This window comes from Chryseobacterium sp. NRRL B-14798, assembly GCF_050470705.1.
Classification (GTDB): domain Bacteria; phylum Bacteroidota; class Bacteroidia; order Flavobacteriales; family Weeksellaceae; genus Chryseobacterium; species Chryseobacterium cupriresistens.
In genome coordinates, this window is record NZ_JBFLUL010000005.1 from 5,066,371 (window position 1) to 5,115,993 (window position 49,623).

Sequence of the window (49,623 nt, forward strand, 5' to 3'; positions counted from 1 at the left end):
CATTATTCCCCTCTTACCCGAGGGATTGCTTGGCATTATTACCTCTCCCCTTTTACATGGAAATATTGATCATATTATAGGAAACTCTATTCCGATAGCAGCACTTATGTTTTTGCTGTATCAGTTTTATCCGGTAGTGGCCAACAAAGTCTTTATTATCGGCTGGCTGGCAACAGGACTATTGGTGTGGCTTCTTCCTCCTATTGATATTCTTACCGGTGAATATATGTACACCTGCACCATTGGGGCCAGCGGTGTGGTATATGTGCTTGCCTTTTTCCTTTTCTTCAGCGGCGTTTTTAAATGGAATACGAAACTTCTTACGATTTCAATGCTTGTTGTGCTTTATTATGGCAGTCTGGTTTGGGGAATGCTTCCGGAGGAACTGTTCTACAACATGCAGGAACCGAGTAAAATTTCATGGCAGGCTCACCTTTCCGGAGCTGTGGTAGGCAGTATCATTGCATTTGCTTTTAAAAATGTGGGAGAAAAGAAGAAAAAATTTATCTGGGAGTTTCCGAATTATTACAGCGAAAAGGATGATAAATTATGGCAGGAATACAGGGAAAACCATCCTGAAGATTTTATGGAGCTCCCGTATAAGAAAAAAGATGACATCTGGGATCATTTGGATGAATTAAGAAAAAGATAAAACTTATTTCATTACATTTGAAAAAAAACACACATGAATTCCGAAGAATACTTCTATGCCATCGCCCTCCGCGAGTGCAGCCAGATTGGTGATATCCATTTTCATAAGCTTGTCCATACTTTCGGAAGCGCCCAGGAGGTCTGGAAAAGAGCAAAAAAAGAGTATAAACAACTTGATGGAATAGGACAGAAAACAGTTTCAGATATTGGAAATACATCTCATTTGGAATTTGCAGAAGATGAATTAAATTTTTGCGAAAAAAATAATATTCAAATCAGGCTGAAACACCTTAAAGAAACGCCCTCCCTGCTTAACGAATGTAATGACGCACCGGCTATCCTTTATCAAAAAGGGAATATTGAAAATATACAACCTAAGGTAAGTATTGTAGGAACCCGGAATATGACAGCGTATGGGAAACAATTCCTTGACGATTTTTTCGAAGCGACACAATCTTCAAAATATGTAACGGTGAGCGGCCTCGCTTTGGGAATTGACAAAGAGGTTCACGAACAGTCTATTCGTCATCAAAAACCTACGGTGGCTGTTCTTGCCCATGGTTTTAAATATTTATATCCTGCCAAAAACAGAAAACTATCTGAAAAAATTTTACTGGAAGGTGGTGCATTAATCACAGAGTTTAGTTCATCCAGAAAACCGGATCGGGAAAACTTCATCCAGAGAAACAGAATTGTGGCAGGAATATCTCCGGCAACGATTGTGGTGGAAACCGGTTTTGGAGGAGGCTCTGTAAGCACCGCAGCTTTTGCTAATGATTATAACCGTGATGTTTTTGCCCTGCCCGGAAAAATTACGGACAGCTCCAGCCAGGGTTGTAATCAGCTGATTTTCCATAATAAAGCGACAGCCATTTCTACCGTGAAAGACCTTATCGGACTCCTTGGGTTAAATGAACCCAAAGAAAAAATGGAAGAGTTATTTCCTTATAGCGAGACTATCCTCCAATTATCTGACAATCAAAACTTAATATATCAATCTGTTAAAGACCAGCCTCAGATTTCTTTGGATGACCTGGCACAGAAAATTGATCTTCCTACCCACAAAATCTTACCAATAATTTTGGAATTGGAACTTTTAGGGAAAGTAAAATCATTTTCCGGGAGGCAATTCATCGCAATTTAAGATTTAACGATTTCTTAATACTGCATTATTTCACACATAACATTTCATTTTTAATAAAATTTGAACATAAATTATTAATTTAATAATATTACGAAACATTATTATTTAATTTTTAACAATGTTAAAATATAGTGTTGTGAATCTTGAAAAAAAAATTAAATTTGTTGACAATAATATTCAACCTTAATATATGGAACAATATAATATTGACCAGAAAATCCAAGAGTTTATTGCAAAAATTGAAGCAAAAAATCCTAACGAACCGGAATTTTTACAGGCTGTAAAAGAAGTTGCCGTAACCGTAATTCCATTCATTGCTACTAAAAAAGAATATACCGGAATGAAGCTGCTTGAAAGAATGGCTGAAGCTGAAAGAATTATTATTTTCAGAGTTCCATGGGTTGATGACAAAGGAGAAATTCAGGTTAACAGAGGTTTCAGAATTCAAATGAACTCTGCTATTGGACCATACAAAGGAGGAATCCGTTTCCACCCTACTGTAAACCTATCCGTTCTTAAATTCCTAGCTTTCGAGCAGGTATTCAAAAACTCTTTGACAACACTTCCAATGGGAGGTGGAAAAGGAGGTTCAGATTTTGATCCACAAGGAAAATCTGATATGGAAGTAATGCGTTTCTGCCAGGCTTTCATGACAGAATTATGCAAGCACATCGGTCCTGAAACAGACGTACCTGCAGGAGATATCGGTGTTGGAGCAAGAGAAATCGGATATTTATTCGGACAATACAAGAAAATCAGAAACGAATTTACCGGAGTTCTTACAGGAAAAGGTCTTGCGTATGGAGGTTCATTAATCCGTCCTGAAGCTACAGGATACGGTGTAGTATACTTCGCTGAGCAGATGCTTAAAACGATCGGACAAGATTTCAAAGATAAAATCGTAACGGTATCAGGTTTCGGAAACGTAGCGTGGGGAGTGATCAAAAAAGCAACAGAACTAGGTGCTAAAGTTGTAACAATCTCTGGTCCTGACGGATATATCTACGATAAAGATGGTATCAGCGGAGAAAAGATCGATTATTTATTGGAACTTAGATCTTCAGGAAACAACAGAGCTGAAGACTATGCTAAAAAATATCCATCTGCTGAATTCCACGCTGGAAAACGTCCTTGGGATGTGAAGTGTGATGTTGCCTTCCCTTCTGCAACTCAAAACGAATTAGATTTAGATGATGCAAGAAAATTAGTTGAAAACGGATGTATCTGTGTAACTGAAGCGGCTAACATGCCTTCTACACTTGATGCTATCAACTATTTCTTAGACAATAAAGTATTATTCTCTCCTGGTAAGGCTTCCAATGCTGGAGGTGTTGCGACTTCAGGATTAGAAATGACCCAGAACTCTATCCGTCTGAACTGGACTTCTGAAGAAGTTGATGCAAGATTAAAGGAAATCATGATCGGTATCCACAAAGCTTGCAGAGACTATGGAAAAGACGAAGATGGTTATGTAAACTACGTAAAAGGTGCAAATATTGCCGGCTTCGTAAAAGTAGCAGAAGCAATGTTGGCTCAAGGAGTTGTGTAACAAAAAAACAAAGGTTGGGAAAAAATCCCGACCTTTTTTGATATAGCCTGTTCCCGGGATAATGGGAAAAAAGTAAAAAGTGAAAGGAGAAAGCGCTGCTATATGCAGTGCTTTTTTTTATTTTTATATCATGCAAAACACCTTTACCAATATTGATGAATATATTCTTCTGTTTCCGGTAGAAGTACAGAAGAAGCTTCAAGAACTTAGAAAAGTAATACATCTACAGGTTCCGGATATTGAAGAATATATTGGGTATCAGATGCCCGCCTTCCGGTACAAAGGAAAACCTTTGATTTATTTTGCCGGATATAAAAAGCATATAGGATTCTATCCGGGAGCTGAAGGCATCCGTACTTTTGAGACAGATTTTAAAGAGAGAAAATATAAATTCTCTAAAGGAGCCGTGCAGTTTCCAATTCATGAAAGTTTTCCGCTCGATCTCATCATTAAGATCATCCTGTTCAGAGCACAAGAAATTGAACAAAAAAAATCCTGAAATACAAGATTTCAGGATTCCGACTAGTGTTTGCTAAAGTGCTTACTTTTTCTTCTTTTTGTCTTTCTTTTCCTCTTTAGGAGTATCTGCAGGCTTTGTTGCATCAGTAGGTGTTGTACTTACTGACGGATCAGTTGCCGGTGCAGTTTCCATTGTAGTGGCAGGTGATTTGTCCTGTTGATTCTTTGGATCCGCAGGATTTGTAGTCTGCGTATTCGGTTGTTGGGTTTGAGTTGTCGTAGGGTTATTAGTAGAAGTATCGGCTGGCTTTTGTGGTGTTGACTGTGCTGATACTGCGATTACTCCGACTAATGTAAACGCTGCCGTTAAAAATAACTTTTTCATAATGTAATATTTAAATGATTGTTTAACTTAAACGAAGCATCATTTAGAAAATTATGCGTAAAAAGCTTATTTAACGTACTTTATAATTATTTAAGAGGAATTTGCAAAAATGAGTCCGGTTGAACTGACTGGAAGAGTAGCGCTTGAAACTGCAAGTTTTTTAGAGTAGAAATAACCAACGAGAAGAGTTCTCAGCCCCATCTTCCCTCTTCCTGCAAAGTTACTTCACTATATTCTTCATCATCTTTTCTACGAATTCAAATGCAGCCGGGCAGATTACCGTGTTTTTCAGCATCAGGTTATTGATCTGATAAATCTTCTTACGGTCTGTATGAGGATATTCACGACAGGCTTTCGGTCTTACGTCGTAGATAGAGCATGTATTATCACTGTTCAGAAAAAAGCAGGGAAGATTTTGCAGCACTTTGTCATTATCTTCATCCACTCTTAAAAACTTTGCTTCAAAGTCTGCGGACTTCATTCTGAGATGTTTGGCAATTCGCTCAATATCTTTTTCAGTATAAAGCGGGCCTGTTGTTTTGCAGCAATTGGCACACTGCAGGCAATCAATTTCCTCAAAAACTTCATCGTGGGTTTCCTGCACTACATAGTCGAGATTTTTGGGCGGTTTTTTCTTCAATCCGTCCAGAAATTTCTTGTGCTCTTTCTGCTTTTGTATCGCTTGTTTTTTATAAAAATCTAAATCCATTATTCTTTATTTCTCACTGATTCCGGAAGCTCTTCTTTCTTATATTCATTGATTTTATCCAGATCCAGTACTGTTGAAAGGTTTTCCTTATTTGGATAATACATCGGAACAAATTTGGCCCCATATACAATTTCTCCCGTTGTATATGAAGATCTTTGAACCACAGTGTTTGAAAATACTTCATCAAATGCGCGAACCTGCACAATAAGCTCAATATCCGTATTTTTAAAATCCTCTTCGGAAAAGCCATAAAACGGAGAGTTTTCATCAATTTTATGCACTACAGTCCAGTTGAGCGCCAGTGTATTGATCTTGCTCATCTGTGTTGTAAGCCGGTAAAAATTGCTTTTGGCGATTCCGTTTTCTATTACTTCTATAGCCACTGATACAATTACATCTGCATCCGTCAATGCATTGTTTTTATAGGGAGCAAGCCTGAACATTAATGCTGAAGATTCCTGAAAAGGAGCAATAACTGCTATATCAGAAAATCTAAGATATGCCCGGGGTCTTGAAAATCTTCCGTAGAAAAGCCCTGTTGCAATAGCAAAGGTAAGCAATCCCAGAAAAGCTTCAAATGTGGCTACAAGACTTGCCAAAAAGCCTACAGGAGCTATTCTTCCATATCCAACGGTGGTAAATGTCTGAGAACTGAAGAAAAAGACATCGATAAATTCATTGAGCGGATCACTCTTATCAATTCCGGTAAGATGCTCTACACCAATCAGATAATAAATCATTGCAAACAAAAGATTAATGATAATATAAGCGATAACCAGATAAGATATAAAACGGAATGAGGAGAGATTCAGCATGGTGTGGTACCAGCTTAGCCTGTTAAAAACATTCACTCCCCTTCTCTGAACATTCGGGAGGCCGTCTTTATTGATAAATCTTCCGGATGCATTGGTTCCGAAACCACTGTTTTCCGCATTTTTCTGACGGATTTTTTTTCTGAATCCTCCTGTCATTTTGTAATCATTTTGACTTTATTATATTATGATTGTCCGCTACCCATAAGCCCCTTAATAATCTGCTCATTCTTTCAACATATAAAAAGCAAAGTTAAGAATAGAATCCATTAAGATATCAATGCTTTTTAGTAATCATTTTTAAACTTTACTATTCAGATGGCAGATGGCTTTCTCAGTGGTTTAATTGAACTTTGTCCAGATAACAAAACACAAAAAACAGCAGACATTCAGAATTTCTGCTGTTTTTTTAATGTATATTAAAGTACTTTTAAATCCTTTGCGCAGGTGATTCCATTACCGTAACACTTACATTGCTGACAGATTTTACGATTCCTGACTCTCCATGTATATTGGTAAGAAAATCTGGAAAGCTTTCGATAGGAAAAGCCCAATAATAATGGCCATCTACGGGAGAAGGAAAGTTCGCCTGTAATCTTCCTTTTAATTTCATCGGTACAAAGTATTCAACGGATGATCCCTTCAATTTTGTAAGGACAGAAATTGTTTTTTTAGAATGAGCGGGCACAATGGTCTTGTAGCTACTGGTTTCGGTAATTTCTTCAGAATTTTCCGTACCTTCCGTTGTATCTCCTCCCACCACAACTTTTGTGCTTGCTGAAGCTTTTGCAACCAGTGGAATATCAACGGATACTGAAGCTGCCACTTCAAATGAGCCCGATACAGTACGTTTCCAGGAAGTAGAATATCCTTTTTTATAAGAATACGTTACGGTAATTTCACTTTCTCTGTCGCCATTGTTAATTGCCTCCGTAGTATAGGCATTGTCCGGTAGATCTGCACCGTCTGTTTTTATGGTTACCTCAGGAGTTCCCAAAACAATGGAAACATTAGGGTTTGGAGCTGTATTCCGGGCATCTCCATCTACAGAAAGGTCTGGATTAAATATAATTCCATCCGGAACCTGGCCGGAATAAGCAAAAACGTTTTTCAACCGTGTTCTTTCTCCGGAATAACTGACATCATATCCCATATCTTTCAGGTGATTTGCCTTGAAAGGGATTTCACGCTCTTCATTTGGCGAACTATAGCTGGCACCCAAACTATTATTCCCTGGTAATTTAAACTCATCTACAATTTTCCAGCCCTGCTGAAGCATCTCTGCCTCCGTCATCTGTGATTTTTTTACTTCAGAATAATTTATTTTTTCCGAATCATCATTAATAGCACTCACTTCATCCCTTGAACATGATACCGAAAACATCAGTAAGAGAATACAAATAGAATTGATTTTTTTGATCATTTTAATAATTTTTTAGTGTTTAATAATTAAATTTACAAAAAACGAATTCTTTTAAAGTCTTTTTTTGAGAATTAATCAAATTTTAATCTTTCATAATTTTTCATTGTATTATTTTATGTTGTGCTCTAAAATACTGTTTACATGAAATTTATCAATTTCCCGACTGAAATTTTTAATACGAATTGTACTAACTTTGAACTATGAAAAAGCTTGAATCAAGAGAAGATATTGAACACCTTGTCAATTCATTTTACAACAAAGTTGTTAAAGATGAAACTATTGGTTTCTTTTTTAATGATATCGCTAAGGTAGACTGGGATCAGCATCTTCCTAAAATGTATTCTTTCTGGGAGTCTATCCTTTTCGGACAGATGACTTATAAAGGAAATCCAATGGGTGTACACTTCCCGATTAACGAGATACAGGCTATGGAACAGAAACATTTTGACCGATGGCTGGAACTTTGGCGCAGCACTATTGAGGAAAACTTCGTAGGGGAAAATGCTGACATGGCGATTTACAAGTCAGAGAATATAGCAAAACTGATGGCTTTCAAAATGGAGCTGGCGAGAAGGTTGTAGTGATACGGGATTCGGGGTACGGGATATAGATATCGAGGTTAACTTCCTGGATTTCTTTTACAAATAAACATATATGTAATTTTGTACTTTTTCTTTTTATGGAACAATCACTGTAAAGATATAGGCTGCCAGATTCACCAAAAGAACGGTTCCGTAAAGAACATTTGTCTTACCCCGGCTTAATGAAAGCATTACGATAAATACGGATAAAGAAAGCAGAATAATGTCTTTTTTGTCCAATCCTAATACAAGCGGAATATTGTACATGATGCACACTACTGAAACCGCAGGAATAGTAAGACCGATACTTGCCAGTGCAGAACCCAATGCCAGATTTAAGCTGGACTGGATTTGATTGGCTCTTGCCGCACGGATCGCTGCCACCCCTTCAGGGAGGAGAACCACGGCAGCAATAATGACTCCCACCAGAGATTTCGGAGCTCCAAGGCTTTGTACCATTGCTTCTATGGTATCGGATAACCCTTTCGCCATCAGCACGACAATAACAAGACAAATTACCAGAAAAATAAAGCTGATAAGGGTTTTTGACAATGAAGGTATATAATGTTCTTCAGGATGCTCATCAGGAACAATAAAGTAGCTTCTGTGGCGAACGGTCTGCACCATCAGGAAAACCCCGTAAATGGCAAGACACGCAATGGATATAAAAATAAGCTGTGCTTCGTTATAGAATGGTCCGTTGACACTTGATGTAAAATTGGGAAGAACAAGGGTAAGTACCAGAATAGAAACAATACTCACCAGATAAGTGGTTGCTGAAGTCCTTGCAAAGAACTGCTCGTGATATTTAACGCCGCCTACCAGAATACATATCCCCAGAATTCCATTAAGAATAAGCATTACAGCAGCAAAAACGGTATCTCTGGCCAGCGTGATCGCCTGATCTCCGCCGGCAACCATCAGCGAGATGATAAGTGCCACTTCAATAATGGTGATACAAAGAGCCAGAATGATGGTTCCGAAAGGCTCCCCTACTTTATGAGCTACCACTTCAGCATGATGTACTGCGGACAAAACACTTCCGATTAATAAAATACCGGCAAGAATATCATATAGAACACCACTTCCCATCAAACCGGAAAAGTAGTATCCTACTGCCAGAATAGGAAAAATATAGGTATAATGTAAAAGTTCTTTTAGTCTCATATCGTGACTACAAAATACAAAAAATCTATAATAATTTCAATATTAAAAGAAAATATTAATAATATTTTAATGAGGCCAGAAGTTAAAATCCTGATAATCTGTGAACATATGAAACAGAAGCCCGATTCCTATTATCCTGATATTTCCTTTAAAGAACAGCAGCAAAAAATACACCGCAATGGCATAATAAGAATGTAAGAAATGAAAACCTATGCTTCCTCTTGAAGGATCAAAAATTGGATTGGCAAAAAGATGGTCAAGATCTACCAGCATGGTAGCAAGAAGAATAAAATATGCCTTTTTCCAGTTTTTCCGATAAAAAATCAATGCAATAAAGACCGGAAAAACAAGATGTAAAAAATAATGCGTAAAAGTTTTGAGCAATGCGATATCTGATGGAGCCATTTAAGAAAATTTTATTCGGGTTCTGTGCTTACCACCGTAAAATTAAGGGTAATTCTCCTTTCTTCGCTTTTATTTTTACCCAATAATTCTGAGCCTTGTTCCCATACAATACGTAATCGATGTCAGAAATGATCTTTTTTTCACTGTCACTCAGCATTTTCAAAGATGAATACAGCAATGCATTATTTCTGATTATAATATAGTTTTGCTTTAACCTGCCGGGTAATGATATCGGATTCCGGGTTGATTTTATCGTAACACCTTTATTATTTTGCGTGATTTTATTAGGTTGAAAGGGAATTGCAGTAAATTGATTTTCGTTATTGATCCATTTTTCAGACTGGAAATATTGCCAGGTTTTCTCAGGATCATTACTCAGAATATCGATCATATAGCTGGGCTGGGTGATCTTTTGAACCGTCTTTCTTTCAACTTCATTAAAATTATCATCATATTCATACGTGACGATGGTATCATTGATCTGTCTAAGATCTGCAGCAGCCTTTAAAGATGTTATCTGTGAAGAATCTGCTATACTTTTTTTGAAAAAACGGGTAAAATTCCTGATGTTTTCTCTGTCTAATTCAAGTTCCAGAAAATGATTTCCTTTCTCAAATTTTGAAGCAATCGTATTAAAAATCTCCGGATTTGAATTATTCTTGATTTCAATTTCGTCCTCATTTAGCTCAATGGAAAAGTTTCGGATTTTCTGCCCTGAAATGAATGAAATGCTTCCCACTGTATTTTGAATAAAGCGGTCTGCCTCCCAAACATGATGTACAGAATTCTGAAGAAGTCTTTTTTGAAGGGTTTCAAAAGCAAGGTCAGAAGTTCCTGCAATGCAATGGTTCCCATTGATCATAAAGAAAAACTGATCTTTCTGAAAAAGGTTATTTCCTTTGGCTACAAAGTTTTGTTTCTTTAAATAGGTAATGAATTTTTGCGAATCTTTAAGCTCTAAAACACTGTACCATTCTGTAAATTTAGTGCCTTTAATATGAAATATCTGTAGAAAATCCGGAATTCTGATTCCTGAATCTTTCAGTGAACCGGAGCTTTTACTCTTTGCTTTTCTTCCGGACCATTTTGAAGGATGGGTTACTAAACTGAAGAGGTATTGTCCCGTTAATTTCTTCGTGTCGATTAAGACGACTGCATCTGCGCTATCAGGAATATATTGAAGACTTTTATCTTTGTGAAAAGCTATAAAATATACTGCAACAGCCAGCAATAAAAATAACGGGACAATAATCTTTTTTTTGTTCATCTATAAAATTTGAGGCTTCTTTTCTGTTTCTTTAGCTTTAAAAACCTGATCGAATATATCAAAGAAATACATTAAGCTGTTTTCCGAAGAATCTTTGATGTTATAGTTCATTTCAGTCTGGATACTTTCTCCTTTTACTTCCATTTTATAATACAACTCTCCTACATTTTTTTTGATCGCCTCTAATGTTTTTCTTTCTTTCGGAGTTTTGAATTCTTTGTCTAATCCTGTTAAAAGTTTCTTGATATCCAATCTGCCGGATAAAGGATATTTAGCAGAGTCTTTTGCCCATTTTCTGGAAATATCAGATTGGTTTACCGGTAAATTATTATCTGCAGCACTCATTAAGTACACAACCCCATCTTTCACAGTAAAGAATAACTGATCAACATAACCGCCGTTTTTTTCTTCCTTAAAGGTGTACACATTTCCTTTTTTAGAGAATCTTTCAGAAAACTTTTTATTGGTGGTCAGCATATCAAAAATACGATTCCAATAGCCTTCGTTCTCTGTTGCAAAAGCGAAAGTGAAGTTAGGAACAGCGATTTCTTTGGTTTTCTTTACTTCTTTTTCATTGAAATCAGCATCGTATTCATAATCGGTGTATTCTACGGTTTTGGATTTTAATTCATTCAAAACAAAGATTCCGTTTCCAGGTGCAATTTTGGCAATGGCTTCTTCATCCAGTACTATCTTCATAGTTTCCATGATCAGCTCCATTTCTTTTTTGTATTCATTTTCCCCGGAATTCTGAAGAAGGCTGTACATCATGTCGAAACATTTTGCCCCATTCACATTCATGGCATAGTAACCTACACTTTTTTCATTGATCAGCTCCAGCAGTTTTTTGTTTTTCTTCCCTTTATAAATGGCAGAAATATTCTTTTGAATGTCAGCATTTTTGTGCTGATAATTATTGACAAGTCTTACTTTATCTTTATCAAAATACAGATTGTATACATAATTGGAGTTGTACATGTTTTTGAAAAACTGTCCGTAGCCATAATACTTCGTCATTTTTCCATAGATCCCTTCATTTACAATCCTTCCATAGTCTGTGTACACAAAAACATCGGAATTGGCATCTCTGAATGAAAGCATTTCTTTAGGAACTTCAATCTCTAAATTTGAACTGAAATATTGGTCGAAACGATCTTCAGCGTTCTTTTTAACAACCTTAAAATTTTCTCTCCTGATAGAGTCCTGCTCTTTCTGATAGGCTTTATCTTCTTCCTCATCATATTCCGCATCAGGCATTTCCTCTCCATTTTCAGAATTCTCAGCACTTTCTTTCTCTGCAGGATATTTATGATGTTTTTCCAGGTATTTGATATCTTTCTGGATTCTTGCAATCTCGTTGTTGTTTTCTTTAATACTTTCTTTCAGGTATTTGATATCTTCTTTCAGACTTTTAATCTCTTCTTTATAATCGAATGGTTTTTCCGGTTCTTCGGTATACACTGTATCTCCCGGCTCTGCGTAAGCGGAGTCCACCACCGCAACTGCTGTACTGTCTGTAACTGCTTCCTCTGCCCAAAGATCCTTATAAGGTTTGGTATAGCTGATCATACTGAGAACAGCACGGCTCCCGTTCCAAGCCACAAAAACATCATCATTGATATCTACGTAAGAATAGTTCTTTCTGCTGGAAACTTCCTGTCCTTTTTTCTTCACAGAATTAATGAACTCCTGAAACTTTTCTTTATTATCAATGATAAAATGAGTATTGTAGGTCTTAATAGAATCATTAAAACTTGCGTAATGGTATTGAACAGCATCGTATTTAATTCCTGTTTTGGAATAATCTGTCCACGAAAGCTTTTCTTTACTCTTTTTGCTGAGCTCATGCAGCAAAGGGTTCAGTTTATCCCAGTTGATTTTGTTATTAAGCTGCTTTCCGTTGACTTCCATGTAAAATACAGCGTCGGAAGGGATTTTCATACTGTTTTGGCCCAAAACCAATGTAAAGCCAAAGAGTATGAAAAATATTTTTTGCGTTTTTAATAAGATAGATTTCATGACTATAGTTTAGAAATTTATTGAAAAAGAATGGTATTTTGAATTTGCTTTTTTTGAAGGATGAGGTCCAGAATATCAGCTTCCAGTTTAAGAGCCTTTTTGTTGGGAGAAAGCACATAAGTAGTATTCGATTGTGATTTCACTGGAGTTTCAAACTGCATAATGGAAGTATATTTCGCATCAGTAAAAACCTCTTTGTCTGCCTTACTCATCTTGTCATAGTCAGCTTTGAAAGTATTGACCTTATTCCTTATTAATGTCTTTTTTTCAAGATTCTGGCTGTACACCTGGGTTGGAACCATTTTACCCAATATTTTCTGGGCTTTCATTTTTTCCAGACCGGCATTGATATTTTCGATTTTCTTGAAATTACAGCTCAGCTTGATGATGTAATTATCAAAATCCATGGAGGTTTTCACATTGCTGATTCCGGGAGTTCCTTTAAAAATTCTGGCTGCTTCATTGATTTTATTTTCAATTTCTGACTTTTTAGGAACTTTTTTTCCGTTGATGGTTTCCATTTTTGAGATGGAAGCCAGTCTTGTCTTGCTCTTACTTGCGTTAAGAATAATTGTATATTCTCCTGTACCATCAGCTTTTACGTTCACCTTATCCAGGATATCAAAGCAGCTTGTTAAAAAAAGCAGGGGAAGCAGAAGAAGAAATAGTTTTAATATTTTTTTCATGATCAGGTTAAAAGCACAAAATTACTTAATTCTGGCCTTACATCCTTAGAATCTTTGATTTTTTGGGCATAAATAGCTGTTTCCCGGTACTTTTTCAGGGGAAAATACGGTATTGCTTCCGTATATCATTTTTTAAACACGCCCTTTAAGATAATCCTGGCGAAGATCTTCATCCAGTTTTTCAATAGCATACCGAAGGCAGGTTCTGGGCATTTCTTTATAATATTGGTTCAGATAACCGATTAGCTCGCCTTCATTTTTATTTCCCATTTCTCTTAGCAGCCATCCATTTGCTTTGTGCATCAGGTCATGGGAGTGTTTAAGATTTCTGGTCACAAATTCTTTGGTCAGAGCAAATGATCCTTTTTTTATATAATGCATTGTTCCGACAACAGCAATCCTTTTATGCCACATCTCATCAGATTCCGAAAGTTGCTTAAGAAGGCTTTCTTTCTGATTTTCAAAAGCATATCTGCCTAAAATTTTATAGCAGGTAGAATCTACAAGATCCCAGTTGTTCACATAAGGAAGATGATCCAGATAAAAAGCGACCACTTCTTCTTTTACTGCCTTATCTTTTGTTTTCTCAAATATTAAAATAAGCATAAAAAGAGCTGTCAGCCTATGTTCATGATATGTTGAAGAAAGTAATGTACTGAGTTCCTTTAAATTTATTTTCGAATAATATTCTTTGGCCACAGAGCGTTGATCCGGAACTTTTACGCCCAGAAACAAGTCGCCTTCACCATATTCTCCTTTTCCTGTTTTAAAAAATCTTGGAAAAAATTCCGCCTTTTCAGGAATGGATAAAACAGCAAGTGCTTCCTCTATTTCTTTAACAATGCTCATATGAAAATTTAAGCGTTTTCTTCTACAGTAATATTTTCCTGCTCCTCCTCTTCTTTGGCGATCTTATTAGGATTCGCCACCTTAGCAATGGTAAGACCCTGAACAATGATTGAGAATACGACAACACAATAGGTAATACTTAAAATAATTTCACTGTATTCACTTTTAGGAACAGACATCGCCAATGCAATGGAAACTCCGCCACGAATTCCTCCCCAAACAAGCACTTTCACCGTTTGCGGACTGAAACTTCTTCTCAGGGAAGTAAATTTTGTAGGTCCCCAGATCGAAATAAATCTTGCCAGCAAAACTACCACAATGGCCACTAAGCCCGGAATCATGAAATGTCTGAGATCTTTAATCATCAAAAGTTCAAACCCAATAAACAGGAATAATACAGCATTCAGGATTTCATCAATCAATTCCCAGAATTTGATCAGATAATCCTGGGTAACAGACTTCATTTTGAAACTTCTGTTGAAATTTCCCATAAATAATCCTGCCGCCACCATAGTCAATGGACCTGATATATGCATCTGACGGGCAATAAGATAACCTCCCATTACCACCGAAAGCGTTACTAATACGGAAATAATATAATCGTCCACTTCACGCATCAATCTTGAAGTAACCCATCCTAACAGAACCCCGAGTAAAAGACCTCCACCAGCTTCCTTAAGGAGAAGCAATCCTATCGTTTCAACACTCAGATCCACTTCTTTTCCGATCGCCAGCTGCAAAATCACTGTAAAGACCACAACTGCCATACCGTCATTGAAAAGAGACTCTCCGGCCACTTTTGTTTCCAGTGATTTGGATACATTGGCTTGCTTAAGGACACTCAGAACCGCTACCGGATCGGTAGGAGAAATCAAGGCACCGAAAACAAGACAGTAGATAAAAGGAAGTTTAACCCCCACATAAGGAAGCAGATAAAACATTCCAAATCCTACTACAAAAGTAGAAATCACAACCCCTACTGTGGAAAATATTACTACAGGTCTGAACTGTTCTTTGAGGTCATTAATATTAATATGAATTCCTCCTGCAAAGAGCAGAAAATTAAGCATGGCACCCATCAGAACTTCTGTAAAATCAATTCCGTTCATCAGGTTATGAAGATGTCCGAAAGTTCTGGGAAGAACCGTTTCTCCGAAAAGGACCAGAAAAATGGAAACCACAATGGCAATGACCATAATTCCGATGGTACTCGGAAGTTTTAAAAACCTATAATTAAGATAGGCAAATATGGATGCTAATACGATTAATGCTGAAAATGAATAATATAATTCCACTAAGTGTTTTTATTTTAAGATTAATTGGTGAGTTCCAAATAGAGTATTTTGATATAAATCTGCTTCCCGTCCTTTTCCCATATATCAAACATCGCATCTTTAGAAGCTTTTGAACTCCTGGTATAATCCTGTCCAATATTCAGAATGTTGAGCAGAATATACTCATCTCCTACCGAATTGACGATATAGGCCGTTTTCTCGGATTTTCCGTCTCCGGAACTTCTTATTCCTTCGGTAAGGGTGCGGAACTGGTTCAGATGGTGTACAAAATTATTTCCATCTTTTACCGAATCATAGGCCCTAAGAAGGATCAACAGAATATCCAGGTTGGTAGGATCTTTACCATACAAATCTTTTCCCTGCTTGATACAGTCTGCAAAATTATTTTGCTTAAAGGCTTCTACAAGACTTTTAAAACTATCATCTGATGTACTTATTTTATCGTTTCTAAAATTTCTTCCATAATACAGATATTGAGCTTCTATGCTATCCAGAGACTTTGGGTATCCTTTAAATTTGAAAATAAGCTTCTCGTAATTGTACGGCGAATCGGAAGTCCTGAGACTTTTCTCAATAGCTTTTAAATCAATTTTTGATTTCTGGCTGAACCCAAAAACCGAAAACATGATGAATAAAAGGAAAAAGTGATACTTCATTAATTGTTGCTTTCTTCTTCGTCGTTGTCGAAATATTCGAAAAGAAAATCGTTGTATGGAAATCTGGAAATATGAATCTTCATGACCTCATCATAGATCATTTTCTTCATTTCCGGGAAGTTTTCTTTCGTTAATGCAGAGATGAAAACTGTCGGATACTTTGACTTTGCCATCCACGTCTTTTTCCATTCCTCAAGAGAAATATTTTTACGGGTTGAAGGCGTAAGATCATCTTCATCCTTTTTCTCATAGCTGAAATCGTCAATTTTATTAAAAACCATAATCATTGGCTTCTGATGAGCGTTGATTTCCATCAGGATATGATTTACAGATTCTATATGATCTTCAAAGCTTTCGTGAGAAATATCCACCACATGGATCAAAAGATCGGCTTCACGAACCTCATCCAATGTAGATTTAAAAGATTCTACCAGCTGAGTAGGAAGTTTTCTGATAAACCCTACGGTGTCTGTCAACAGAAACGGTAAATTTCCAATTACCACTTTTCTTACCGTGGTATCCAGCGTAGCGAATAATTTATTTTCAGCAAAAACTTCAGATTTTGAAATGGAATTCATCAGGGTAGATTTCCCTACGTTGGTATATCCTACCAAAGCAGCACGAACCACTTTCCCACGGTTGTTACGCTGGGTAGCCATCTGCTTGTCTATCGTCTTCAGTTTCTCTTTCAGCAATGTAATTCTGTCACGGATTATACGACGGTCAGTCTCAATCTCCGTTTCCCCGGGACCTCTCATCCCGATTCCCCCTTTCTGACGCTCAAGGTGGGTCCACATTCTTGTCAGTCGTGGTAAAAGATACTGGTATTGTGCCAGTTCAACCTGAGTTCTTGCATAAGAAGTCTGTGCTCTCTGGGCAAAAATATCAAGAATAAGATTGGTACGGTCTAGGATTTTAACCTCCATTTCCCTTTCCAGGTTTTTAAGCTGTGAAGGAGAGAGTTCATCATCGAAAATTACGGTTCCGATCTCGTTTTCTTTTACATATTCTTTTATCTCGATGGCTTTTCCGCTACCGATAAAGGTTTTGGAATCAGGCTGAGTTAATTTTTGGGTAAAGCGCTTTTGTACGGTTGCTCCTGCTGTGAAAGCTAAAAACTCAAGTTCATCCAAATACTCCGTCAGTTTTTCTTCATCCTGATTCTGGGTAATAACACCCACCAGGACAGCTTTCTCATAGTTATGTTCTTTCTTTTCTAACATTAAGTTCTGTCTATGTTTATGATTTTTACAAGTTAATATTTTTCAGAAAAAAAACAAAATCAATTTTTACTTAATAACATATTTTAATATAAATTTAAGTTTACTGATGAATGATTTATAAAAAATCAATAACTTTATATAATAAATTTCTGATTTTTAATTATTTAAATCAAAAACTAATCTCCGGAATATCATGGTTACCCATATCAAATGTATGATTATTGATGATGATGAACTGGACAGGCTGGTTCTTCAGCATTATATCAGGCAATATCAAAACATTGAAATTGTTGCCACTTTCGACTCTGCTGAAAAGGCAGTTCCCTATCTTGATATTCCCGTTGATCTCCTGATTACCGAAACCAATTTAAGGGGTATGAACGGTCTTGAGTTCAGAAAGCTGGCCCATAAGATCCCTGCCTGTATTTTCGTAAGCTCTCATCCCGAACTGGCTGCCGGAGCTTTTGAGATTAATACTTTAGATTTTATTACCAAACCGCTTACCGCAGAACGATTTCATTATTCCATGGAAAAGCTTTTTGATTTTTTTGAAGTAAAAGAGAAATGTGAATGCTATGATGCCATGGTGGGAGAAAACTGCATCAAAATAAAAGAGGGTGGTCATGTTTTTCAGATTAAGATGAAAGATATTCTCTACCTGGAAGCTCTGAAAGATTACACCAGAATCATCACACTGGAAAAAAATCATTGTATTTTAAATTCGCTGGGAAATCTTCTGCAAAAAAGTTTTTTTAATTCTTTTGTCAGAATACACAGAAGCTATGCTGTCCCGCGTCATCTTATCCGCGGAAAAAGCTGTCACGAAATAGAACTTCCGCATCGTATAAAACTTCCTATTGGCCGAACTTACAAGGACAATCTTTCTTTTTTTAATCCTTAAAAATACATCATAATAATTCACCAATGCCATTGGTCGATTATTTCTGCCGTTGGTCTATTTTCCTGCCAATCAATGGAGATAGGTGGTAATTTAGTCTTCCCAAATTCCCCAAGAAAACACATCTATTAATCACCAAAACTGTTATCCATGGAAAGAATATCTATTTACTGTATTATTCTGTCTGTCTTTTCCATCCCCATACTGCACGCACAATCTGCAGTTTTGGCAACCGGACTGGATGCATCAGGAGCTAATGGTTTTGTTTCTTACAGTGTAGGCCAGACAACCTACCTCGAAAAAGGAACAGGACAGATTCTCGAAGGTGTTCAACAATCTTATGAGGTTGTTACGCTTACTACTCATGAAAACACATCGGAACTGAACGGCATTTTGCTTTATCCAAATCCTTTCAGAGATTATTTGTATTTGGATTTTACCTCAAATAATTTTAAAGGATCAGAATATCAGTTATTTGATGCTCAGGGCAAACTGGTAAAAAAAGACGAGATTTCACAATCAAAATCTGAGCTTAATTTCTCCTCACTTCCTTCTGCTATGTACATTATCAGAATTATCCAAAATGGGGAAAATATCAAAACTTTTAAAATCATTAAAAAATAAAACGCCATGAAAAAAATATTATCACTGTTTTGGATTCTGATAGGTTTCTTTATGGGACTTTCTCAGGCTCCGGAAAAAATGAGTTACCAGGCTGTCATGAGAAACGGATCCGGACAACTTTTAGTCAATCAGGCCATTGCTGTCAAAGCAAGCATATTACAGGGATCTCCTGCCGGAGCAGCAGTCTACTCTGAAAGACTCACCGGAAATACGAATGCCAACGGACTTATCAGTCTTGAAATAGGAACCGGAACTGTACTTACAGGAACATTCGCTACCATCAACTGGCCTGCAGGAAGCTATTATTTAAAAACAGAAACAGATCCTGCCGGAGGAACCAGCTATACCATAGTAGGAACCAGCCAGCTGTTAAGTGTTCCTTATGCAATGTATGCCAAATCTGCGGGAGGCGGCGGCGGAAGCTTTGCCATTCCTTACAGCACAACTGTTAATAATGCTTCGGCTCTGTTTTCATTGATCAACGATGGAGATGGTACTTCCCTGGAGGGAGTAAATAATACTACCACATCCAATATTTCTGCAGTAAGAGGAATTGTAAACAGTGCTTCTCCCGGTGGATTTTCCAGTGCTGTACGCGGTATTAACAATGGTACAGGAGGACTTGGAGTCGGGGTTTACGGAAGCCAGGCCGGAAGCGGCTGGGGAGTATATGGTGTTACTCCGAATGGACTGGGTGTATATGGTAATGCCAGCGCCAACGGAACCGGGGTTTATGCCAACAGTAATACAGGAACGGGTCTTACCGCTACCAGTAATAACGGGATTCCCGCAAGTATTTCAATCTTTAATAATGCGAATAATAATGTTGCCCTTAGTGCATCCAGTGTAGGAAACGGTACGGTTATCAATGTTACCACTTCAGGAAACGGAGCCGGAGTCAGAAGTTCTACAGGAGCCGGATTTGGGCTGCATGGAATAACTTCCTCACAGACTTCCGCCGGTGTTGTAGGTGATAACAACGGTGGTGGTGAAGCTGTAGTAGGCAGAACCACCAGTGATATTGCCGGAGCAGTCGTAGGCCGTAATGACGGAGGCGGGTATGGAGTTAGAGGATTTGTAGCTACCAATACAGCCGGAACGGGTATCGGTGTTTACGGTCAGGTAGGTTTAAATAACAGTACCGGACGTGCGGGAAGATTTGAAAATTTCAACAATACAAATACCGATGCTAATACTTTTGAAGTGGCATCTAACGGAAATGGAAACATCCCTGATAATACCAAAGGCAATGCTGCTTCTTTTGTACTCAATAATACCAATAGTGTTGGAGCTGCTGTAAGAGGGGAAGTCAATACTATTTTTGGAAATTTTGGTGCTGCTGCTATTTTTGGTGTTTCATCCGGAACCGGAGGACGAGCCGGACTATTCTACGCTTCCAATCCTGCCGGAAACGGAGCATCACTGATCGCTTTGACAGACGGTAACGGTAACGCCATTACTGCCAATGCAGGTAAAGACGGAAATGGGGTTGAAACCAATATTGACGGTGCCGGAAATGCGCTTTATGCATGGGTTCCTACTTTTGCTACAGGACGTGCCGGACGATTTAATATTTTCAATGAATCAAACACCAGCGATGTTATCACTGTTACCACTGTTGGAAACGGTATTGCAGGTAATTTCAAGGTAGATAAAGTGACCGGAACCTCTCCTGCAGTAAGAGGAGAAGTCAATTCACAGTTTGCCAACTTCGGCACAGCAGGAATTTATGGAGTATCTTCCGGAACCGGAGGATACGCAGGCCTTTTCCACGCATCCAATCCTGCAGGAAATGGTCCTGCCTTGATTGCCATTGCAGATGGTAACGGTAATGGTATCACCGCCAATGCATCCAACACGGGAGATGGTGTAGAAACAACTGCAGACGGAACAGGAAACGCTATCTATGCCTGGGTTCCTAATTTTGGACAAGGACGAGCTGCAAGATTTGTAAATTACAATACGGCCAATACCAATCCAGCACTTACTGTTGAAACCCACAGCAACGGATCTATTGCTTTATTTAAGTCCGGAAATCCGGGTACAGTGAATGTAGCAAGAATCAATTCTGCAGGACGTGGATTTTTTAACGGCGGAACTCAAAACAGCGGTGCTGACGTTGCTGAAGCGTTTGATGTAAACGGAAGTATTGCCCAGTATGAACCCGGTGATATTCTGGTCATCTCAACCAGCGCAGACAGAACCGTTGAAAAATCATCAACACCTTATTCTGGTCTTGTGGCAGGTGTATATGCTACCAAACCTGGTGTACTTCTCACAGAAGAACATATTGACACTGATATTTCTGATAAAGTTCCAATGGGTGTCATTGGTGTCATTCCGACCAAAGTATGCCTTGAAAACGGAAAAATAAAAAGAGGGGATCTCCTGGTAACTTCATCTAAAGCAGGTGTTGCCATGAAAGCCAATATTAAAAAAGTAAAAATTGGTCAGGTAATCGGAAAAGCACTTCAGGATTATGACCAAAAAGAGATTGGAAAAATTCAAGTATTAGTCAACATAAAATAAACCGTCATGAAAATAGCATACATTATCCCATTATTATTTTTAAGCACTATTATCTATGCACAGGAAAATAAAAAGGTCGCTACGACAGAGGAAGATCAAACATTGGTTGTAAAACAGGCACAGGAACAGCAGGCTAAACTCATGCAGGAAGCTAAGGAAAATAATGAAAAGAAAACCGTAAACTCAGGTCTTGCTTCTGATCAAAGCCTTGAAGTAAAAAAACAGGAATCCAAAACCAAAGCAGCTGCAGACAATTCAGGCAAGCTTCTTCCCAACACAGCTAGTCTCGAAGACCTCAAAAAAACAATTCCCAACAGACAGGCATATCACAATACTACAAATTCTAGGAACACAAAAATGAATGTTACCGGGCTGCCTAACACAGCAACTCTGGAAGAAATAAAAAAAACGATTCCCAAAAACTAATAACTCTCAAAGGCTAATAACCTCAAAAAGCTGATAACCAAACTAGATTTTTCAATCAAAGAAGTCCGCTGCAAGGCGGACTTTTGTATGGTAAGGGAGCTTCATTAATCCCAATCAGCAGCTACAAATTTCATTGAATTTCCATGATCATCGGATAAACTCAAAAAATGCCCGTCAATAGAATAATGAGTCATCGTTTCTATTTTCTTCTGAAAAGACATTTCAAGATTCATATCCTGACAGGCTTTCATTGTACTCACTCCTTTTGAGATTTTCACATTTCCTCCTGTTTTAAATTCAGTCATAAAAGACATCCGGTTGCATCCCATATAAGAGCTCGCCTGAATTTTACCCTTTACCTTATTGGCTGTCAGATTGAATTCGGCTTTATTAGCCATTAATTGGTCTTTTGAAAAACCATCAAAAGAAACCAGCATCCATTGCCTTTGAAGAAAGGGATCTTTGGCGGGTACTGAAGAACAGTTCAAAACAACTCCTAAAAGTAAAACTGTAAAAAGTGGTAATAGTATCTTTTTCATGTGAATTATCATCCCATTTTCATACCATTCCGGGACAGAATCTCGTAAAAATTAGTAAATTAGCGACACAAAAATTATTTTATAAAATGAAAAGACTATTTCTACTATTCACTTTCTTACTGGGCTTTGCTCAGATGAGGGCGGATGAGGGGATGTGGCTGCTAATGCTCATCAAAAGACTTAACGGTGTTGATATGCAAAAAGAGGGTCTGCATCTTACGCCTGAAGAAATTTATTCAGTGAACAATTCAAGCTTAAAAGATGCTATCGTAAGTTTCGGTGGTTTCTGTACAGGGGAGATTGTTTCTGATAAAGGACTTATATTTACCAACCACCACTGTGGTTACGGTGCTGTTGCTGCGGCTTCTACACCAGAAAAAGATTATTTGAAGAACGGTTTCTGGGCAATGAAACAGAAAGACGAATTCAATGCAAAGGATCTTTATGTAAGATTTTTAGTAAGAATGGATGATGCTACGCAAAGAATCAATTCTAAGCTAAACAACAATATGACCGGAGCAGAGAGAAAAGCTGTTATCGATGCTGAAACTAAGGCTATCCAGACAGAAAACTCTGAAAACGGAAAATATACGGTAGTCGTAAAAGATTTCTTCAACGGAAATGAATTCTACTATTTCGTATACCAGGATTATAAAGATATCAGATTGGTAGGTGCTCCGCCTTCATCATTAGGAAAATTCGGAGGAGATACAGATAACTGGGAATGGCCAAGACACACTGCAGACTTTACCGTTTTCAGAGTGTATGCTGATGCTGCAGGAAATCCTGCGGAATATTCTCCAAGCAATACTCCGCTGAAGCCTAAGCATTTCCTTCCGGTTTCTCTTAAAGGAATTAAGCCTGGTGACTTCTCAATGATCTTAGGATATCCTGGAAGAACAAACCGTTACCTGACTTCTTACGGAATTCAGCAGATGGTAACTAAAGATTACCCGGCATGGGTTGAAGCTTCTAAACTGGCCATGGATGTTATGAAAAAGTATATGGACAAGGATAAGGCAACTCAGCTTAACTATGCTTCTCAATATGCTTCTGTAGCTAACTACTGGAAAAACAGACAAGGTACTATCGATGCCGTAGAGAAAAACGGAACTATTTCTGACAAACAAAAGATTGAGGAAACTTACAATAAGTGGGCTGCAATGCCAGGAAATGATCAGTACAATGGCGTTTTAGAAGATATTGGTATATACTACAAGCAGGTTTCTGATAGAAATGTTGAAAGAAACTATGCAACTCAGTTTACAAGAAATGCAAAATATATTACCCTTGCTGCTCAGGTCGGATCTGCTCTTAAAGCGTATGCTGCTCAGGATATGCAGGGAAGATTAGCGATGAAAGCTAAAACAGAAGCTGCTATCAAAGCTGCTTATGAAAACTTCAATCCAGCTTTGGAAGGAGAAATGCTTGCTGCTATGACCAGCCTTTACCAGGCAAGAGTTAAAAACCCGGACGTTGCTTCTGCTACTATTTTAGGACTGGATGCTAAAACGGTTTCTAATTTGGCGTATTCTTCAATCTTCGCCAATAAAACTTCTGCAACGAATTTTTTATTGAATCCGGATGCATTGAAGCTTGATGCTGACCCACTTTGGAAAGCAGCTAACGGAATTGTTGCTGATCAAAAGATAAGCACAGACAGATTTGTAAAAATAGATGACAACTTTGCAAAAAACAACCGTCTGTTCCTGGCTGGTTTAATGAAAGCTATGCCTGAGAAGAAATTCTACCCGGATGCAAACTCTACCATGAGATTAACATACGGAACGGTAGATAAATTACCAATCAGAAGTGACAGAAACTATTTCGGAGTTACTGATAATTACTATACAGATATGACCGGTCTTGTTGGAAAATACAAGAAAGGGGATGAAGAATTTGATCTTCCTCAAAGAGTGATTGATCTTTACAACCTTAAAGATTTCGGTCAGTATGCTGATGCTGCAGGTTACATGCCTGTAAACTTCCTTTCTAACAACGATATTACTGGAGGTAACTCTGGTTCTCCGGTAATTGACGGAGACGGGAACCTTATCGGTATCGCTTTTGACGGAAACAGCGAAGCTTTAAGCGGTGATATCGTATTCGAGCCTGAATGGCAGAAAACCATCAACGTAGACGTTCGTTTTGTTCTTTGGACAATCGATAAGTTTGCGGGGGCAAGAAGATTAGTTGACGAGCTGAAGCTTGTAAGAGATGCCAATACTCCGGCGGATACAAAAACTAAAAACTCAGGTACTACAACAATGCCTAAGAAAGCTAAAAAATAATCATCTTAACCGATATATTTTTAAAACCGTGAAATTTACTTTCACGGTTTTTTTATTTTTGATTATTAAAAACAAAAAATATTTCATCATGGATGCAAAACCTATCCAATTCACAGCCATTATTCAACAGAACGGAGCAATGAATGCTGCGTTTGTAGAATTTCCATTTTCTACAGAAGATTTGTTTCATAAAAAAGGACAGGTAAAGATAAAAGCCCTGTTTGATGATAAAGTTGAATACCGTGGAAGCCTTGCCAAAATGAAATCCGATTGCCATATTTTAGGCTTGACACAGGAAATCAGGAAGAAACTGGGTAAAAGCTTCGGAGATGAGGTTTCCGTCTCCCTTATTGAAGATAAGGAGGAAAGAGTGATTGAAATTGCAGATGACATCGCCCTTGTTTTTAAGGAAAATCCTGAAGCAAAAGCTTTATTTGATGCAATGAGCTACACCCACAGAAAGGAATACATCCGTTGGATTGAGGAAGCCAGGAAACCGGAAACCAGAGAAAACCGAAAGATAAAAATGATTCAGATGATTCTGGACGGAAAAAAGGGAATATAATTGATTTTATTTTTCATTCTAAAAACTATACCTGAAAAAAAACTGAATTAAGAAAATATTTTTTGTCAGGATCACAAAAAATAGCCGACTATAGTTACAGATATCAATTATAACTATAAAAATTTACTTTTATGAACAGGTTTATTTTCAGAACATCAGTTTTAGCAGCAGCTACTCTAGCTGCATTTACTCTTTCTTCATGCCGTGATTCGGATAATGCCATGATGACGGATACGGCTTTTCAAAGAACTATTACTTTTGAAAACATTGTAACTCCCAAAGATTTTGTGCAAAGCGGAAGTTTTCAGGGAACGGGAACTCCTCCTGTTATTATGCCCGGACAATCGGTTTCTGTTACATTCAGTGCAGGAAAAGCACAGGCTTTAATGTTTGCTACGATGTACGGAGCTTCAAAAGACTGGTTTTTTGCGTCCCAACAGCCGGGTATCAAATTGTTTGATGCTAATGGAAATGCTATTACCGGAGATGTTTCTTCAAGCGTCCGGTTATGGGATAACGGAACCAAAAATGATACCACCGGACAAGCTGAAAACAAGCCTGTCATGCAGGTTCCTAATGTCAATGCTTCCCAGCTTATGAAACTCAATCTCTCTTACAATGATGTAAGTTCGGAATTTACCCTCACGATTACCAATACATCCGGCGGAACGGCCAACGAAACTCCTTTTTCTCCAGGTGTATGGGCGGTCTCCAACTATAATGGCTCTCAGCTGTTGAACAGTGCTCCGTTTTTTACTCCTAACGCTTTATCGAATCCTGAGATTACAGATATTGCTCAAATGGGAAATATCAGTAAAATGATAACGAAACTGAACGCCAACACAGGAATTATGACCGGGCTTTCTCCTGCCCTGGTTGTGGTTTACCGCGGCAACAAAAATCCAATTTATGAATTAGGAAAATCAGACAGCGGAATAGGTTTGAAAGACATTGCACAGTTCGGAAACGTAACCAAGCTTCAAAATAGTCTGAAATTTCTATCTGATGTGAAAGGTGTATATGTTGCGGGAAGTGCTCCTGTAGCACCGGGAAGCAAAGTAACAACAAGTTTTAATGCTGAGCCGGGCGATAAAATTGCCTACGTAACAATGTTTGGATTTTCCAATGACTGGTTCTATGCCAATGAACAAAATATTGATGCGAATACTAAAGGAGACCTTAGTTCAAAAACTTCACTATTTGATTCCGGGACGGGCATTGACCAATATCCGGGAGCCGGAAATCATCAGGCTCTGTTTGGCGGAACTCCACAAAGTGAAAACATGGTTATTTCCAAAGTAGGAACCCAATATCCTGTTCCTGCTGTACAGAATGTGATTAAAGTAACCATCAACTAATCTTCAGATAAGAAAAGGTCAGACAATACTGTTTGACCTTTTTTATTATGCTGTTCGGAAAATAAAAGTATATCCGTTTTATTATTGTTTCAGTGCTCCTTCCAGATATTGTTTCCTTCCTCCATTGGTAACGGTTATAAAGCCTTCATAATGGCTTACCTTCACTCCCAGGTCGTTATTTATTTCTTTAAAATATCCAGCATTTTCTCTGTTATAGATTGTATCTCCCTGCCAGAGAAATTGTGCAGACTGTCCTGTTTTGTTTTGAAAGGTAAGAACTCCCAATGGATTTACAAATCCCCGGGATTTAATATCCACCACTGCACTTTCATTGGCAGCGAAATCTTTTGACAATACAATAACGTTATTCATCTATCCTGTTTGGTTTTCAGTTAATTAAAAAAATGGGATAAGATTTTTTCATTACCCTGATACAAATATCCTGGTCCACTGCGACAAAACCTGACGTATTTGCCGAATAAAAATTAAAAGCCCAAACATATTCTGCCTGGGCTTTTTTAATGATTCAATACTATTCAACCGGAATTCCGAGATATTTTAAGTAGGAATCCAGCATTTTTTTATCAAATACCGGCTCCTGAATGCCTGATCCCTCCAGATACTGAATAACATTGGAACAATCCCATATATAAGTATTCTGGTAAAGTTCTACAGTGGATAAGCCTTCATGAATATTGTCCCTGAAAAGACTTGTTAATGGATACAACCTGTTCTTACTGTCATCTTCCCACTGCTTCCTCCATTCTTTATAAGGAAGATTTTCGAGTGTGAAAGGATAATATTTTTTCAGAAGTTCGAAGAATTCTTCTAAAGTGAGATCGGTTTCCGGACGGGCAATCAGATTGAATTTTTTGCCTATCGCATCTTTATTTTTTGTGATATGAGCCATGGCTTTAGTCATGTAATCTACAGTGATAAGACCTTCTCTAAGCTCTGTAAGTGCAGGGTAAGATTTGAACTCTATACAGTTTTTCACCAATCCGGACCACCACTGGTAAGATGCACTTGCTCCTGTTTCGCTATGGCACATGGCATATCCGAGACGGTAAGTAATCAATGGCAGTCCTTCTTTTGCTGCTAAATCAGCAACCGCTTCCATCACCCATTTACTTCTTACGTATCCGATATCTTTGCTTACAGACATCAGGTTTTGTTCAATATCATCAGATTCAAGCACTACCTTTTTTCCGGTAAAAATGTGTCCCCAGCTGTATACGGAAATAGTTGACAGCAAGGCGAGACATTTTGTTTTTTCTGCTCCCGCCAGTTTTATGACTTCCCGTAATCCTTCTACATTGGGAGCTTTCATATAGGAATACGGTTCGATAAAGTTGACGGAACTTCCGGAATGATAAATCAGATCGGTTTGCCTGGCAAGCTTTGTAAATGTTTCCTGAGACAATCCCAGGGATGGCAGGGTCAGGTCTCCGATAACAGGAATAATCCGTGATTTCTGTTCCGGATTCTGTGGAATATGGTATTGTTTAAAGCATTTGTCAATCTTTTCCATCGCATAGAACTCATCCTGAGCTCTTACAAGACAGTAAATATCAGCATTTGTAGTATCCAGAAGTTCCTGCAACAGGTGAATTCCTACAAATCCTGTAGCTCCCGTTAAAAATATAGCGGCAGGATTTTCCATCTGCTGAGGATCAAATCCGCCGGCAAAAACAGTTCCGGGAGCGAGATACACATCTTTCTGAAGTTCTACATAGGGCTCCACGTCTTCCGCGGGGACGGCTTCTCTGGTTTCTCCGGATCTCTCAATAAGAACTTCCGACAGCTGCTGCAGTACCGGATACTGATAGATATCCCGCAGATACACCTTCACATCCAGCTTTCTTTGTAAAGCTACAGCAACAACTGCGACCAGCAGTGAGTTTCCTCCGATATCAAAAAAATTATCTGTAATATTAATAACAGGCCGCTCCAATGCAGACGACCAGACATCTGTAATAATTCTTTCTGTCTCGTTGGTTGGCGGTTCAGATGAAACCAGTTCTTTTACTTCTTTATCGGCCAGATCTTTTAATACCTGAGTATCTGTTTTACCATTTGCCGTTAACGGGATTTTATCTATAAAAATAATTTGCGCAGGAACCATATACCCTGGAAGTTCATCTTTCAATGCATTCCGGATTGATGAAATATCTGTTGTCACGTGGGGTTTTAATACAACAAAAGCAATCAGGTATTTGGTACTTCCTTCCGTTTCCTTACCAATAACCACAGCTTCTTTAATATTTTCCTGCCGGATCAGTGAACGTTCTATCTCCCCAAGTTCAACCCTGAATCCCCGGATTTTTACCTGATTATCAATTCTTCCTAAGAATTCAATCTCACCATCCGGTTTCCATCTGGCCAGGTCTCCCGTACGGTACAGTTTTTCTTTTTCATTGAATGGGTTGGTAATAAATTTAGCATCCGTAAGTTCTTTATTATTAAGATACCCTTTTGCTAAAAGATTTCCTCCAATACAGAGTTCTCCAACAGCTCCTACGGGCAGCAATTCCTTGTTTTCACCTAAAATATAGGCTTTTGCATTGGCAATGGGTCTGCCAATAGATGAAACATATTTCCCGTTAATATCTTTCACTTTTTTATAAGTAGCGTATACGGTACATTCTGTGGGACCATAATAATCCACCAGCTCATAGCTTAATTCTGAAGTAAGTACCGGCTTTAGCTTCTCACCTGCTGTAAAGAGATATTTGAGCTTCAGGTCATTATAATTGCGGGTAATATCCACTACAGAAGGAGCCAGAACAGTAGGCACAAAGCCATGGGTAATATGATTTTTTCTGTAGTAATCTACCAACGCCTGAGCTTCTGTTCTATCCTCATTGTCTGCAATAAAAACCGTTGCACCTGAAGTAAGGGCCGACCATATTTCCCACACAGAAATGTCAAATGCCAATCCCGCCACAAGAGTCAGTTTTGAACTGTGATCCACATGAAAATGATGGTTGTGCCATGTTACCAGATGTTGTATGGCCTGATGGCTAATCATTACACCTTTGGGTTTACCCGTCGAGCCTGAAGTATAAATGGTATATGCAAGGGCATTCTGATGGATATTAATTCCTGGATATTCTGATGATAACTGATTAAGATTCTCCATATTGCTCAGACCAAATACTTTTACCTTTTCGGTTTCTGATAAAAGTTCTCCAAGAATTTGATTGGTAATGATAAGATCAGCAGTGGTGTCGGAAAGAATATATTCTACTCTTTTGACAGGATAAGCAGGGTCGATCGGAACATAGGCTGCACCTGTTTTGATAACTCCAAGTACAGCAATGATCCATTCTAAAGAGCGGTCCAGCCAGATGGGAACATATTTTCCTTCTTTGATACCATGGCTCAGTAATAAGTTGGCTACCTGATTGCTTCTCTGATCCAACTCTCCATACGTAATCTTCTGATTCTGATAAACCGCAGCAGTCTTATCAGGATGAAGGATTACCTGTTTCCGGAAAAGAGATTCCAGGGTTTCTTCATGATGATAATCCCAACTGGTTTTATTAAATCCGTTGAGCAATTTTTCTCTGTCTTCAGAAGACAGTAATACCGCTGAACCTATCGATAAGGTTCCTGATGAGGGAATTGTGTTTGACATAATAATTTGATTTGGATTGGTTTAAAAATTTGTGAGTGGAGTTTCAACTATAGAAAGCATTTAAAAAGTAAAGACATGAGGAATAACCACCGTTTATTTACTACATGTGTTTTCTTTATTCGTTTCTCAAAACTGGATGATACAGGTTATACACCGACCTCTGTATGAGTGGATCGGCATTCTGCATTCAAACGTTATGTATTTATTCAAAAAGAAGTAAGAATATATTTCTTCTATCCTTATAAATGAGGTACGCTTTCTATGCAGTATTTATGAATTTGACTTCCATAATATGATATTATAAATAATTTGGTAATCAAACTTAACATAATATTTCAACCTATGTGTTACATAATTCCTATGTTAAACTCACAGGTAAGAATTAAACTTATGAAAATAAAACTTAGTATTTAGTTTTAAATCAACGAAATAGAATAAAATCAACCATTCCAGAATTCACGGTCCAGACTTCTGTATTGTATAGCTTCAGAAATATGATGTGACAGGATATTTTCAGATTCTTCAAGGTCGGCTATTGTTCTGGCAACTTTAAGAATTCTGTCATAAGCTCTTGCCGAAAGATTAAGTTTTTCCATAGCTAATTTGATGAGACCGAAAGACGTTTCATCCAGTTCACAATAGGCCTCAATTTCCTTAGGTCCTATTTGAGCATTACTGCTGATATTGAGGTTTTGATATCTTTTATTCTGAATATCTCTTGCTTTCAAAACCCGCTCTCTGATATCTTTGCTCTTCTCTCCTTTTCTTTTCTCGGAAAGCTGTTCAAATTCTACTTTCTGAACTTCAATATGAATGTCTATTCTATCTAAAAGAGGCCCTGAAAGTTTGTTCATATACCGCTGCATTTCATAAACGGATGAGGTATTATTAGGATCATCGGGAAAAAACCCGCTTGGACTGGGGTTCATAGAAGCTACCAGCATAAAACTTGCCGGATAGTTTACAGTAAATCTGGCTCTTGAAATCGTTACTTCACGATCTTCCAAAGGCTGTCTCATGACTTCCAGCACCGTTCTTTTAAATTCGGGCATTTCGTCCAGAAACAAAACTCCGTTATGAGCAAGAGAGATTTCTCCTGGTTGTGGATAACTTCCTCCTCCTACCAGAGCAACATCTGAAATAGTATGATGTGGAGATCTGAAGGGACGAACAGTCATCAATGATGTTTCTGTTCCTATTTTCCCGGCTACAGAGTGAATTTTTGTTGTTTCCAGCGCTTCTTTCAATGTCAGAGGAGGTAAAATACTGGGAACTCTTTTGGCCAGCATTGTTTTCCCACTTCCCGGCGGGCCGATCAGAATAATATTATGTCCACCTGCTGCTGCCACTTCCATAGCTCTTTTGGCTGTTTCCTGGCCTTTAACTTCAGAGAAATCAAAAGGAAAATTATTGATCTTTTCATGAAATTCTTTTCGGGTATCCAATGTCACTTTTTCAAGCGCTTTTCCTTCGTTGAAAAAATCGATAACCTCTCTGATATTTTCTACTCCGTACACATCGAGGTCATTTACAATGGCTGCTTCTCTGGCATTTTGTTTTGGAAGAATGATTCCTTTAAACCCTTCTTCCCTGGCCTGTATCGCAATGGGCAAAACACCTTTAATCGGCTGTAAACTTCCGTCCAGGGAAAGTTCTCCCATAATAATAAAGTCTTTAACGTTCTCTGCCAATATCTGATCTGAGGCGGTTAGGATGCCAATAGCAATACTGAGATCATAAGCAGAGCCTTCTTTTCTAAGATCTGCAGGAGCCATATTAATGGTAATTTTCTTTCCGGGAATTTTAAATCCTACATTTTTCAATGCTGCAGAAATCCTGTAACTGCTTTCTTTAATAGCATTATCAGGAAGCCCCACAAGATGGTATCCTACCCCTCCGGTATCTACATTCACTTCAATAGTAATTGTCTGTGCAGCCACTCCATGAATGGCACTTCCATAAATTTTGATCAGCATGGTGTGTTTTTGAAGTAAAAGTAATGAATATACTATTTTGAAAATCCGGGTTTTATATTAACAGTATTCTAGCCAGACAGATATTTAAAAAAAGATTTTAAGAAAACAGATCCTCAGATATTTTTGTAGAAGCACGATGATGATAATAAAAAAACCGGTACAAATTTCTTTGTACCGACTCAACCATTATTAAAAACTAACGAAAAAGATTATGCCATCTGAATTACTGAACATTAAGTGTAAGTCAGGAAGCGGATGCCGGAAAGAGGAAATTCCTTTTTGGGGTAATTATGATCGTCATTAGATTAACAAGGATGAAAATGTATCTATGAGCGTAAAGTATTAAAATAAATCACTTCAGTTCTTCTTCAATACAAGGAACATCCCTCCTCAGACATCCAATCTTCCTTCCCACAATCAATATTTTAGCATCTTCAGATTTTATAATCCTATTATTTTTTTATAAATCTGTTTTTATATTCTGTTCCGTCTGTGCTCCTGGAAACAATGATATAATTCCCGGGAACCAGACCGCTTACATCGATCGGCTGATTATACCTGTGATCATTTTTCTTCAGAACAAGTTTTCCGGACATATCTATAATGATAACTTCCTTATAGACTTTATCCGATTCTTTCCCAATATAAAGGTGCTGCGCCGTAGGATTAGGGTAGATTTTCAGATTATTATCTTTTATTTTTGTCTCTCCTGTTCCCAGATTGCTACAGAATTCCCAATCTCCGAAAGTCACCTCAACAAATGCAAACGGGTCTAACATCTCACATTGATCCGGACAATATTCTGTACAGGCATAAAATCCGTATTTCCCTGAGTTGGTTGCAACGTAGGTGTCTCCTACTACACCAGCAATAATACAAGGATCTCCTGCTACCGGCGGATTGCTCCCTGGCACACATTTGAACCAGGTATGTTTGCCATATACTAAAGGAAATATATTGTCAAACTGTACAGAAGCTCCGTTGCAGACCTTCACGGTTCCCATATTTTCTTCATAGGTGCCCGGTGTATAAGTAGTCATCATAGCCGGCAGACCATATACAAAACCATCTGCAAATGCTGTAGGACTTTCCGCTGTACAGTCGCCTTGGGAAACAACTACCTTAAAATAATTCAGCTGGTCATTGCCACTAATGGTTAACTGTTGTGATGTCGCTCCCGGAATGGCTACCCAAGGGTTGTTATTCGGGGTCTGCCAGGTCCATTCCTGTTTATACCACTGATAACTTGCGTAAGTCTGTGTCGTGGAAAGAACTTCATCTTCCGTATCACAGAATAAGATCGTTCCCGGATATTTTTGTCCGAGTCTCGCACTGGTAATTGTAGGCGTGCACTGTGCTTTTATATCCAAAACGGAGAATAATAAAACCACTAAAAAGATTAGTTTTGTTTTCATATATCAATTATTAAGTTTGGTGTTTTAAAATGGGCTGCATTAATCCAGCAGCACTCTGATTCCGAATTTCATATTAAAATGAAGGGGCTTTTCTTTATAAATGGTATTCGGAGCATTCTCTTCTTTAAAATGATATCCTATTCCCGGTTCTGCATAAATTCCAACCTTGTCAATGAGCTTCACCTGCAGGCCTGCTGCCGCATTAACAGAAAACTGGAAAGGTTTTGGGTCCAGACGTTCCTTCGAGGATTCCTTTATTTCATCATTCACAACATACGTTGTTGTAATATTTCCTGCTATCGGTTTTTCTACCAGGGCTCCGCCTGTAATATATCCTGTGAATCTTCCTTTTTGAATGACATTATAATTAACCTGTACCGGAATTCCCAGATAATGAACCGTCTGATCTCCTTTAATATAATTGTTGTCACTTCCGGAATGCAGTTCAGAAGACAGCTTGGTATAATTCAGTCCTGTTCCTATTCCCCATCTTTTCCCTAAATTATAGTATACAGAAAGTCCAAATGTAACCGGCACTTTATGTCTGATTCTTGCTTCTACCGGCTGACTTTGATTGGCCAGTAATATGGCCGTCAGAGGATCATCATGATATTCGGAAGTCGTCCATACCTGCTCAACGTTCATCGCTTTTCCTGTGATTGAAGCATAGCCCGGAAACTGCTGTTCTGCAGAATTGGAAGCCATATTGCCTGTAAGCATACCCAGCATCCATGATTTTTTGTCTCTGGATTTTTTGGTATGACGGGTTGCATTTCCGGCATATACTTCTTTTATTTTTTCCTGTTTAAAAAGAATCTCATCATTTTTATTTTCTACGACCTGCTCTTTCGCTGTATCATCAACAGGAGATGTTTTCTGAGCGATCTTACTTTCCTGCTGAAAAAATTCTGAAACTGTTGGCAGTTTAATATTATCCTTTAGCTCATTTTTCCCTACGGTTTCAAAATATTTTCGGGTCTGTTCTTTCAACAAAGCTCCGGTATTCACTATATTTTCAGCTAATGGAGCTTCTGACACCGATGTCATTTCTTCTGCTGAAGCATGTTCGGCTCGTACAGGTTTTAAAGAATTTTTCTCTTTCCGCACGTTTGTCTGTATCTGAGACAGCATTGTCTCTGTATCATTCTGTGGCCATAATTTTGTCAGCAAAAGCAGCAATGCAATAGCAGCAGCAATTCCTCCGATACGATAAAACAGGGATTTTTGACCTCTGCCAGCTATCTTTTCTGCCTTTTCCGTTTCTCCTTCATGCATTTCAGGAACAAATGCGGGAATGCTGCTATTTTCTTCTCCTGAAAATAATTCATCTCTGATGTCATCCCACAACCCTTCCGGAACGTCCTCTTCATGGTCATCCATTCTGCTTCGCAGATTATTTAGCCATTCGTTATTCATATTGTGCTTTTTTTGACATTTTAAATTCTTTTATTTTCTGGACAAGCAATCCTTTTGCCCGGTGAAACTGCGATGCAGAAGAATTCTCTGCAATTCCCAGCAGCCCGGCAATTTCTTTATGGCTTTTTTTCTCAAATACAAACAGGTTAAAAACAGTCCGGTAGCCATCAGGAAGAGCTCTGATCATCATCATAATATCATCGCGGGGGATTTCTTCAAAATCCGGGTCTTCTTCATTAGGGATATCCGGAAGATCATTTACTTCAATTGCTGATTTAAAGTCACCTTTCTGTTTAATATGCTTTAAAGATTCATTGACTGTGATACGGGTCATCCAGGCTTTTAAAGAACCACTACCTCTGTACTCAAAAGATTCTATCGAACGGAACATTTTGATAAAACTGTTTTGAAGCACATCATGAACATCTTCTTTTTCTGCCAGATAACGGGAGCATACATAGGACAGATTTCCGGAATAAGCTCCAAAAAGCTCTTTCCAGGCAGCCTCTTCCTTTTTCAGAAGGTGCTTTACCAAAATCTGTTCTTTACTTTCTTCCATATGATGCAACTGCCTCCGTATCCACCGGGATGTTATAAAACTGTCAGGCAAAAATAGATTGCATCTTTTTAATAAAGTGCAATCCATTGATGATACTATTTATTAATTTTTTATACAGAACGGGAAATTATAATCGATCACGTCATAAGGAGTAACCACTGTTCCGTCTACTGTAATTTTTTCTGCTGTGAGCGCATATCTAAGCGTTCTATCCATCCCTACATAATATCCTTTTTGCTTAGAAACGAATTCCACAGCCGTTTTTTTGTTTACTCCGTCTACCGGAATCTGAAGCTCCATTGTTTTTGGAGTAAGAGTAAGCTCTATCACATTATTTGCGGTATTGATCACTGCTGCATATTTAATATCATAGTTCACTTTTCCAAGTGATTTTATGGCAGTTTCAGCTTTTGCAGGATCCTTTACTACAGTTTTTACGATTTCACCTATTGGAAATTCGGCAAAAGAGATCGTATCTTTCTTTACTTTGAATTCTTTTATTCCCTCTCTTTTGGTAGTTCCTTGTACAATAATCATTTTTCCTTTATAGTTTCCTGGTAATTCTTCCATTTTTACAGGCGGAATGTCCGGTCCTTCATTATCATTACATGAGAATAGGGTCAATCCTGCCAAAACCATTAAAACTGTCATAAAAAATCGGGGTACTGTCAATTTTTTCATTGCATTACATTTTCGTTAAACATTAATTATTTTCGAGTACTCATCTATATAAATCCTGTTTTCTGAAAATCTTGCATCCTTTTTTAGAAAAAAGAATAAAAAAAATTATAACCAATTGATTTTGTGCACATAAAATTTCATCTCTTCATTGCAAATTCCGTACCTGTTATAATAATAGAGTTGTATTGATGCGTCAAAACAGCAAAAAGGAAACTACATATATAGCTTCCTTTATTATTTTTTTAAGAAATATTCTACTGTACACCTCCGCCAAGTGCTCTGTAAAGATCAACCTCAGCATTTAGTTTTTCAAGGGTAACATTGATGGTTTCCAGATCATTCTGAAGTTTATTGTTCTGGGCAGTGATGACTTCCAGATAGGTTGCCATACCACTTTTATACAGCTTCAACGCATCATTGATTCCCTTGTCCAGAATTGCTGTTCTCTGTTCTAAAAGCTGTAGTCTTTCTGAAGAACCTTTAGACTTTGCCATAGCGTCGGAAACCTCTGCCACAGCAGTCATTACAGATTGTTTAAAATTGATGGCTGCTTTTTCCTGTTCAATCAAAGCTGTTTCATACGCTGTTTTCAATTCTTTTTTCTGAAAAACAGGCGCAGCAAGATTAGCAGCAATCGCTTTGGTAATAGATCCGGGAATATCAAACCATGAACTGAATTTATTGGAATTGACTCCTATTTGCGGGCTTAAACTGATACTCGGATACATGGCTGCTTTTGCCAGTCCGGTTTTTGAGTTGAGGTTAATTACGTTGAACTCTGCCATCTTCAGATCCGGTCTACGGCTCAGCAGTTGTGCCGGTAATCCTTCAAACAGTTTGTTTTCGGGAATCATTGTTTTAAGGGTTCCTTCTCTTTCTATCTTCGCCGGATATTCTCCGCAAAGGATGCTCAAAGCATTTTCCTGAATCGAAATATTCTGTTTTGCCAAAGGAATCAGCAGCTCAGCGGTTTTCTTCTGTGCTTCCGATTGCTGAACCGCCAATGAATTGATCTGTCCTGCTGTAAACTGAAGATTCATCATCTTGAGCGTGTTGTCGCTTAGTTCAATATTCTGTTCAGCAATTTTCAGCTGTTCATCAAGGCTGATAAGGTTGTAATATGCCTGCGCAACCTGAACGACAATCCTGCTTTTGATGGCATTTAAATTTTCCTTTTGTCCAAAATATTCTGCTGCTGCAGATTCTTTCTGCATTTTAGCTTTTCCCCAAATGTCAACTTCCCAGGAAAGTCTCAGTGCGGCACTGAAATCATCCATGTATTTTGTACCGACAAACTGTTCGTTCAGAGAGCCGTTAAGGGTATTTTTGGAAGCCCAGCTTCTGTTTGCTCCTGCAGTGAAATCCAGTGTTGGCATCAAACTAAGCTTAGCTTGCCTGTAGATCAGATCCAGCTGTTCTATATTTTTCAGGGCTACATTTACTTCATTGTTTCTTGAAAGGGCTTTATCTATTAAACCAATCAATTTTGGATCTTTGAAAAAAGTCTTCCATGGCAACACTACAGTATCGCCTGTCACCTGCACAGATTCTTTGTAGGTTTCAGGAATCTGAAGGTCTGTTCTTGTATATTTTTTCCCTACGGCACAAGACATCAGCAATGATGCCATTGCGCCTGAAATAAGGACATTCTTTATATTAAATAGTGTCATTTGTCAATTGATTTTCTATCGTATTGTACTTCTTTTTGGCAGAGAACTTCTCATCCAGATACTGAAAGAACATGTAGAGTACAGGAATGACGAAAACTCCTAAAACCACTCCGCTCAACATTCCCATGGCAGCACTTGTACTGATGGATTTGTTTCCGGAAGCCATTCCTCCTGAAGAAATCATCAGCGGAACCATTCCTACAATAAAGGCTAATGATGTCATGATAATAGGACGTAACCTTGCCTTTGCCCCTTCCAGTGCTGAATCCAGAATGGAAAGTCCTGCCTTACGCCTTTGTATCGCAAATTCTACAATAAGGATGGCATTTTTGGCGAGAAGCCCGATAAGCATAATCAATCCTACCTGTACATAGATGTTGTTATCCAATCCGATGGCTTTTATTCCTAAAAATGCACCTACGATTCCTGTTGGAATGGAAAGCATTACAGCTAAAGGAAGGATATAACTTTCATATTGAGCTGCCAAGAGCAGGTACACGAAAAGCAAGCACAGTCCAAAAATGGCAATCGTTTGATTTCCTGCTGATTTCTCTTCCAAACTTAATCCTGTCCACTCGTAGCTGTAGTCGGATGGTAGCTTGCTTAAAGTCTGTTCCAGTTTATCCATCAATTCTCCGTTACTTACGCCTGGTTTTGGAGATACGTTGATATTTAATGAGTTGTAAAGATTGTAACGCTGAACGGATTCAGGACCGTAGACTTTTTTCAAAGTAATCAATGTATTCACCGGTACCATATCTCCTTTTTCATTTTTTACAAAAATATCGTTGAAGGCCTGTTCATCCATTCTGAAAACACCATCTGCTTTAATATTCACTCTATAGAACTTCCCGAATCTTGAAAAATTCTGAGACTGATCTCCTGAGAAATAGGTCTGAACAGTTCCCAACAGATTGGAAATGCTTACTCCCAACTGCTTTGCTTTATCTTCATTTACTTCAAGTTCCATCTGAGGATAATCTGCCCTGAACATGGTGTAGGCAAATGCTACTTCCGGAACCTGCATCAACTGACCGATAAGCTCATCTGCTTTGGCCTTAAGAACCTGAGGATCTCTTCCCATACGGTCCTGCAGTACAATTTCGGCATCATTCGTCATTCCGTAACCTTCTACAGGAGGCATTCTGAAGGTCATTACACTTCCTTCTTTGATTACTCCCAATTTTGCATTTGCCATGTCTACCACTTCCTGAATATCCTGAACATCACCTCTTTCTTTTTTAGGTTTCAGCTTAACAAATCCCATAGCATAAGCAGGCCCTGCGCTGTTACTAAGCAGGTTGTAGCCTGTAATAGAAGTATTTTCCTGAACGGCTTCTACACCTTTTAAGATGTCATTGATTTTGTTGGAAACCTCTGTCGTTTTGGTCAATGCTGTTCCCGGAGGCATACTTAAAGTGTACATAAAGAATCCGTCGTCTTCCATTGGTACAAAACTTTTTGGCGTACTTGACATCAGCCATCCTGCAACCCCGATAACGGCTATGATTAATCCTCCTGCAATCCATTTTCTTCCTATTAAAAATCTAACGCCTTTCGCATAACGATTGGTCATATTATTAAATCCTGCATTAAATGCCACAGCAAATCTTTGCCCGAATCCTTTTGGTTTTTTACCTTCTCCCGAGTGATTGTTTTTCAGAAACACGGCACACAAAGCCGGAGTTAATGTCAGTGCGTTAACCGCTGAAATAATAATGGCTATGGCCAATGTATACGCAAACTGCTTATAAAACAATCCTGCTGAACCGGACATAAATCCGATTGGGATAAATACCGCCGACATCACCAAAGTAATGGAGATAACCGCTCCTGTGATCTCGCTCATCGCTTTATGAGTTGCCTCTCTTCCGGAAAGGTCCGTTCCTTCCATATTACTGTGGACGGCTTCCACCACTACAATGGCATCATCCACCACAATACCGATGGCCAGTACAAGGGCAAAAAGGGTCAGTACGTTGATCGTAAATCCCAGGACCAGAAGGAAGAAGAAGGTACCGATAATCGCCACCGGAACCGCCACTGCCGGAATAATGGTAGATCTGAAATCCTGCAGGAATATAAATACCACGATAAATACAAGGATAAAAGCTTCTATAAGTGTTGATTTTACCTGTCCTGTAGCTTCATCCAATCTTTCTTTGGTACTCATTACCTTCGTATATTTGATACCAGGAGGGAATGATTTTGATAATTGGTCAAGGGCTTTGTTCACCCCAATTTCAATCTGGTTGGCGTTGGATCCTGTAGTCTGCATAATCGCTACAGTAACCGCATTTTTTCCATTGGAAAGGTTATCTCCGGTATTTGAAATCGCTCCGAATTCCACACGGGCAACATCTTTAAGCCTGATGATCTGACTTCCTATATTTTTAACAATAATATTTTCATATTGTTCCGGCTTGTTCTTTTTTCCTTTATAGCGGATTACATATTCTAAGGCTGCATCAGATTCCTCCCCAAGTTTTCCCGGAGCTGATTCCAAACTTTGGTCTGCGATCGCTCTGGAAACATCTGCCGGTTCAAGTCCGTAAGATGACATTTTCTGAGGGTTCAGCCATATTCTCATGGAATAATCTTTCAACCCGAAAACCATGGCCTGCCCTACTCCTTTTACTCTTTTAACCTGGGGAATAAGGTTGATATTCGCATAATTTTGAAGGAAAGTTTCATCATATTGTTTATTATCTTCCGTATAAATATTGAAAATCAATACCATACTGTTCTGCTGCTTGGAGGTGGTCAATCCCATTCTCACTACCTCCTGCGGTAGTATCGGGGTGGCCTGCTGTACTCTGTTTTGCACGTTTACGGCTGCCTGATCAGCATTCACTCCCTGTTTGAATATAATGGATATCGAGAATGTACCATCATTACTTGCTGTGGATTTCATGTATTCCATATCTTCCACTCCATTGATCTGCTCTTCCAGCGGTGTTACCACAGAACGGATCACGGTTTCACTGTTTCCTCCGGGATATGATCCTGAAACGGTAATCGTGGGCGGAGAGATGTCCGGAAATCTGGTCACCGCCAGCTGGTTTAATCCTATAATCCCTAAAATAACAATGATAAGGGATATTACCGTCGCCAGTACAGGACGGTCTATTATCTTTTTTAACATTTTTGAATTTTCTAAGAAAGGTTATACAACTATTTCAAAGGAACAGTGTGTGCCACCACCTGTGCTCCGTCTGTAAGAGCATCAATTCTGTTAATGGCAATCTTATCTCCTGCCTTCACACCTTCTTTGATAAAGTAATCCTGGGATGTACTTCCTGAAACGGTAATCTGTGTCATTTTCACTTTATCCTTACCATTCAGTTTATAAACAAAGAATCTGTCCTGAATATCTTTTACAGAGGTTTTCGGAAGTTTAATCACACCATTAAGGGCATTATGAATCATCACTCTGGCTGTTCCTCCGGCTCTTAATAATTTATCCGGATTCTGGAAAACAGCTTTCATCTGAATACTTCCGGTATTTCTGTCGAAATTTCCGCTGGCATTTTCCAGTTTTCCTTTAAGAGAATAAGTGGAACCGTCTGCCAGGATAAGCTCTACATTTTCTGCTGTATTTCCTGATGCTGCCGCTCTGCTGTGCGCAATAAAATCAGCTTCATTCATGGAGAAGTACACATTCACGGTGTTGATGCTTGAAAGCGTGGTTAGTGGTGATGGATCAGACGGGCTGATAAGATTTCCTACTCTGTTCGGAATTCTGCCTATGTATCCGCTCACCGGTGCTTTGATATACGTAAAATTGGCGTTAATCTTTGAGGATCCCAATGATGACTGTGCCTGTGCAACCTGTGCTGATGCCGCTTTATAACTCGCCTGAGCGGTTTTCAGCTGCATATCGGAAACTACTTTTCCTTCTACAAGAGGTTTCAGTTTTTCTACTTCAAGTCTTGCTGTTTCCTGTGCCGCCAACGCTGATTTCAAGGCTGCTTCATTGGTATTGACCTGCTCGTTGTACACAGATGGATTTATTCTGAAAAGGGTCTGCCCTTTATTTACATACTGCCCTTCTTTGATATATACTGCCTCCAGATATCCCGTTACCTGTGCTTTGATATCCACATTGTCCTGTCCTTCTATGCTTCCCGGATATCCTGTAGACACATCTGCATCTCCGGATTTTACCTGAATAAAATCTGTAGGCAATGCCTGCTGCATCTGCTGAGTATTTTCCTGGCCGCTCCCAGAACCACACGAGTACAATATGGCTGCAGCTGTAAGTGAAAGTACCAGATATCCTTTTCTGTAATTCATAACATTGGTTTTTAAATTTTACAGGAGCAAAATAACTTCATCTTATAGTGATATTCTTTCAGAAGTTGGGTGAAGTGTCATTAATCGCAGATGAAACGTATGATAGGAAAAATGAAAAGAAAACCGCTATTTTCCTTTGTAATTATGACAAAAAAGAGATTTTTATGGGGAAATAAGAGTGAAACCATTAAGGATAAACATATGGATTTCACAAGTAAAACGAAAAAGAGGATGTCTCAAAAATGTCATTCTGAACACGGACTGAAAGTCTGCAAACGAAGTTCATAAATGTAGTGAAGAATCTCATGTATTGGGATATTGATGAGATTCTTCCTTCGTCAGAATTACATAGGTCAAATTATTTGACTTTGAGACAGCCTTGTCTGTATTTTCCAGAATTAATAATCCATCCAGGATTTGAAAACGGAAGCTTTCTCCCGGCTTACAATCACTTCCATATCAGGCTGTTTCCTCAACTCCAGCTTTAGTTTTCCATTAAAATGATTAAAAATCTGTTTTACGGAATTGATATGAATGATAAATTGTCTGTTGGCACGGAAAAAGAATTTAGGATCCAATTGTTTTTCAAGTTCTTCCAGGGTTTGGGGAACATTTTCTACCACTCCCGTATTCAGCATGGCTTTGCTGATTCCCAATTCGGTATAAAAATAGAGGATATCTTCTGCCAGCACGGTCTTATATCCATCTCTATGGGCAATGAGAAAACGTTTTCTGTAATCTTTCGGCTGGATATAATTTAATAATCCTTCAATGGCTGTTCCTACTACCGGGACGGCTTCCATAAAGGTTTCATAGCGCTTTAAGGCGGCATCCAGCTCTTCTTCTTCAATAGGTTTCAGGAGGTAATCTACACTATTGTATTTGAATGCCTGTACAGCATATTCATCGTATGCTGTTGTAAATATGACGGCACTTTTAACTTCATGCTTGTTAAATATTTCAAAGCTGAGGCCATCTGCAAGTCTTACATCCATCAGGATAACATCGGGAACCACATTATTTTCCAGCCAGTGTACTGTTGAGGTAATCGAGTCTTCCACAGACAGAATTTCGATATGGGGTCTTAACTTCAACAACAGTCTTTTTAACCTGTCTGCATTGGGTCTTTCGTCTTCAACAATTAAAACTTTATTAATCTTCATATCAATGGGAGTTTTACTATAAATTTATCTTCTGTTTTTTCAATCACAGGTTTAGGATATCCTAAGATTTCGTATCGTGCAATGATATTGGTAAGCCCTACTCCTGAGGAATCCGGCTTATTGATTAAAGGCAGAAATGTATTAGAAACTACCAATTCTCCTTCAGGGCTTGTATAAACATGAATCTCCAGAGGATTTACCTTTGAAGTCTGGTTATGTTTAATGGCATTTTCAACCAGCAACTGTAAAGACAGCGGAAGGGTGAATCTGGATTTGTACTCTTCCTGAATATCTATTTTGAATATAACGCCTTCCCCAATTCTTTTTTCAATCAAAAAGATATAGGATTCTAAAAATTTGAGTTCCTCTTCTACGGCAATAATGTCTTTTTTGGAATTTACTAATAAGTATCTGTATACTCTCGCAAATTTCTCGGAATAGTCATATCCCAATTGCTGATCTTCCAGGATGAGTTCTGACAACACACTTAAGTTATTGAAAATAAAATGCGGGTCAATCTGAAGCTTAAGTGCCTGAAGTTCTGCCGCCATTGCAGCCTGCTTGTGTTTTGATGCCCTCAGTTTGTGTTGGGCAGCTTCTACTGCTGTTTTTTTCCAGTTTTCCAATAAATAATCAACAGTATTAAAAGTGCTGATAATCAACGATATGACAATATTAGTAGCGATCCATTGTCCAAGAAGTGTATATTCTTTGCGGGAATCCATTTCAGGTAATGTTACTGAAGTACCATCTACAATTGCATTGATAATAATCACAATCAAAACACTTCCCACGATCTGAAGCAAACACTGAATGAATAATCGCTTTACGGTCCTGTTTCTCCAGGGCAGCCACTTATTGAGCGTCCTGTCTATAAAAATACTTACCTCAGAAATAATGATTGAAAAAAAGATAATCCATGTGGCATCTTCCAAAATCATTTTTAAAGGAGCATCAAGGTAGCCTTTCCAAACGGGATCAAAGGGATCAATAAGGTAGGAAAAAACACAGAAAGTGACCACTGCTAACGCCCAGATCACCAGCCTTCTTTTCATGGTGGAAAGAATCTTCTTATTCCGTACTATTTTTTTCCTGATGGCAGAAATCCTGTTCATATCCGGGACTTTATGAATGTAAATATAGAAATAGATTTTATATGAATATCTTCTATTTTGGACGAGACCGCCAAAACAATACCTGAAACGTAAAATAGCAGAGTTAAAATGAATGTGACGGTTCATCACCTGAAAAAGACATTTCATCATCATTTTATGCAACATCACAGTATTTTTATAATCAGGGAATAGCTGTCTATCATAGTTTTGTGGTATTAAATCCGGTATAATGAAAACAATAATTGTCTGCACAGATTTTTCCCACGAAGCTGAAAACGCTACTCATTATGCAGCATCTATGGCTAAAGAAAACAAATACAGGATTGTGCTTTTCAATCTTCAGTCCGTTTCCATCCATGCCCTGAATGCACAGGTTTCAGCTGATTTTTTCTACACTCAAACGCTTAAAAATCAGAAAAAAATGGAGGATAAGGCGGCGGAGCTTAAAAGATTATATACTGTCGAAACCCAGCATCATCTGGCTTCCGGCAATTTTATTGAAGAGCTTGAAAACTGTATGCAGATTCACGATTGTGATTTTATTGTGATGGGAATGGCTGAAAAAACTCTGGAACAAAAGCTTTTGGGAAACAGTGTAACAAGAGCTATCCACAGAATTAAAAAACCGATACTCATTATTCCCGCACATATAGAATATACAGGAATCAGAAAAATTCTTTTCGCTTATGATACGCACAAAAGCATGACCTGGTCTGCCATGAATGATATTTACCACTTTATTAATGAATTCAACGCTGAGATTGAGGTATTCAATGTAAGTGAAAGATTAGAAGATTTTGCTGAGGTTATTCATGATATTGACCTGAATTCCGGGTACGATCTGGATGATATTAAGTACAGCTTTAAAATGATTCAGTCCATTGAAGTCATCAAAGCGATTGAGGAGGAAATAAAACTGACCAGTCCGGATCTTTTAACCATGATTCCTTATAAATACAATCTTGTAGAATCTCTTTTCCATCGAAGCAAAACAGCCATAATGGCCTATAAGAATAAATTACCATTACTATCAATTCCCTTAAACATAGATTAAGAATCAATAAAAATCTGTTCACATTTGAATTATCCTTTTTGCCTGTAAAGGCTAAATTTTACACTTAATCTTGTTTAACAGGACCGGGAATAGATTTCCGGTCCTGTTTTTATTTTTACAGATTTACTATTACTTTTCCTGCAACGCGGCTGGTCTCAACCTCCAGGTGTGCCAGTGCTATGTCTTCAAACGGGAAAGTTTTATAAACAAATGGTTTCAATGCTTCCTGCTTCAATAAGCCCGCAATTGCTTCTGCAGTTTCTTTTTTAGACTGTACCATCATAAACTCAATATTCACCTTTTTCTGCCTGGCTCTCAATGCAATATCCTCAGGAATCTCAGGCGTCGGAAGTGTTATAATAATACCATTCTCTTTTACAATATCTACCGAATCCGACAAAGCTTTTCCCTGAAGGGTATCAATGACGATATCTACATCCTGTACCTTTTCATAAAAGTTTTCCGTTGTATAATCAATATGTTCATCAGCCCCAAGCGACAAAACAAATTCTTTATTTTTACCGGATGATATGCCGATAACATATGCCCCAAAATACTTCGCCATCTGAACAGCAAAATGACCGACACCACCTGAAGCGGCATGGACCAGAACCTTGCTTCCTTTTTTAATTCCGGCAACATCCACTAAGGCCTGATATGCCGTTGAAGCAGCCATTGAGGCCGCGGCAGCCTGCTGATGGGTAATGTTTTGAGGCTTTAATGCCAGATGAGCCGCCGGGGCAGCCACATATTCTGCATAGGCATTTCCTTTTCCAAAAAAATTGACCATTCCGAAGACTTCATCTCCCGGTTTAAAATCAGTTACACTTTTCCCGGTTTCTACGACTTCTCCCGAGATATCCCATCCTAAAATAACGGGCCTCTTTTCTTCAAAAATCCAGTTCAGAACTCTTTCATATGCTCTGGACTTTACATCTACAGGATTAATGCTTACCGATACTACTTTTACCAATACTTCATCATTTCCTATGACAGGCTTATCTATTTCCGTAAATTGAAGATTTTCAACGCCTCCTGCTTCGTTTACAATAACAGCTTTCATTTTTTTTGATTTTAATTATCGGGCAAATGTAGTCTCATCATATCTTTGCAGCAAGTATGTACTTTTTGGTAATCTACATACTAAAAATATACTAATACTGATTATCAAACCATTGAAAAAATGTTAAAAATAAAAAAAGTTACCAATGAGCCATCCTGTCCTGTTGATTATGCCTTTAAACGGATTGGAGGAAAGTACAAAGGCCGTATTTTATGGTATCTTCATCTGAAGACAGTTATGCGGTATGGCGAACTTCGTAAAACCCTTTCTGATATTACTCCTAAAATGCTTACCCAGACTGTCCGGGAGCTGGAAGATGACGGGCTTATCCATAGAGAAGTGTATCACGAAGTTCCTCCTAAGGTAGAATATTCTTTAACGGAAAACGGCACCGAGCTCATTCCTTTTATTGATTATCTGCGGCTATGGGGTGAAAAGCAGATTGAAAAAGAGAGAATAAAAAGGTAAACCGTTTCCTTCAAAACCATGAATGTTCATCATGGTTTTAATTTTATTACTGAAGGAGTACCATTGGATATTTTTAATTAAAAAGAACAAACCTCATAATTCATATTCAACTGAATATCAAAAAGTCGTAAATTTAGTAAAGGATAAAAACAGTGTTTTCACCCTTTTTTATAGTTGTGTCGTTCGCTAATTTTGTTCCATAAAATTAAAACCATAAAAATGAAAACTTCCTTTTTTACTAAGATTTTAAGTCCCTTATGTGCAGCTCTTATTCTGGCATTTTGTCTGCTTAGCTGCACCGAACCTCCTAAAGAACCTGTAAGCAACAGTTATAAAAAGAAACTGATCAGCTACCGTGAAGGGCGAGTTCTTTTTGATGAATACACCAGAACCAATCATGAAATTCTCATGAAGTACAGAAACGGTGAACCCGATTCGAGATGGTACTGGTTTTCGCTTGAAGATATGGAAGGCTATATTAAATATGTAAAAGAAAATGCCAGAAAACAAAAATTAAAAAATCCAGGAATCAGGATCTACATGGGAAAATATCCAATGAATCATCCTAAAAACAGAATGGCAAAACCTGAATATGCAGGTTACCAAACTATATTTTTAGTACCTACTGCCCAAAAAAGAGAAAGAGAGAAGGTTATGGCCAGATCAGCCACCACCGAAGAAAACACAGACGTTACTTCAATAGAATCTATGAATATGACCAATCTGGCCCCGCCACCAAAAACGTTATCGGAAACAATGCCTTAAAAAACACAGCATTATGAACTGGAATATTGAAACAGGGAAACAGATATCGATGACCATTTCCATTGTAGTGATGATTCTAATGGTCATAAAATACAGAAAACCCGGAAAGGAGAATTTATTTTTTATCATAGGATATCTGTTGTTTTCCCTGATTGATATTTCCTGTTATTTCTATTTCAAGCTGACCAATCTGCCTACGGACATCTTCTATGTAATTGGTTTTTTAATGATTGTATTTTTTCTGTACTTACTGTATTATTACCAATTATTATATGTTCCGCTGCTCAAAAAGATACAGACCATCATCCTGGTTCTTTTTGTCCTCAATATTGTTGTGATGTTTTATACAGAAGATGATCTGCTTCATCATTTTTCTTTTAATATGCTCTATGCAGATATCCTCCTGTTGCTGTTTTCAATCATTTTGTTCCTGTACCAAACCTTTAATTCTGATAAAGTATTGGAAATCAAAAATTATTTACCATTCTGGATATCAGTTGCTTTGCTAATATTCTTTATTGGAAGCATCCCGATATTCTTTTTTAGAACTACTGTATCAGAGACTATTTATTTTTTTATTTTATTTATGCTGAATCTGATCAGTAATGGCATACTCATATTGGGTTTAATCTGGAACAAACAGGAAAGAACAAGATAAATGCTTTGCAGATATGGAAGAGAATAATCTGGTCATCATCTTTACGATTACTTTATTCATCGTTGTTTTGACAATGGTCTTCATCTATGCGGTTTTTATCAGGAAAAAAACAACCCTGCTGATTGAGCAGAAGGAAAAAGATCTTCGGTTTGAAAAGGAACTGGCGACTTCCCAGGTAGAAATGAAAGAACAGACTCTCAATTATATCGGGCAGGAATTGCATGATGATCTGGGGCAGAAATTATCTGTGGTCCGCTTACGTCAAAACCAGCTGATTACCAAACTCCGGAATTCAGAAAAAGAAGACCTCATCGAACTCAATGAATTATTGGGAGAATGTATACAGGATATCAGAAACCTGTCTAAAACATTGATTACTGAACAGATTATTCATTTCGGACTGGCAGAATCCATTGAAAGAGAAGTGAAGAGAATTAAAAAACTGAAATTATTAAAAATAGAATTCATCACACAAAAGCAGGATATTGATATTTCGCCTAAACACGGACTGATCCTTTTCAGAATTATCCAGGAAAGTATCAATAATATTCTGAAACATTCCAAAGCCAAAAATGTTTCCATACACATGGAGGATGACTGTGAAAAATTACATATCAGTATCTCGGACAACGGAAGAGGCTTTGATATCAATAGTAATCAGGACGGCTCAGGATTAAAAAATATGGAACTGAGAGCCAAACTGATTCACGCTGAACTATCTATACATTCAGAACTGAATAAAGGAACACAAACTTTGATAACCTATCATAAAAATTTATTATGAAAACAATTCCCATAGCGATCGTTGATGATCATACCTTAATCTCCAAAGCACTGGAGAATATGATCACAGAAAACACTCAATATCGGGTCATTATGAATCATCCCAACGGAGAAGAATTTATTGCAGGCGTGGAAAAAGCTTCTGAATTACCCGCTGTAGTCCTGATGGATGTCAATATGCCTTATAAAAATGGTATAGAAACTACAGAATGGCTTACAGAGCATTATCCTGATATTAAAGTCATTGCCCTTACCATGGATGATGATGAAAGAATATGATTAAAATGCTGAAAGCAGGCGCTAAAGGCTATCTGCTGAAAGATATGCAGCCTTCCATTCTTTTCCAGGCTATTGAAACGGTATTTGAGAAAGGCAGCTTTTATACTGATTT

Annotated in this window: 45 protein-coding genes (1 of these 45 only partly in view); 18 read left to right on the plus strand and 27 right to left on the minus strand. The window is 38.2% G+C overall.

The genetic code is table 11. The features are described from left to right. The 4 genes from AB1278_RS23170 to AB1278_RS23185 form a co-directional block, all read left to right on the plus strand. Positions 1 to 652 carry the 3' portion of a rhomboid family intramembrane serine protease gene (locus AB1278_RS23170; RefSeq protein ID WP_227941208.1) on the plus strand. 116 nt of this gene lie to the left of the window's left edge, so only the last 652 of its 768 coding nucleotides appear in the window; its start codon lies beyond the left edge, outside the window; its stop codon occupies positions 650 to 652. Positions 653 to 685: 33 nt separating this feature from the next. Next, positions 686 to 1,795 carry a DNA-processing protein DprA gene (gene dprA, locus AB1278_RS23175; protein WP_429817263.1) on the plus strand — a complete coding sequence of 370 codons (1,110 nt, stop codon included), beginning with the start codon at positions 686 to 688 and terminating at the stop codon, positions 1,793 to 1,795. A gap of 190 nt (positions 1,796 to 1,985) precedes the next feature. After that, positions 1,986 to 3,344, plus strand: a complete 1,359-nt coding sequence (gdhA, locus tag AB1278_RS23180; protein ID WP_062673086.1) for an NADP-specific glutamate dehydrogenase — start codon at positions 1,986 to 1,988, stop codon at positions 3,342 to 3,344. Positions 3,345 to 3,474: 130 nt separating this feature from the next. Next, a complete protein-coding gene (locus tag AB1278_RS23185) occupies positions 3,475 to 3,843 on the plus strand; it encodes an iron chaperone (RefSeq protein WP_429817267.1) in 369 nt (122 codons plus the stop codon). Between the two features lie 42 nt (positions 3,844 to 3,885). Here the strand turns inward: AB1278_RS23185 and AB1278_RS23190 are convergent, their stop codons facing one another. The 4 genes from AB1278_RS23190 to AB1278_RS23205 form a co-directional block, all read right to left on the minus strand. Beyond that, positions 3,886 to 4,188: a hypothetical protein gene (locus tag AB1278_RS23190; RefSeq protein WP_429817270.1), complete on the minus strand. Its 303-nt coding sequence runs from the start codon at positions 4,186 to 4,188 to the stop codon at positions 3,886 to 3,888. A 220-nt stretch (positions 4,189 to 4,408) separates the two neighbouring features. Continuing rightward, positions 4,409 to 4,897: a YkgJ family cysteine cluster protein gene (locus AB1278_RS23195; protein ID WP_202841937.1), complete on the minus strand. Its 489-nt coding sequence runs from the start codon at positions 4,895 to 4,897 to the stop codon at positions 4,409 to 4,411. Then, positions 4,897 to 5,868 carry an ion channel gene (locus tag AB1278_RS23200; RefSeq protein ID WP_202841939.1) on the minus strand — a complete coding sequence of 324 codons (972 nt, stop codon included), beginning with the start codon at positions 5,866 to 5,868 and terminating at the stop codon, positions 4,897 to 4,899. The genes AB1278_RS23195 and AB1278_RS23200 overlap by 1 nt, the downstream gene beginning before the upstream one ends. Before the next feature lie 271 nt (positions 5,869 to 6,139). Continuing rightward, positions 6,140 to 7,132: a hypothetical protein gene (locus tag AB1278_RS23205; protein WP_202841941.1), complete on the minus strand. Its 993-nt coding sequence runs from the start codon at positions 7,130 to 7,132 to the stop codon at positions 6,140 to 6,142. Positions 7,133 to 7,332: 200 nt separating this feature from the next. Between AB1278_RS23205 and AB1278_RS23210 the strand changes: the two genes are divergently transcribed. Then, entirely contained in the window at positions 7,333 to 7,713 is a 381-nt protein-coding gene (locus AB1278_RS23210; RefSeq protein ID WP_202841943.1) for a group III truncated hemoglobin, read from the plus strand. 96 nt (positions 7,714 to 7,809) lie between these two features. Here the strand turns inward: AB1278_RS23210 and AB1278_RS23215 are convergent, their stop codons facing one another. The 9 genes from AB1278_RS23215 to hflX form a co-directional block, all read right to left on the minus strand. Further along, positions 7,810 to 8,880 (minus strand): calcium:proton antiporter, encoded by a 1,071-nt coding sequence (locus AB1278_RS23215; RefSeq protein ID WP_202841945.1) that lies wholly within the window; start codon positions 8,878 to 8,880, stop codon positions 7,810 to 7,812. A gap of 66 nt (positions 8,881 to 8,946) precedes the next feature. Next, the gene (locus AB1278_RS23220) at positions 8,947 to 9,285 is read right to left on the minus strand and encodes a DUF6122 family protein (RefSeq protein WP_047376129.1); all 339 of its coding nucleotides are present in this window, start codon (positions 9,283 to 9,285) and stop codon (positions 8,947 to 8,949) included. A gap of 28 nt (positions 9,286 to 9,313) precedes the next feature. After that, complete coding sequence (locus tag AB1278_RS23225) at positions 9,314 to 10,552, minus strand: hypothetical protein (protein WP_429817277.1); 1,239 nt, start codon at positions 10,550 to 10,552, stop codon at positions 9,314 to 9,316. Then, on the minus strand, positions 10,553 to 12,493 hold the full coding sequence (locus AB1278_RS23230; RefSeq protein ID WP_429817280.1) for a hypothetical protein: 1,941 nt from the start codon (positions 12,491 to 12,493) through the stop codon (positions 10,553 to 10,555). It abuts the gene before it with no gap. A gap of 95 nt (positions 12,494 to 12,588) precedes the next feature. Beyond that, positions 12,589 to 13,257 (minus strand): hypothetical protein, encoded by a 669-nt coding sequence (locus AB1278_RS23235; RefSeq protein WP_343643776.1) that lies wholly within the window; start codon positions 13,255 to 13,257, stop codon positions 12,589 to 12,591. A gap of 132 nt (positions 13,258 to 13,389) precedes the next feature. After that, positions 13,390 to 14,106 carry a DNA alkylation repair protein gene (locus AB1278_RS23240; RefSeq protein ID WP_429817284.1) on the minus strand — a complete coding sequence of 239 codons (717 nt, stop codon included), beginning with the start codon at positions 14,104 to 14,106 and terminating at the stop codon, positions 13,390 to 13,392. Between the two features lie 8 nt (positions 14,107 to 14,114). After that, entirely contained in the window at positions 14,115 to 15,401 is a 1,287-nt protein-coding gene (locus AB1278_RS23245) for a cation:proton antiporter (RefSeq protein ID WP_429817287.1), read from the minus strand. A 20-nt stretch (positions 15,402 to 15,421) separates the two neighbouring features. Beyond that, positions 15,422 to 16,057 (minus strand): DUF4919 domain-containing protein, encoded by a 636-nt coding sequence (locus AB1278_RS23250; protein ID WP_429817290.1) that lies wholly within the window; start codon positions 16,055 to 16,057, stop codon positions 15,422 to 15,424. Next, positions 16,057 to 17,280, minus strand: a complete 1,224-nt coding sequence (gene hflX / locus AB1278_RS23255) for a GTPase HflX (protein WP_062673053.1) — start codon at positions 17,278 to 17,280, stop codon at positions 16,057 to 16,059. Before hflX ends, AB1278_RS23250 begins: the two co-directional genes overlap by 1 nt. A 193-nt stretch (positions 17,281 to 17,473) precedes the next feature. On the opposite strand from hflX, the gene AB1278_RS23260 reads away from it, so the two are divergent. The 4 genes from AB1278_RS23260 to AB1278_RS23275 all read left to right on the plus strand — a co-directional run bounded on the left by AB1278_RS23260 (position 17,474) and on the right by AB1278_RS23275 (position 21,757). Beyond that, positions 17,474 to 18,181, plus strand: a complete 708-nt coding sequence (locus AB1278_RS23260) for a LytR/AlgR family response regulator transcription factor (protein ID WP_238349669.1) — start codon at positions 17,474 to 17,476, stop codon at positions 18,179 to 18,181. Positions 18,182 to 18,328: 147 nt separating this feature from the next. Then, the gene (locus AB1278_RS23265) at positions 18,329 to 18,802 is read left to right on the plus strand and encodes a T9SS type A sorting domain-containing protein (protein WP_202841958.1); all 474 of its coding nucleotides are present in this window, start codon (positions 18,329 to 18,331) and stop codon (positions 18,800 to 18,802) included. 6 nt (positions 18,803 to 18,808) lie between these two features. Continuing rightward, positions 18,809 to 21,331, plus strand: coding sequence for a beta strand repeat-containing protein (locus AB1278_RS23270; protein ID WP_343643781.1), 2,523 nt, complete (start codon positions 18,809 to 18,811; stop codon positions 21,329 to 21,331). Between the two features lie 6 nt (positions 21,332 to 21,337). Next, on the plus strand, positions 21,338 to 21,757 hold the full coding sequence (locus AB1278_RS23275; protein WP_202841962.1) for a hypothetical protein: 420 nt from the start codon (positions 21,338 to 21,340) through the stop codon (positions 21,755 to 21,757). Positions 21,758 to 21,861: 104 nt separating this feature from the next. Here AB1278_RS23275 and AB1278_RS23280 read toward each other — a convergent pair whose 3' ends face one another. Beyond that, positions 21,862 to 22,296, minus strand: coding sequence for an META domain-containing protein (locus AB1278_RS23280; RefSeq protein ID WP_202841964.1), 435 nt, complete (start codon positions 22,294 to 22,296; stop codon positions 21,862 to 21,864). A gap of 86 nt (positions 22,297 to 22,382) precedes the next feature. Here AB1278_RS23280 and AB1278_RS23285 point away from each other — a divergent pair, with 86 nt between their 5' ends. From AB1278_RS23285 to AB1278_RS23295, 3 genes are all read left to right on the plus strand, one after another. Further along, positions 22,383 to 24,587, plus strand: coding sequence for a S46 family peptidase (locus AB1278_RS23285; RefSeq protein WP_202841966.1), 2,205 nt, complete (start codon positions 22,383 to 22,385; stop codon positions 24,585 to 24,587). 88 nt (positions 24,588 to 24,675) lie between these two features. Beyond that, positions 24,676 to 25,152, plus strand: coding sequence for a DUF1905 domain-containing protein (locus AB1278_RS23290; protein WP_429817295.1), 477 nt, complete (start codon positions 24,676 to 24,678; stop codon positions 25,150 to 25,152). A 131-nt stretch (positions 25,153 to 25,283) separates the two neighbouring features. Continuing rightward, positions 25,284 to 26,510, plus strand: a complete 1,227-nt coding sequence (locus tag AB1278_RS23295) for a spondin domain-containing protein (RefSeq protein ID WP_429817298.1) — start codon at positions 25,284 to 25,286, stop codon at positions 26,508 to 26,510. Positions 26,511 to 26,591: 81 nt separating this feature from the next. Here AB1278_RS23295 and AB1278_RS23300 read toward each other — a convergent pair whose 3' ends face one another. The 12 genes from AB1278_RS23300 to AB1278_RS23355 form a co-directional block, all read right to left on the minus strand. After that, positions 26,592 to 26,882, minus strand: coding sequence for a hypothetical protein (locus AB1278_RS23300; protein ID WP_429817300.1), 291 nt, complete (start codon positions 26,880 to 26,882; stop codon positions 26,592 to 26,594). Between the two features lie 160 nt (positions 26,883 to 27,042). After that, the gene (locus tag AB1278_RS23305; RefSeq protein WP_429817302.1) at positions 27,043 to 30,150 is read right to left on the minus strand and encodes an amino acid adenylation domain-containing protein; all 3,108 of its coding nucleotides are present in this window, start codon (positions 30,148 to 30,150) and stop codon (positions 27,043 to 27,045) included. 440 nt (positions 30,151 to 30,590) lie between these two features. Beyond that, positions 30,591 to 32,126 (minus strand): YifB family Mg chelatase-like AAA ATPase, encoded by a 1,536-nt coding sequence (locus tag AB1278_RS23310; RefSeq protein WP_343640875.1) that lies wholly within the window; start codon positions 32,124 to 32,126, stop codon positions 30,591 to 30,593. Between the two features lie 452 nt (positions 32,127 to 32,578). After that, on the minus strand, positions 32,579 to 33,541 hold the full coding sequence (locus AB1278_RS23315) for a T9SS type A sorting domain-containing protein (RefSeq protein ID WP_429817304.1): 963 nt from the start codon (positions 33,539 to 33,541) through the stop codon (positions 32,579 to 32,581). 39 nt (positions 33,542 to 33,580) lie between these two features. Beyond that, on the minus strand, positions 33,581 to 34,957 hold the full coding sequence (locus tag AB1278_RS23320; RefSeq protein ID WP_429817306.1) for a porin family protein: 1,377 nt from the start codon (positions 34,955 to 34,957) through the stop codon (positions 33,581 to 33,583). Beyond that, complete coding sequence (locus AB1278_RS23325) at positions 34,950 to 35,516, minus strand: RNA polymerase sigma factor (protein ID WP_288444291.1); 567 nt, start codon at positions 35,514 to 35,516, stop codon at positions 34,950 to 34,952. Before AB1278_RS23325 ends, AB1278_RS23320 begins: the two co-directional genes overlap by 8 nt. Positions 35,517 to 35,618: 102 nt before the next feature. After that, positions 35,619 to 36,197: a DUF4840 domain-containing protein gene (locus AB1278_RS23330; RefSeq protein WP_429817309.1), complete on the minus strand. Its 579-nt coding sequence runs from the start codon at positions 36,195 to 36,197 to the stop codon at positions 35,619 to 35,621. A 254-nt stretch (positions 36,198 to 36,451) separates the two neighbouring features. Beyond that, positions 36,452 to 37,867, minus strand: coding sequence for an efflux transporter outer membrane subunit (locus AB1278_RS23335; protein ID WP_429817311.1), 1,416 nt, complete (start codon positions 37,865 to 37,867; stop codon positions 36,452 to 36,454). Beyond that, positions 37,854 to 41,012, minus strand: coding sequence for an efflux RND transporter permease subunit (locus tag AB1278_RS23340; RefSeq protein WP_429817314.1), 3,159 nt, complete (start codon positions 41,010 to 41,012; stop codon positions 37,854 to 37,856). Before AB1278_RS23340 ends, AB1278_RS23335 begins: the two co-directional genes overlap by 14 nt. A 29-nt stretch (positions 41,013 to 41,041) precedes the next feature. Further along, complete coding sequence (locus AB1278_RS23345) at positions 41,042 to 42,163, minus strand: efflux RND transporter periplasmic adaptor subunit (RefSeq protein ID WP_429811687.1); 1,122 nt, start codon at positions 42,161 to 42,163, stop codon at positions 41,042 to 41,044. Positions 42,164 to 42,561: 398 nt separating this feature from the next. Then, positions 42,562 to 43,326, minus strand: coding sequence for a LytR/AlgR family response regulator transcription factor (locus tag AB1278_RS23350; protein ID WP_429811728.1), 765 nt, complete (start codon positions 43,324 to 43,326; stop codon positions 42,562 to 42,564). Then, the gene (locus AB1278_RS23355) at positions 43,323 to 44,441 is read right to left on the minus strand and encodes a sensor histidine kinase (protein ID WP_429811731.1); all 1,119 of its coding nucleotides are present in this window, start codon (positions 44,439 to 44,441) and stop codon (positions 43,323 to 43,325) included. Before AB1278_RS23355 ends, AB1278_RS23350 begins: the two co-directional genes overlap by 4 nt. 229 nt (positions 44,442 to 44,670) lie before the next feature. Between AB1278_RS23355 and AB1278_RS23360 the strand changes: the two genes are divergently transcribed. After that, the gene (locus tag AB1278_RS23360) at positions 44,671 to 45,495 is read left to right on the plus strand and encodes a universal stress protein (RefSeq protein ID WP_429811704.1); all 825 of its coding nucleotides are present in this window, start codon (positions 44,671 to 44,673) and stop codon (positions 45,493 to 45,495) included. Between the two features lie 115 nt (positions 45,496 to 45,610). On the opposite strand, the gene AB1278_RS23365 is transcribed toward AB1278_RS23360, so the two are convergent. Next, positions 45,611 to 46,558 carry an NADP-dependent oxidoreductase gene (locus AB1278_RS23365; RefSeq protein WP_429811734.1) on the minus strand — a complete coding sequence of 316 codons (948 nt, stop codon included), beginning with the start codon at positions 46,556 to 46,558 and terminating at the stop codon, positions 45,611 to 45,613. A 120-nt stretch (positions 46,559 to 46,678) separates the two neighbouring features. Between AB1278_RS23365 and AB1278_RS23370 the strand changes: the two genes are divergently transcribed. The 5 genes from AB1278_RS23370 to AB1278_RS23390 all read left to right on the plus strand — a co-directional run bounded on the left by AB1278_RS23370 (position 46,679) and on the right by AB1278_RS23390 (position 49,511). Then, entirely contained in the window at positions 46,679 to 47,026 is a 348-nt protein-coding gene (locus AB1278_RS23370) for a winged helix-turn-helix transcriptional regulator (RefSeq protein ID WP_238349670.1), read from the plus strand. A 219-nt stretch (positions 47,027 to 47,245) separates the two neighbouring features. Further along, a complete protein-coding gene (locus tag AB1278_RS23375) occupies positions 47,246 to 47,791 on the plus strand; it encodes a hypothetical protein (RefSeq protein ID WP_202841999.1) in 546 nt (181 codons plus the stop codon). Between the two features lie 13 nt (positions 47,792 to 47,804). Then, positions 47,805 to 48,449 (plus strand): hypothetical protein, encoded by a 645-nt coding sequence (locus AB1278_RS23380; RefSeq protein ID WP_429811713.1) that lies wholly within the window; start codon positions 47,805 to 47,807, stop codon positions 48,447 to 48,449. 13 nt (positions 48,450 to 48,462) lie between these two features. Then, positions 48,463 to 49,233 carry a sensor histidine kinase gene (locus AB1278_RS23385; RefSeq protein WP_120232385.1) on the plus strand — a complete coding sequence of 257 codons (771 nt, stop codon included), beginning with the start codon at positions 48,463 to 48,465 and terminating at the stop codon, positions 49,231 to 49,233. Beyond that, positions 49,230 to 49,511: a response regulator gene (locus AB1278_RS23390; RefSeq protein ID WP_429817317.1), complete on the plus strand. Its 282-nt coding sequence runs from the start codon at positions 49,230 to 49,232 to the stop codon at positions 49,509 to 49,511. The genes AB1278_RS23385 and AB1278_RS23390 overlap by 4 nt, the downstream gene beginning before the upstream one ends. Positions 49,512 to 49,623 lie beyond the last annotated feature (112 nt).

Excerpts from the sequence above, each read along its gene's own strand:
- AB1278_RS23365 (WP_429811734.1), bottom strand. The coding sequence starts at position 46,558 with ATGAAAGCTGTTATTGTAAACGAAGCAGGAGGCGTTGAAAATCTTCAA.
- AB1278_RS23305 (WP_429817302.1), bottom strand. The coding sequence starts at position 30,150 with ATGTCAAACACAATTCCCTCATCAGGAACCTTATCGATAGGTTCAGCG.
- dprA (WP_429817263.1), top strand. The coding sequence starts at position 686 with ATGAATTCCGAAGAATACTTCTATGCCATCGCCCTCCGCGAGTGCAGC.
- AB1278_RS23340 (WP_429817314.1), bottom strand. The coding sequence starts at position 41,012 with ATGTTAAAAAAGATAATAGACCGTCCTGTACTGGCGACGGTAATATCC.
- AB1278_RS23275 (WP_202841962.1), top strand. The coding sequence starts at position 21,338 with ATGAAAATAGCATACATTATCCCATTATTATTTTTAAGCACTATTATC.
- AB1278_RS23375 (WP_202841999.1), top strand. The coding sequence starts at position 47,246 with ATGAAAACTTCCTTTTTTACTAAGATTTTAAGTCCCTTATGTGCAGCT.
- AB1278_RS23195 (WP_202841937.1), bottom strand. The coding sequence starts at position 4,897 with ATGGATTTAGATTTTTATAAAAAACAAGCGATACAAAAGCAGAAAGAG.
- AB1278_RS23360 (WP_429811704.1), top strand. The coding sequence starts at position 44,671 with ATGAAAACAATAATTGTCTGCACAGATTTTTCCCACGAAGCTGAAAAC.
- AB1278_RS23385 (WP_120232385.1), top strand. The coding sequence starts at position 48,463 with ATGGAAGAGAATAATCTGGTCATCATCTTTACGATTACTTTATTCATC.
- AB1278_RS23220 (WP_047376129.1), bottom strand. The coding sequence starts at position 9,285 with ATGGCTCCATCAGATATCGCATTGCTCAAAACTTTTACGCATTATTTT.
- AB1278_RS23190 (WP_429817270.1), bottom strand. The coding sequence starts at position 4,188 with ATGAAAAAGTTATTTTTAACGGCAGCGTTTACATTAGTCGGAGTAATC.
- AB1278_RS23240 (WP_429817284.1), bottom strand. The coding sequence starts at position 14,106 with ATGAGCATTGTTAAAGAAATAGAGGAAGCACTTGCTGTTTTATCCATT.
- AB1278_RS23250 (WP_429817290.1), bottom strand. The coding sequence starts at position 16,057 with ATGAAGTATCACTTTTTCCTTTTATTCATCATGTTTTCGGTTTTTGGG.
- AB1278_RS23300 (WP_429817300.1), bottom strand. The coding sequence starts at position 26,882 with ATGAATAACGTTATTGTATTGTCAAAAGATTTCGCTGCCAATGAAAGT.
- AB1278_RS23225 (WP_429817277.1), bottom strand. The coding sequence starts at position 10,552 with ATGAACAAAAAAAAGATTATTGTCCCGTTATTTTTATTGCTGGCTGTT.
- AB1278_RS23235 (WP_343643776.1), bottom strand. The coding sequence starts at position 13,257 with ATGAAAAAAATATTAAAACTATTTCTTCTTCTGCTTCCCCTGCTTTTT.
- AB1278_RS23370 (WP_238349670.1), top strand. The coding sequence starts at position 46,679 with ATGTTAAAAATAAAAAAAGTTACCAATGAGCCATCCTGTCCTGTTGAT.
- gdhA (WP_062673086.1), top strand. The coding sequence starts at position 1,986 with ATGGAACAATATAATATTGACCAGAAAATCCAAGAGTTTATTGCAAAA.
- AB1278_RS23295 (WP_429817298.1), top strand. The coding sequence starts at position 25,284 with ATGAACAGGTTTATTTTCAGAACATCAGTTTTAGCAGCAGCTACTCTA.
- AB1278_RS23215 (WP_202841945.1), bottom strand. The coding sequence starts at position 8,880 with ATGAGACTAAAAGAACTTTTACATTATACCTATATTTTTCCTATTCTG.
- AB1278_RS23270 (WP_343643781.1), top strand. The coding sequence starts at position 18,809 with ATGAAAAAAATATTATCACTGTTTTGGATTCTGATAGGTTTCTTTATG.
- AB1278_RS23260 (WP_238349669.1), top strand. The coding sequence starts at position 17,474 with ATGGTTACCCATATCAAATGTATGATTATTGATGATGATGAACTGGAC.
- AB1278_RS23185 (WP_429817267.1), top strand. The coding sequence starts at position 3,475 with ATGCAAAACACCTTTACCAATATTGATGAATATATTCTTCTGTTTCCG.
- AB1278_RS23320 (WP_429817306.1), bottom strand. The coding sequence starts at position 34,957 with ATGAATAACGAATGGCTAAATAATCTGCGAAGCAGAATGGATGACCAT.
- AB1278_RS23265 (WP_202841958.1), top strand. The coding sequence starts at position 18,329 with ATGGAAAGAATATCTATTTACTGTATTATTCTGTCTGTCTTTTCCATC.
- AB1278_RS23325 (WP_288444291.1), bottom strand. The coding sequence starts at position 35,516 with ATGGAAGAAAGTAAAGAACAGATTTTGGTAAAGCACCTTCTGAAAAAG.
- AB1278_RS23310 (WP_343640875.1), bottom strand. The coding sequence starts at position 32,126 with ATGCTGATCAAAATTTATGGAAGTGCCATTCATGGAGTGGCTGCACAG.
- AB1278_RS23350 (WP_429811728.1), bottom strand. The coding sequence starts at position 43,326 with ATGAAGATTAATAAAGTTTTAATTGTTGAAGACGAAAGACCCAATGCA.
- AB1278_RS23285 (WP_202841966.1), top strand. The coding sequence starts at position 22,383 with ATGAAAAGACTATTTCTACTATTCACTTTCTTACTGGGCTTTGCTCAG.
- AB1278_RS23200 (WP_202841939.1), bottom strand. The coding sequence starts at position 5,868 with ATGACAGGAGGATTCAGAAAAAAAATCCGTCAGAAAAATGCGGAAAAC.
- AB1278_RS23315 (WP_429817304.1), bottom strand. The coding sequence starts at position 33,541 with ATGAAAACAAAACTAATCTTTTTAGTGGTTTTATTATTCTCCGTTTTG.
- hflX (WP_062673053.1), bottom strand. The coding sequence starts at position 17,280 with ATGTTAGAAAAGAAAGAACATAACTATGAGAAAGCTGTCCTGGTGGGT.
- AB1278_RS23230 (WP_429817280.1), bottom strand. The coding sequence starts at position 12,493 with ATGAAAATCCCTTCCGACGCTGTATTTTACATGGAAGTCAACGGAAAG.
- AB1278_RS23355 (WP_429811731.1), bottom strand. The coding sequence starts at position 44,441 with ATGAACAGGATTTCTGCCATCAGGAAAAAAATAGTACGGAATAAGAAG.
- AB1278_RS23330 (WP_429817309.1), bottom strand. The coding sequence starts at position 36,197 with ATGAAAAAATTGACAGTACCCCGATTTTTTATGACAGTTTTAATGGTT.
- AB1278_RS23205 (WP_202841941.1), bottom strand. The coding sequence starts at position 7,132 with ATGATCAAAAAAATCAATTCTATTTGTATTCTCTTACTGATGTTTTCG.
- AB1278_RS23390 (WP_429817317.1), top strand. The coding sequence starts at position 49,230 with ATGAAAACAATTCCCATAGCGATCGTTGATGATCATACCTTAATCTCC.
- AB1278_RS23345 (WP_429811687.1), bottom strand. The coding sequence starts at position 42,163 with ATGAATTACAGAAAAGGATATCTGGTACTTTCACTTACAGCTGCAGCC.
- AB1278_RS23210 (WP_202841943.1), top strand. The coding sequence starts at position 7,333 with ATGAAAAAGCTTGAATCAAGAGAAGATATTGAACACCTTGTCAATTCA.
- AB1278_RS23335 (WP_429817311.1), bottom strand. The coding sequence starts at position 37,867 with ATGACACTATTTAATATAAAGAATGTCCTTATTTCAGGCGCAATGGCA.
- AB1278_RS23380 (WP_429811713.1), top strand. The coding sequence starts at position 47,805 with ATGAACTGGAATATTGAAACAGGGAAACAGATATCGATGACCATTTCC.
- AB1278_RS23290 (WP_429817295.1), top strand. The coding sequence starts at position 24,676 with ATGGATGCAAAACCTATCCAATTCACAGCCATTATTCAACAGAACGGA.
- AB1278_RS23280 (WP_202841964.1), bottom strand. The coding sequence starts at position 22,296 with ATGAAAAAGATACTATTACCACTTTTTACAGTTTTACTTTTAGGAGTT.